Annotated in this window: 42 protein-coding genes (2 of these 42 running past the window's edge); 17 read left to right on the top strand and 25 right to left on the bottom strand. The window is 58.7% G+C overall.

The annotated features are described in order from the left end of the window. The 9 genes from IPK32_06190 to IPK32_06230 form a co-directional block, all read right to left on the bottom strand. Positions 1-281, bottom strand: partial view of a hypothetical protein gene (locus IPK32_06190; GenBank protein ID MBK8091570.1) — the 5' end (the start) only. Its footprint begins 799 nt before the window's first position; only the first 281 of its 1,080 coding nucleotides appear in the window; its start codon is at positions 279-281; the stop codon falls past the left edge of the window. Positions 282-717: 436 nt separating this feature from the next. Continuing rightward, positions 718-1,848, bottom strand: a complete 1,131-nt coding sequence (locus tag IPK32_06195; protein ID MBK8091571.1) for a galactitol-1-phosphate 5-dehydrogenase — start codon at positions 1,846-1,848, stop codon at positions 718-720. 84 nt (positions 1,849-1,932) lie between these two features. After that, the gene (locus IPK32_06200) at positions 1,933-3,192 is read right to left on the bottom strand and encodes a rhamnogalacturonan acetylesterase (GenBank protein MBK8091572.1); all 1,260 of its coding nucleotides are present in this window, start codon (positions 3,190-3,192) and stop codon (positions 1,933-1,935) included. Positions 3,193-3,204: 12 nt separating this feature from the next. Then, positions 3,205-4,806 carry a hypothetical protein gene (locus IPK32_06205; protein MBK8091573.1) on the bottom strand — a complete coding sequence of 534 codons (1,602 nt, stop codon included), beginning with the start codon at positions 4,804-4,806 and terminating at the stop codon, positions 3,205-3,207. A 91-nt stretch (positions 4,807-4,897) separates the two neighbouring features. After that, positions 4,898-6,709, bottom strand: coding sequence for a hypothetical protein (locus IPK32_06210; GenBank protein ID MBK8091574.1), 1,812 nt, complete (start codon positions 6,707-6,709; stop codon positions 4,898-4,900). Between the two features lie 82 nt (positions 6,710-6,791). Beyond that, positions 6,792-9,092 carry an autotransporter-associated beta strand repeat-containing protein gene (locus IPK32_06215; protein ID MBK8091575.1) on the bottom strand — a complete coding sequence of 767 codons (2,301 nt, stop codon included), beginning with the start codon at positions 9,090-9,092 and terminating at the stop codon, positions 6,792-6,794. 93 nt (positions 9,093-9,185) lie between these two features. Then, positions 9,186-9,830, bottom strand: a complete 645-nt coding sequence (locus IPK32_06220; protein ID MBK8091576.1) for a response regulator transcription factor — start codon at positions 9,828-9,830, stop codon at positions 9,186-9,188. 40 nt (positions 9,831-9,870) lie between these two features. After that, a complete protein-coding gene (locus tag IPK32_06225) occupies positions 9,871-12,615 on the bottom strand; it encodes a hypothetical protein (GenBank protein ID MBK8091577.1) in 2,745 nt (914 codons plus the stop codon). Next, positions 12,615-13,427: a sugar phosphate isomerase/epimerase gene (locus IPK32_06230; GenBank protein ID MBK8091578.1), complete on the bottom strand. Its 813-nt coding sequence runs from the start codon at positions 13,425-13,427 to the stop codon at positions 12,615-12,617. The genes IPK32_06225 and IPK32_06230 overlap by 1 nt, the downstream gene beginning before the upstream one ends. Before the next feature lie 192 nt (positions 13,428-13,619). Here IPK32_06230 and IPK32_06235 point away from each other — a divergent pair, with 192 nt between their 5' ends. Further along, entirely contained in the window at positions 13,620-14,675 is a 1,056-nt protein-coding gene (locus IPK32_06235) for a transposase (GenBank protein MBK8091579.1), read from the top strand. 71 nt (positions 14,676-14,746) lie between these two features. Then, entirely contained in the window at positions 14,747-16,297 is a 1,551-nt protein-coding gene (locus tag IPK32_06240) for a 2,3-bisphosphoglycerate-independent phosphoglycerate mutase (GenBank protein ID MBK8091580.1), read from the top strand. 1 nt (position 16,298) lies between these two features. Here IPK32_06240 and IPK32_06245 read toward each other — a convergent pair whose 3' ends face one another. Both IPK32_06245 and IPK32_06250 read right to left on the bottom strand, forming a co-directional pair. After that, a complete protein-coding gene (locus IPK32_06245; protein ID MBK8091581.1) occupies positions 16,299-17,360 on the bottom strand; it encodes an alpha/beta hydrolase in 1,062 nt (353 codons plus the stop codon). Positions 17,361-17,395: 35 nt separating this feature from the next. After that, positions 17,396-17,839, bottom strand: coding sequence for a pyridoxamine 5'-phosphate oxidase family protein (locus IPK32_06250; protein ID MBK8091582.1), 444 nt, complete (start codon positions 17,837-17,839; stop codon positions 17,396-17,398). A gap of 94 nt (positions 17,840-17,933) precedes the next feature. Between IPK32_06250 and IPK32_06255 the strand changes: the two genes are divergently transcribed. Genes IPK32_06255 through IPK32_06270 form a run of 4 tightly spaced genes read left to right on the top strand, consistent with a single transcriptional unit; the run spans position 17,934 to position 21,372 of the window. Further along, entirely contained in the window at positions 17,934-19,229 is a 1,296-nt protein-coding gene (locus IPK32_06255) for an AI-2E family transporter (GenBank protein MBK8091583.1), read from the top strand. Further along, on the top strand, positions 19,229-19,810 hold the full coding sequence (locus IPK32_06260; GenBank protein MBK8091584.1) for a hypothetical protein: 582 nt from the start codon (positions 19,229-19,231) through the stop codon (positions 19,808-19,810). The genes IPK32_06255 and IPK32_06260 overlap by 1 nt, the downstream gene beginning before the upstream one ends. Next, a complete protein-coding gene (gene crcB, locus IPK32_06265) occupies positions 19,807-20,190 on the top strand; it encodes a fluoride efflux transporter CrcB (GenBank protein ID MBK8091585.1) in 384 nt (127 codons plus the stop codon). The genes IPK32_06260 and crcB overlap by 4 nt, the downstream gene beginning before the upstream one ends. A gap of 18 nt (positions 20,191-20,208) precedes the next feature. After that, positions 20,209-21,372 carry a hypothetical protein gene (locus IPK32_06270; GenBank protein MBK8091586.1) on the top strand — a complete coding sequence of 388 codons (1,164 nt, stop codon included), beginning with the start codon at positions 20,209-20,211 and terminating at the stop codon, positions 21,370-21,372. A gap of 8 nt (positions 21,373-21,380) precedes the next feature. On the opposite strand, the gene IPK32_06275 is transcribed toward IPK32_06270, so the two are convergent. Continuing rightward, complete coding sequence (locus IPK32_06275; protein ID MBK8091587.1) at positions 21,381-22,619, bottom strand: M48 family metallopeptidase; 1,239 nt, start codon at positions 22,617-22,619, stop codon at positions 21,381-21,383. Positions 22,620-22,809: 190 nt separating this feature from the next. On the opposite strand from IPK32_06275, the gene IPK32_06280 reads away from it, so the two are divergent. Further along, complete coding sequence (locus IPK32_06280; GenBank protein ID MBK8091588.1) at positions 22,810-23,526, top strand: hypothetical protein; 717 nt, start codon at positions 22,810-22,812, stop codon at positions 23,524-23,526. A gap of 11 nt (positions 23,527-23,537) precedes the next feature. On the opposite strand, the gene IPK32_06285 is transcribed toward IPK32_06280, so the two are convergent. After that, positions 23,538-25,667 carry a hypothetical protein gene (locus IPK32_06285; protein ID MBK8091589.1) on the bottom strand — a complete coding sequence of 710 codons (2,130 nt, stop codon included), beginning with the start codon at positions 25,665-25,667 and terminating at the stop codon, positions 23,538-23,540. 71 nt (positions 25,668-25,738) lie between these two features. On the opposite strand from IPK32_06285, the gene IPK32_06290 reads away from it, so the two are divergent. Further along, positions 25,739-27,268, top strand: coding sequence for an extracellular solute-binding protein (locus IPK32_06290; protein MBK8091590.1), 1,530 nt, complete (start codon positions 25,739-25,741; stop codon positions 27,266-27,268). A gap of 22 nt (positions 27,269-27,290) precedes the next feature. On the opposite strand, the gene IPK32_06295 is transcribed toward IPK32_06290, so the two are convergent. Continuing rightward, on the bottom strand, positions 27,291-28,493 hold the full coding sequence (locus tag IPK32_06295) for a hypothetical protein (protein ID MBK8091591.1): 1,203 nt from the start codon (positions 28,491-28,493) through the stop codon (positions 27,291-27,293). Positions 28,494-28,626: 133 nt separating this feature from the next. Between IPK32_06295 and IPK32_06300 the strand changes: the two genes are divergently transcribed. The 3 genes from IPK32_06300 (at position 28,627) to IPK32_06310 (ending at position 31,034) form a co-directional block, all read left to right on the top strand. Next, the gene (locus IPK32_06300; protein MBK8091592.1) at positions 28,627-28,995 is read left to right on the top strand and encodes a dihydroneopterin aldolase; all 369 of its coding nucleotides are present in this window, start codon (positions 28,627-28,629) and stop codon (positions 28,993-28,995) included. Between the two features lie 57 nt (positions 28,996-29,052). Next, positions 29,053-30,069 carry a c-type cytochrome gene (locus tag IPK32_06305; protein MBK8091593.1) on the top strand — a complete coding sequence of 339 codons (1,017 nt, stop codon included), beginning with the start codon at positions 29,053-29,055 and terminating at the stop codon, positions 30,067-30,069. Positions 30,070-30,143: 74 nt separating this feature from the next. Further along, entirely contained in the window at positions 30,144-31,034 is an 891-nt protein-coding gene (locus tag IPK32_06310; protein MBK8091594.1) for an MBL fold metallo-hydrolase, read from the top strand. Here IPK32_06310 and IPK32_06315 read toward each other — a convergent pair. Together IPK32_06315 and IPK32_06320 are read right to left on the bottom strand one after the other, a co-directional pair. Next, positions 31,003-31,704 carry a hypothetical protein gene (locus IPK32_06315; GenBank protein MBK8091595.1) on the bottom strand — a complete coding sequence of 234 codons (702 nt, stop codon included), beginning with the start codon at positions 31,702-31,704 and terminating at the stop codon, positions 31,003-31,005. The genes IPK32_06310 and IPK32_06315 overlap by 32 nt on opposite strands. Before the next feature lie 35 nt (positions 31,705-31,739). Further along, entirely contained in the window at positions 31,740-33,539 is a 1,800-nt protein-coding gene (locus IPK32_06320; GenBank protein MBK8091596.1) for a DUF3592 domain-containing protein, read from the bottom strand. 56 nt (positions 33,540-33,595) lie between these two features. Between IPK32_06320 and IPK32_06325 the strand changes: the two genes are divergently transcribed. Both IPK32_06325 and speA read left to right on the top strand, forming a co-directional pair. Continuing rightward, complete coding sequence (locus IPK32_06325; GenBank protein ID MBK8091597.1) at positions 33,596-34,279, top strand: TIGR02206 family membrane protein; 684 nt, start codon at positions 33,596-33,598, stop codon at positions 34,277-34,279. Positions 34,280-34,370: 91 nt separating this feature from the next. Continuing rightward, on the top strand, positions 34,371-36,305 hold the full coding sequence (speA, locus tag IPK32_06330; GenBank protein ID MBK8091598.1) for a biosynthetic arginine decarboxylase: 1,935 nt from the start codon (positions 34,371-34,373) through the stop codon (positions 36,303-36,305). A 133-nt stretch (positions 36,306-36,438) separates the two neighbouring features. On the opposite strand, the gene IPK32_06335 is transcribed toward speA, so the two are convergent. The 8 genes from IPK32_06335 to IPK32_06370 form a co-directional block, all read right to left on the bottom strand. Further along, the gene (locus IPK32_06335) at positions 36,439-37,518 is read right to left on the bottom strand and encodes an alanine--glyoxylate aminotransferase family protein (protein ID MBK8091599.1); all 1,080 of its coding nucleotides are present in this window, start codon (positions 37,516-37,518) and stop codon (positions 36,439-36,441) included. A gap of 111 nt (positions 37,519-37,629) precedes the next feature. Further along, the gene (locus IPK32_06340) at positions 37,630-38,280 is read right to left on the bottom strand and encodes a class I SAM-dependent methyltransferase (protein MBK8091600.1); all 651 of its coding nucleotides are present in this window, start codon (positions 38,278-38,280) and stop codon (positions 37,630-37,632) included. Continuing rightward, positions 38,277-40,217 carry an FAD-dependent monooxygenase gene (locus IPK32_06345; GenBank protein ID MBK8091601.1) on the bottom strand — a complete coding sequence of 647 codons (1,941 nt, stop codon included), beginning with the start codon at positions 40,215-40,217 and terminating at the stop codon, positions 38,277-38,279. Before IPK32_06345 ends, IPK32_06340 begins: the two co-directional genes overlap by 4 nt. Before the next feature lie 70 nt (positions 40,218-40,287). Continuing rightward, positions 40,288-41,454, bottom strand: a complete 1,167-nt coding sequence (locus IPK32_06350) for a type III polyketide synthase (GenBank protein ID MBK8091602.1) — start codon at positions 41,452-41,454, stop codon at positions 40,288-40,290. Further along, the gene (locus IPK32_06355; GenBank protein ID MBK8091603.1) at positions 41,451-41,999 is read right to left on the bottom strand and encodes a YceI family protein; all 549 of its coding nucleotides are present in this window, start codon (positions 41,997-41,999) and stop codon (positions 41,451-41,453) included. The genes IPK32_06350 and IPK32_06355 overlap by 4 nt, the downstream gene beginning before the upstream one ends. A 68-nt stretch (positions 42,000-42,067) precedes the next feature. Next, the gene (locus IPK32_06360; GenBank protein MBK8091604.1) at positions 42,068-45,259 is read right to left on the bottom strand and encodes an efflux RND transporter permease subunit; all 3,192 of its coding nucleotides are present in this window, start codon (positions 45,257-45,259) and stop codon (positions 42,068-42,070) included. A 4-nt stretch (positions 45,260-45,263) separates the two neighbouring features. Further along, a complete protein-coding gene (locus IPK32_06365) occupies positions 45,264-46,490 on the bottom strand; it encodes a TolC family protein (protein ID MBK8091605.1) in 1,227 nt (408 codons plus the stop codon). 164 nt (positions 46,491-46,654) lie between these two features. Next, positions 46,655-47,146: a hypothetical protein gene (locus tag IPK32_06370; protein ID MBK8091606.1), complete on the bottom strand. Its 492-nt coding sequence runs from the start codon at positions 47,144-47,146 to the stop codon at positions 46,655-46,657. A 164-nt stretch (positions 47,147-47,310) separates the two neighbouring features. Here IPK32_06370 and IPK32_06375 point away from each other — a divergent pair, with 164 nt between their 5' ends. From IPK32_06375 to IPK32_06390, 4 genes are read left to right on the top strand one after another with little or no spacing between them, the layout of a single operon-like run. After that, positions 47,311-49,575 carry a glycosyltransferase family 4 protein gene (locus IPK32_06375; protein MBK8091607.1) on the top strand — a complete coding sequence of 755 codons (2,265 nt, stop codon included), beginning with the start codon at positions 47,311-47,313 and terminating at the stop codon, positions 49,573-49,575. Beyond that, positions 49,572-51,038, top strand: a complete 1,467-nt coding sequence (locus tag IPK32_06380) for a glycoside hydrolase family 130 protein (GenBank protein MBK8091608.1) — start codon at positions 49,572-49,574, stop codon at positions 51,036-51,038. The genes IPK32_06375 and IPK32_06380 overlap by 4 nt, the downstream gene beginning before the upstream one ends. A 49-nt stretch (positions 51,039-51,087) precedes the next feature. Next, positions 51,088-52,188 (top strand): hypothetical protein, encoded by a 1,101-nt coding sequence (locus IPK32_06385; GenBank protein ID MBK8091609.1) that lies wholly within the window; start codon positions 51,088-51,090, stop codon positions 52,186-52,188. Next, positions 52,185-53,189: a hypothetical protein gene (locus tag IPK32_06390; GenBank protein MBK8091610.1), complete on the top strand. Its 1,005-nt coding sequence runs from the start codon at positions 52,185-52,187 to the stop codon at positions 53,187-53,189. The genes IPK32_06385 and IPK32_06390 overlap by 4 nt, the downstream gene beginning before the upstream one ends. 39 nt (positions 53,190-53,228) lie before the next feature. On the opposite strand, the gene IPK32_06395 is transcribed toward IPK32_06390, so the two are convergent. Next, positions 53,229-57,671, bottom strand: the 3' portion of a protein-coding gene (locus tag IPK32_06395) for a DNA repair ATPase (protein ID MBK8091611.1). It continues 549 nt past the right edge of the window; only the last 4,443 of its 4,992 coding nucleotides appear in the window; its start codon lies beyond the right edge, outside the window; it ends in the stop codon at positions 53,229-53,231.

Here is a 57,671-nt window from a genome sequence, read left to right on the forward strand (position 1 = left end):
ACCCACTGGATGTCTCCCCATGGAGTCTGGTAGAAGTCTCCGGGCGTGGCATCGGGCACGGGACTGTCCTTATAGTAGAGCCTGCCGATCGTCCCCTCGCTCTTGCTGCCTGGCGAGGTGACGATCAGCTTAAACTCCCAATCACCCGATCGATAGGCACCGGGCTGTGTGACATCGACTTTGCCAACTGGCACATCTGCACCTGCTGCTGCCAGGAAGGACAATACGTAGGCCATCAGCAGCAAGCAGGTGCCGAAACGAATGTGGAGTAATGAGCGCATAAGTGATGGATTAAGGGTTTACCAAACACCGCGACCGCCACAGTTGATGCATCTACCCGAGCCGCTGCAGGTGCTACAGTTGCTCGTTTCCGAAAAGCCAAGGAAGCGCCCCGTGCCATTGCAGGTGGTGCAGGAGCCAGAGCCCTGGCAGCTTGAGCATTGAGAGCGTCCGCTCGATCCACCACCACTAGAGGAGGTGTATCCACCTCCACCATTGGGCACCGCACAGGAGGTGAGCATGAACAGACAGGCTAAGGACGACACTTTCAATAGATAGGCTTTCATAGGATGTAAGGGCTTGTTTGTGAGCCCACTCATACCATGTCGAAGCCAGCATTTGGCTTCAACCAGCGTCCATGAAAAGCCCTGGCGCAAGTTGCGCCTCACTATGCAAAAGCTGTATGGGGCAAATGCACATGTATGATACCACTCTAACTCAAGCCTCCGGCTTCAGTACCACTTTGAGCAGGCCTTCTTTATTATCATAGAGGCGCTGAAACCAGTCTGCGCCCTCACTGAGTGGCGCGGTGGCACTGAGCAGCGGCTCCACCTGGATGCTCCCATCTTCGATGCGACGAATCGCCTCTGGATATTCACCCGCACAGGAGCAACTCCCCTTGATCGTGATCTGTCGCGTGACCACCTCTTGCAGCGGAAATGGTGTATTCGGCTGCAAATTACCAATGAGGATGACTTGGCCACCCTTTCGCACACTGCGAATCGCGAGATCCAGCGGCGCAGCAGCTCCCACGACCTCAAAACTCGCATCCGCACCGTCTCCACCACAAATCTCGCGCAAATGCTTGGCCAAGTTTTCTTGCTTCGCGTGGAAGGCATCACTCGCGCCCAGTTTTTTCGCCAGTTCGAGCCTCTTTTCATCGAGATCGACCGCAATCACGCGCTCCCAGCCACGAGCCTTCAGAGCCTGAATGACGAGCAGCCCGATCAATCCTGCCCCCACCACGACTGCCGTGCCACCCTGGCCACTTTCCTCACCGTGGCAGTCACAACCACCTTCGTGGCAGTGGCCCACTTCCTTTTCCTCTGCCTCAGCGAAAGCCTCACCGACTTCGATCCCGTCGGCGAGATTCACGGCGTGCAATGCGATGCTCACAGGCTCTGCAAATGCGGCCTTTTCATACGAAAGGGATTCCGGGATGCGGTAGAGAATGCGGGTCGGCAGAGCAATACGCTCCGCAAAGCAGCCATGACGGCGATACTCCCCTGGGGAGACTCCCAGCACCCTGCGCTTCGGGCAGAGATTCACAAAGCCAGCCTGGCACTCCTCACACTCGCCACAATACTCCGTGGAATCAAAGGTCACACGCTCCCCAACACTCCAACCGCTCACACCATCACCCACAGCGATGATTTCGCCTGCTGCCTCATGGCCCATGACGATGGGCATCTGCCTGCGGCCACTTTTCCCATCCATGCCATGGATGTCACTGCCGCAGATGCCACAGGCATGTACTTTGACCAACACCTCGCCTGAGGATGGCGCAGGCTCAGGGAAAGAAATGTCGTAATTGAATTCGCAGGGGGCAGTGAGGACGAGGGCTTTCATGGTAAGGGAAGGAGCCAAAGGAGTAGTGCGCGATTCCCCACCCGCCAACAAGATTGCGCATGGGACTTACACATCCACAAAACCTCAGTTCCCGTCTGGCTTCACCGTCGGCCCCGCGTTCACATTCCATGGGATGATGACCTTACTTGCATCATCCGGTTTGGTGGGATCAAAGCTGCCGCCGTCCTCAGCGAGGTGCTTGGCAAGCTCTGGGAGCTGGTTTTTGATGCCTTCGACCATGCAGCGAGCTAATTCGTAGCCACCGTAGGCTCCGTGATGCGTGTCATCTCTCAAAGCTGTAGCCTGCTTCGGAAAAGTATTTGCCGGGAAATGAACAAAGGCCTTTTTCGACGCCTCGGGGCCTAGCGCACGGTAAAGAGCGATGCTCATCGCGTGCAAATCGATCACTGGCACCTTTTCTTCCGCTCCCACCTGAAGCACGGCCTCAGCGTAGTCATCGAGAGTGGTCTCCATTTTGCCACGGTCCCAGCGACGGCGCTCCATCGGTGACACCAGCACAGGCAGGCCACCTTTTTCACGCGCCGCAGTGATGAAGCGCTTCAGATTTGCTTTGTAGGTCGTAAAGGGGCCTGCGTCCTTGCTCTTGTCCTTTTGGTCGTTGTGGCCAAACTGAATAAAGAGGTAATCACCAGGCTTCATCATGCTCTGAATCTTCTTTAAGCGCCTACTGCCCTCAAAAGAAAACAGTGCTAGGCCTGATTCGGCGTGGTTGGACACTGCGACGCTCGATTTGAAAAAGCGCGGCAACATCTGCCCCCAGCCGAAAAACGGCCCCCAGGGCTGATCTGTCACAGTGGAGTCTCCAGCGAGAAAAACGGTCACGGCTTCCTTGATCGGCCGAATCTGCATGGCGGAGACGATTGCATCTTTGCCCACAAATTCGAGCGTAAGCCACTCATCCCAGTCTGGCACGGGTGGCGGGCCTTTTTCACGCTCTTTGAGTCCCGTCACGCCACCGCCTGCGATAGTCGGCTTGCGCACATTGACGGTGAAAACAAGGTTTTCGAACTGCCCGGGCTTCATTTCGACCTCGTGGAGCATCATTCGGCGTGATTCGGCATAAACGGTGGTCTTCGTAGCTTTGCTGGGATGGCCCAGCCGCAGCGTAACCTCATAGTTGCCCTCATCCACATCGAGAGCAAAGGTCGCAGACTCCGCTGTGCCTGCGGGTAGGAGGCCAAAGCCATTCTTGGCATCGTAGGCTGAGTCTGGTGCCACGCGTGTGAAGCCGGGCTGCACTAGGCCGTCGGTGAAGTGGAACTTCCACTCAGCAGCATGAATCTGACTAAGCGTGATGAGCAGGGCGAGGGTGAGGCGAAGCATAAGATGATAAAGCTATTTTTGTGGGCAGAGATCGATGCAGTCGATGGCATAGCCTGGACTGAGGAAGCCCTCGGCTGAGCGACCACTGACGACGGAAATTTTCAGCGTGTTCACGCCTTCCACGAAGGCGCTGGCGGGCACGCTGAAGCTGTGGGTGGCGTTGTTGCCGCGATAGGTGCCGATGGTGATGGAGCGTGAGTCGGGCTGGGCAGAGTTCTTTTGCAGCTTCGAGGTCCACGAGTTCATGGCAAGGCGCGGACGTGCTCCGGCAAAGGAGGCACTAAGGCCGATGCGGACGCTGTAGTTGCGGAGTTGCTCGCGGGTGAGGCTGAACTTCACGGTCTGCGTGCCATTGACCCGCATCCACTGGTAGGCGGGGAAGTCGGCGAGCGGGCTCGTGCCGATGGTGAAGTCGCCTGTTACCCATTTAGCCTGACGGACATCGGAGGGATGCATCATGGAGATCTTGCCGCCATTGCGGAACTCCAGCGGCGTGCCGTCCCAGTCGCCGATGCGCCAGAGAGCGTTGGTTTGTGCGGGATCACGCGTGATGGTGATGGCCGGCAAGATGGTGGTTTCGCCTGCTTTGACGGTAACAGCGGCCGTGTGAACCATGAGTTCGCCTTTATAGATTTGGAGCGTGTAGTTGCCTGGCTTCACGCCGGAGCAAGGTTTGTCGGCCTTGGCCCAATACTGCGCGTCTTTGTTGGAGAGGCCGATGAGGTAGTCGTGCTTGGCATCACATCCGTGCAGGGCTTCGAGCTTCACACTGCCGCGTTTGTCGGCACTCACATAGCCTTTGAGATCGAGCTGAGCGATGAAGCTCATATCCGGCGCAGCGGGTGTGCTGCCATCGGTGAATACGAGAGCGTAGGGGCCATGTAGCACGCCGAGGCGGTTGGGCTCCGTCTGATTGTGGCCGGAGTTCATGTAGTTATACACCTCGGCATTGTTCTCTCCGGTTTGATTCTGGATGTCGCGGAAGAATGGGCCACCTGCGGAGCTTTCGCGGCTGCCATAGACCATGAAAACGCCGACGCCTTTGCCCGTGACACCACGAATGTCGAGGTCCATCGCTCGCTCGTTGCCGTAGTATTTGCTGCGGCTGGTTTTGTCCGCGAAACCAAAGACATCCGAGGACTCGATGGCCCCAGTGGTGCCACGCAGATCTGATCCCTTCGGTGCCGATGGAAAGGGTGCGCTTTTCAGCCGCGTGATCCAGCGCAACTCGCCCACGTTTGGCTCTTTCTCGGCGTGCGTAGCCATATAGATCGTGTTCTCGCCTTTGCGGACGATGTAGTAGTGCGTGAGATTCTGCGCGACTTCGTTGGCAGCATCCGTGGCGACGGTGATGACGATTTGTTGGTCATTCACCGAGAGCATCGTCTTCGTACCTTCCGGGCCAAGTCCCGAGGCAATGCCCGAGCTTTTCGGCCCATGCAGTTCCGTGCCGTGTAGCTTGATGGAGGTGATGCTGCCGCTGGATTGCAACACACTGAAAACCAATCCGGCACCGGTATCCACGGTGTAGTGCTTCTCGCCCGTTTTGACGCCAAAACCCGCCCAAGCGGTGGTGCTGAGAACAAAGAGAGCGAGGAGGTTGGCGAGCTTCATGGGTGATATTGGTTGGCCTTTCAAGGATCCACACAGTTTATCATGAGCCTCATTGTTTTAATCACAACTACCCCGAACGGGTTAGCCTGAGCTACTCCAGCTCCAAGCTCAGGTAATCATACATCACATGACGGTCCGGGCCTTTGACGTTGGTTTGCGTGAGGGTGAGGGTGTTTTTGCCTGCGCGGAGTTTTGCGGCGGGGATGCGGACGTGTTCGACACTGTATTTGGCGAGGATGCTCTGGCGAATGAGGGCGTTGCCGCCATGCTGAGTGGGTCTGACCGTGGTGAGGGGCTTCTTGTCGTCGTTGAGGTGGAGGTCGATGCGTGCGCCGTGGGCACTGGCGATAGCGAGGGTGAGCACAGCGTCCTTCTTGGGCGCGGCATCGAGCTGGAAGTGGATGCGCCATGGCCAGGGCTGGAGCTTGTCTTTGCCATATCCGCATTGGGCGTAGTTCCAGTCTTTGGCGGCAGTGCTTTGACCGATGGTGAAGTCGAGTGGGTTCGGAAATGCATTGCTGAAGCGCTGCCAGAGGAAGCCCTGAAAATAGACATCGCCATGAGCGAACTCGGCGGCGGTGCGGTCGGGCACGCCGATCTCCCAGACGAGTTTTCCGTGATGCGGCACCTGCCAGGTGAGATCGCCCAGCGTGGTTGTTTCTCCGGCGGTGACCTCGATGTTCGCCTTTGTGAACTCGCCGACGGCACCGGCGGTGTAGGCGTAGAGGGTGTGCTTGCCGGGACGGATGCTGGGCAGTGTGAAGCGGCCTTCGGCATCGGCGCGGGTCCAATATTGATAGTGGCGTGATTCGAGCTGCCAGTTGCCCTCTGGCTCAGGTTGGGCGAGGCCAATCCAAGCGTTCGCGGCGGTGAGTTGGGGTTTTTGTGCGTCTTGGATGATGAGGCGTCCAGTGACTTCACCACGATCTTTTGCAGCGGGATATTGGGGCTGATCGGTGAGCCAGGCATAGGGCCACTGGGCCTTCTCCTTCTTCACACGTTCACGCGCATCGGCCCACATGGCGGGGACATCGACGGCGGTGTTGCAGTAGAGCAGGTAGGGGCCAAAGATTTTGCTCCATTTCTCGCCCGCCTTCACCTTGATCCTGGAGGCTTCGTAGTGGTTCATGCCGAAGTGAATGTGATTCACATGGGCGGCGGCATTGAGATCGCGCTTGGTGGGGCCATCATTAAAGAAATCGTAGCCTCCGCAGACGATCCAGGCACCGGTCTTCTTCTCTGCATAGGCGTGGCCCCAGCAGCCGAGTTCGTGATAGCTGGCATTGAAGTCGTATTTGCAATCGTAGTGCCCAGCACGCGGCCCCTGCGTGAGTTTCAGGATCTCTTTGATGGGTGTCTTCTCCGCCGTGAGGTAGTCGGCGGGATCAGGCATGCGCCAGTGCCGGAGGGCGTCCACGCAGATCCAGTCGTGAGTCTCCGGCGGCGTGCGCCAAACCATGCGCCACTCGCTGCACTCGGTCTCAGGATACGTCGCCGGATGATCGAGAATGGCGTAGGCGTAGAGTCCCGTATCGCCCCTGCGCAGGACGAAGTGGATCTCGATGTCCAAAGCCTGCGCCTTGCCCTTCCACGCATTGTGGCAGGAGACATCCACCATCTCTGCCGTGGAGTGCTGCACGGTGAAGACGGCATTCTTCGGCTGCCGGTAGCGAGTGGTGCCGTCCATGCTGAAATAAACATTCTGGCGGCGACCCGACTGATCGATCATCTCCATGCCGCGATACTTCATGGAGGAAAGCGTGGCGCTGGCTTTGTGAAGAGTGACGGAGAGCAGGCCGTTGTCGATTACAGCATATGCATCCTGCTCAGTCAGGCGCACTTCGTCAGCACGGGCCAACGAGGTGAAAAAGATGAGGTAGATGAGGAGGAAAGTGAACTTCATGGCTGAAGTGAATCCTACGGGCGCTGGCTACAGCTTTAAGCAGCCTCCAATTATCTCAATCGGGTGATGCTGTGCCACCTTTTCAAATGGGCACCCGACGACGACGGAGCATCAAACTGGCGATACCGCAGATTAGCAGTAGAGCCCGTGAAGGCTCGGGCACAGCGACGATGGCAATGGAGCCGTCTGTGGTGAAGCTGCTGATGTCCCAGCCGTAGCCAGTGCCGCTGATGTCGGGCAGATCGAAGCCGAGATTGTCATCTCCATTGCCCATAATCAGCCCACTATAAGAGGCTGCGAGAAAGCGTGAGGCAAAAGTGGGAGAAGCTCCCAGACCTGTCCAGTCCATGAGATCAAAAACCTCCGGCCCTAAGGGTGAGAGCGTCGATGGAAGGATCGAGAGATTGCCATTAAAAAGAAGTGTGTTGGTGCCAGTGCCAGTGAAAACCAGCTTGTCTGAGGTTGAACCAGGACTGATGCCCAAAATGGTGCTGCTGCCGGATTGAAAGTCGAATGTGCCGCTACCAGATGCAGGTGTGAAGGTAAGTGTGCCATAGTCCGTCGATGCCACACCATCGCCCGCATGGATGATTGATCCGCTGGATACAGTGAAACTACTGCCCTGCACGATGCCTGTGCCCAGCAAGCTAGCTCCACTGGCCACGGTGACTGCGCCGGTGCCACTGGTGCCAACGCCGCCACTACCGATCTGCAAGGCACCGGCTGTGACATTGGTCGCACCGGCGTAGGTGTTGGTGCCGGTCAGAGTGAGGGTGCCATTTCCCGTTTTTGTGAAACCATTGGCACCTGAGAGGACGCCTGAAAGTGTGATGTCGTGTGCTGCATCAGCGGCGTCAGCAGCTTTGATGATCACGCCAGTGCCATTGAGGTTCATCGCCATTGAGGAGGACCAATCAGCCTTGGCTGCGAGTGTTCCTGCCGTAAGATTGATGCTGTCTGTGTAGGCATTGGTCGTGGCCTTCACGATACCGCCGCTGCCAATGTAGAGATTTGCCGATGCTCCATTCAGCGTCAGATTGCCATAAGAACCTGCAAAGCCACCGGTCATGCCAAAGGTGATTTTCTCCGTGGTAGTGGTGCCTCCTGTGAGCAATAGCTCGCCGGAAGAAGCATAGGTGGCTGAGCCCTTACCGATGACGATGCCGCCACCAGCGGTATCGGTGTTGGTGAGTGTGCCGCCGGTGACTTGAAAGAGAGTTGTGCGTGTGTTGTTCGCCGCACCGATGGTGAGTTCGCCGCCAATGGTAAGACTACCGGTGCCACTCACTTGTCCGCTCGCAGCAGAGTTTGATCCGGCAAGGTTCACTGCTCCTGCTACGGTGGCCGTGGCGTTATTGACCTGGAATCCGCTGGTGCCCATGTTCCGAGCTGTGCTGGTGGTGGCTCCGCCAGTAGTGGAGAAGTTATAGGTTCGAGTGAGAGAAACGGTGGAAGCACTGAAGGTTCCACCGTTGATGACGATGCCTGACCCGTCGGGCGTGTTTGCGGAGGTGGAAATGCCGCCACTAAAAGCAACGGTGCCTGCCGTGACGATCAGTTTTCCATTTTGAGTGCTGCCACCTCCAAAAGTCGAAGCTGAGGCCACCGTAATATTGGCGCTGGCATTGTTCACGGTGATGGTGCCACCAGCCACAGCACGCAGTGTGCCTAGTGAGCTGGTGCCACTCCCAGTGAGAGTGACGTTACCAGTGCCGTTATTGATCACATTGATCGCGGAGGCACCGCCTTTATTGATCGTGCCCGTTATATTGACCGCTCCAGCGGTTCCTCCGATGTTGAGGGTTTTCGTGCCTGCTGCGCCGCCTGTGCCACCGAGGATGTTGCCAGCGATGGTCAGGCTGTTGGTGGTGCTGCTGTTGTTGATCGTGGTGGTCCCTGTGATGGCGGTGCCCAGGGTGAGGTTGGCATTGACCAACTGATTGGCAGCCACGGTGCTGTTCATGGTGATGGCGCCAGTCGTATCTAAGGTGAGTGTTTGCGCACCGACACCACCGGAGCCAAGGGTGAAGGCAGCTGCGCTGGCAGTGTCGAATATGACGGTGGCGACTGTGAGGCCAGTGCCGAGATCAATGGTGGTATTGCCGTTGCCATCATTGTTGAAGGTGGCCGAATCTCCTGTGCCAGGAACTGGCGTAGCACTCCAGTTTGCGCCGGCCCAAGTTGAATCCGTCAAGCCCGTCCATGCTCCACTAGCTGCGCGGACTGGTTGGTTGCAGACACCCATCAATCCAAGCGCCGCGACCAATGCGATGCGTAATGCCCACTGTCGCCTGCTACTCACCCGCCAATTTGTGGCGTTGCTATTCACGACGAATTTGGAAGCCGGCAGAAACGGAATCATCGCAGTAAGGAAACTCATCATAAGGGCAAAAAGAACAGCCCCCATCGTGATCGGAATTATCCTTTTCAGCAATTACCCCAAACGGGTTAACCACCCCGCGTCCAGCCCTTCGGATCAAATCGTGCCCGGACCGCGATTCAGGTCGCGGAACTTCATCGCGGCTTCGGTCCGGGAGTGGACGTGCAGCTTGTCATAAATGCGCTTCAGATGCACTCGCACGGTCTCGATGCTGAGGCTTAGGCGGTGGGCGATTTCCTTGTTCGCGTGGCCTTGGGAGAGCAATTCGAGAATCTCGGTTTCCCGTTTGGAGAGCTTGGCCGCATCGCTTGATGGCACGGCGGGCCTATGAAACGCCTCCACCACGCGCCGAGCGATCTCGGCGCTCATGGGGGCACCACCTTCCCGAAGCTCCATGATAGCTTTGCGCACCTCAGCGGGCGACGAGCGCTTCAGCAGGTAGCCGCTAGCACCAGCCTTGAGTGCTTCGAAGATCTTATCGTGGTCGCGATACACGGTGACCATCATCACCAGCACATCAGGATGCTGCATTTTCAATCTGGCGGTCGTCTCAATGCCTGAGATGCCCGGCAGATGAATATCCATGAGCACGACATCGGGCTTCAATGCAGGCAAGTCTCTCAATGCCGCCTCACCACTCTGCCATAGTCCGATGCAGCGGCAATCCGGTGTACTATCCACGACTGCTCGCAGGCTCTCCCCGAGCCCGGGATTGTCTTCGACGATGGAGATGGAGGTCATGCGGCGATCTAGTTATGGCTTCACAGAACGAGGGCTGTCATTACATTTCATCCACCCGCAGCGTAAACTTCACCATAGTGCCACCGGTGCCGCTCTCGATTTGGCAGGTGCCGCCGATGCCTGCGAGGCGATTCTGCATGTTACGCAAGCCTTCGCTGTGATGTGATGTCGTTGCGGAGAATCCTTGGCCATCATCCATGATCATGATGACGAGTCGATTCGCCGTGAAATCAATACTCAGCCGCACCTCGCTTGCTCCAGAGTGCTTCACGGCATTATTCAAGGCCTCTCGAACAGCCAAAAACAGCGCATGCCGCTGCACTGAGTCTAATGGCACCTCCGGCAGCTCTGTCGAACGTTCCAGCCTCAAAGCGAGCCCACTCACCTCGATCATCTCTGCTGCAGATGCGGACACATATTCCGCAAACGACGCCAAAGTGTCATGTCGAGGATTTACCGCCCATACGATCTCATCGAGAGTGCTGACCAGTTGCTGCGCTTTACCAGCAATGACAGGAATTTTCGCCGTACTCGCACTCTCTACTGCTAGGCCGGCTAAAAGCGATATTTCGGTCAAACTCGCACCCAAATCATCATGCAAGTCCTGCGCGATCCGCTCTCGCTCCATCAATAATCCCGTTTGAGCCTCCAAACGCAGCAACTTCATCCGCGCCCGAGCCCGAGCAATCATCCCACCCACACCAAAAGCTACACCCACCACGCCCAACACCGCCAGGGTCTGAAACCAGACAGTTTCATAAAAATGTGGCCTGACCTGTACTGCGAATGTAGCAGCCCTCTCACTCCAAACACGGTCATTATTGGCTGCCAGCACCTGAAACACATAATCCCCCGGCGGTACGGACTCGTAAAACACGGAGCGCTGAGATCCAACATCCTGCCAGTCTGACTGCAATCCCTCTAGCCGAGTACGGAATCGTACCTTCTCCGCCGCAGCAAAACTCGGTGCCGTAAAGTGAAACTCCAGCCGCGAACGGCCTGGACCTGTTTGCAGTCTAGCTTCGGACAGCGAGCCAACTTGGCCATTCGCGGTCACTTTTTCTATCCTCACCTTTGGCGGCTCTCGATTTAATGTGAACTGTGGCGGTCGAATCGTCGCGATCCCGTGAACCGTCGGAAACCACAGAGTGCCATCACGCCCCCTCCAGCCAGCAGGCTGAAAAGCTCCTGTGCACTCGCGTGAAGTCATCCCATCCGCACGGTCCAGGTGAATCCATTCCGCGTGTGCACGCCGCCCCGCCGCGATCTCCAGCAAATCCGCTTTAGCTACCCGGAAAATACCGGCCAAAGACCCCAACCACATAAAGCCCGCTCCATCATCCAGAACACATGTCAGCCGCTCATCCGGCAGCGCCTCCTTCGCCGCAATGCGAATCTGGCGACCATGAAGATAAAGATACAGCCCCTCGCCCAAAGTCGTCACCCAGACAGTTCCACCACTTTCCAACAGTAGCGCAGAAACTGCCGCCCCAGCCGTCTGCACGATCTGCTCGAAATGGCCGCTGCTTTGACGCAACACAGCCCCCTGTACCGTACCCACATAAAGCACTCCATCAGCATCCAGAGCCAACGCCGTGATCTGCTGCTCAGGTATCCCCTGCCCTGGACCCAAATGCCGCACGGTCCCCTTTTCCCACACAGCCAAGCCATCCGCTCCACCAAGCCAGAGATTGCCATCACGGTCCGCGATCATTGCCCCGAGCTTACGCATCCAGGGTTTATCGCCTGTCATTGTCTCAAAGCCGCTGCTGGATCGACGATAGACTGCACCACCTTCTGTCCCCACCCACAACACCCCATCACCGTCTTCACAAAGGCATGATACAGGCTTCGACTTCGTAGGTTCCCCCAGCGCAAAGGACTCAACCCCACCCGCCTGGATAAGATCGATGCCCCCACTCCGATTCGCCGCCCACAGCCCTCCTCTACGGTCCTCCAGTAATGCACGCACCTTCCGGTCCGTGATTCCATCTGCCGTATCGATAACCTGTACACGCCGTGTTCGGATTTGAAAAAGCCCGCTGCCATTCGTGGCCACCCATACATTGCCTTCGCAGTCTTCCAGCAGCGCAGAGACAACCACTCCCTCTGAAAACGCCCTCAAAACTCGCTCCACCTCGCCCGAGATAGCCACTGCCAGCCCACTGGCCTCCGTCCGCCGCCAGCGATTCCCTTGTCGATCTGTCATCTCCAAAGTCTCACCCGTTTCCATCATTACACCCGGCACACTACCCTCCCGTTTGAGGCGATCTGGATAGGCACTCACCCTCACCGGTTCCCCATCTCCACTTGCGCAGTACACACCATCGGCACACTCGATCCACACCTCATCAGCCCCCTCACTGATCATTCTTTTTACCCGCCGCGACTCCTGCACCGCCTCCTCCTCTTCCCAGACTTTCAGCATTTGCCCACCCGACCATTTCCACAGCTCACCTCGCAGCGTTGCGATCCATACCTGACCATTCTCCAGCGCAAAAACGGCCCTGGGCGGCTGGGTGCCGCCCAATCGAGCCGTCTGCTCCCACGCAACTGAGGAAAAACGCACACCATCAAACTCGACCACACCCTCCGCAGTCGCAATCCACAAATACCCATCTAGTGATTGTGCCAGCGAGCGAATATTATTACTCGGAAGCCCATCCTCCGACTGCCAAGAACGAATGAGAAAGTGATCCTCAGCGGCCAGCCAAGCCCAAGGAAAACTCAAAAAAACCACCCAAAAAAACGACGAGAGATGAAGGGCTTTTTTCATCGCCGCCATTAGCCCATCACCTTTTTCAGGTACTCGATGCTCTGCCGAGCGATGGTGGGTGCATCCGGTTTGTAATCAAACACCTCCGTGCTCAACCACCCCGTGTAGTTCACCTCACGCAACGCAGCAATAATCGGTTCATACTTCACCTCGCCCTGGCCTGGGCCGCGTAAATTGGGATCATTCGTATGGAAATGGACAAACCAATCCCTGCTATCTCGAATTATGTCCGGGATAGACTTGGATTCATCACTCATCGCCTTCACATCAAGGTGTAACTTACAAGCAGGGTGATCGACCTGTTTACAGAACCGAATCGTCTCCTCTGCGGTATTCAGAAAATTCGTTTCCTTCCGCCCTAGTGGCTCCATCGCAAGAGTCACCCCATACTTACCTGCCTCAAGAGCGACTTCACGCACGGTATCCGCAGCACGAGCGAAAGCGTCCTCATAACTCCACTCCGGCAGCGTGTTTCGAGCCTTCGGGCTCCCCCAGACCATGATTTTGCCGCCCATCGCCGCACAAAGCCGAACCAAATGACGACCAAACTTTGCCGTCTCCCGGCGCTGAAGCACATCCGGCGTCGTGATATGGAACCAAGACGGCTTTGTCAGCAACCAATGCAAGCCCAGGATTTCCAACCCATGGTTTTTAGCCTTCGAACAGAGCGAGACCGCATCCGCCTCAGCCAGCAAACGAGGATCCTCAGCCAGCGTGAACGGAGCCAACTCGATCCCCGTATAGCCTGCCGCCGCGACATCGGCGCACATATCGTCGAAGGTCCCGGATTGATAAGTTTCGTTGCAGATAGCGAAGCGCATGATGATTAAAGCGAATGAGCAAAGGGTAAGAAGAGAGGGCGTAAAGCAAAGCCGCCACAACGTCAAGGCAGCTTAACCAACCAACAATCCATCCGATCCATCCGCTCAACATCACGTTGATGAAGCAATAAAAGGACTGTCCTTTTATTACATTCCACTTGCCACCCCTGACTCCCTGCCTACCTCCCCCGCATGCGCCAAGCCCGCCTCAAGGCTCCCTCTCACTTCCCCGTCGCTTATTACCACTGCGTCTCCCGCGTCGTCGATCGTCGCTTCGTGATCCTCGCAGAGGAACGTGAGCAGTTTGTGCACTTCTTGCGCATGTATGAAACTCTCTGCCAAGTCCGCGTCGTCACCTTTTGTGTGCTCTCTAACCACTTCCATGTCATCGTCGAGGTGCCGCGCAGACCCGATACGCCGCCAACCGATGCCGAGGTACTCAGGGTTGTGCGCAGGGCCTTCGGGAAGAATGTAGCGGGGCAGATCCAGGCTGAGATCGATCTCTATCGCAAAATCAAAGCGCATGACGCTGCCAATGCGATCCTGGATGGCTTTCGCGAGCGGATGTGGGACATCTCTGCCTTTATGAAGTCCCTGAAGCAGCGCTTCACCCAGTGGTTCAATAAAAAGCACCAGCGCAAAGGCACGTTGTGGGAGGAGCGGTATAAGAGCACCCTCATCGAGGGTGGTGGCGATGCCCTAGCGATGTGCGCGGCGTATGTGGATCTCAATCCAGTCAGGGCAAAGCTAGTGAGCGACCCCAAGGACTACCGGTGGTGTGGCTACGCACAGGCCGTTGGAGGCAGCAAAACAGCCCGTCAGGGGCTGGAGGTAGCCGTGCGAGCACGCTTGAGAGAGAGTCTCCGCCATGTCAGCAGCGCAGAGCTTCTCGAGCGCTATCGAGTGATGCTCTTTACCTGGGGCACGGCGGTCAAAACGAACGCCGATGGCACGCCACGCGGCCGCATCAGTGAAGCAGCGCGGGAGCGCGTGGAGAAAGCCAAGGGGCGACTTTCGGTAGCGGAGGCACTGAGGTGCCGAGTGAGGTATTTCACCGATGGAGCCGTATTGGGGACGCGTGAGTTTGTGAACGCGATGTTTAAGGCGCAACGTCGTCGCTATGGATCAAAGCGGCAGGATGGAGCACGGCGCATGCGCAGGATCGACCACGGCGGAGACGCAGAAATATGCTCCATGCGTGATTTGAAGGTGGATGTCATCACTTCGCCAGCAATCGGACAGCGATGAGTCGATTCCGCCCTTGACGCGACGACAGCATCTTGACGGCAGAGTCATCCTGACCCATCAACAAGACATCCATGACCAAAAAACCTGTTGTTCTCATCATTCGTGACGGCTGGGGCATTCATCCCGGCGGCAAGGCTCAAGCTCAAGCCAATGGCGACGCCACGCTGCTTGCTCGCACTCCTTTTCATGACCAACTTTATGCCAAATACCCCTGGTCCACGATCAGCGGCAGCGGCGAGGACGTGGGCCTGCCTGATGGGCAGATGGGGAACAGTGAAGTCGGTCACCTGAATCTGGGTGCTGGCCGCATTGTTTATCAGGACCTCACCCGAATCAATAAAAGCATCCGCGAGGGTGAATTGGCGAAGATGCCCGCCCTCGTCGAGGCCTTCGCAAAAGCCAAAGGCCGCCGCCTTCACCTTTTGGGCTTGGTGAGCGATGGAGGCGTGCATTCACACCAGGATCACCTAGCAGCGCTTTGCGATGCCGCAAAGGCCGCTGGTGTCACTGATATTCTGGTTCACGCCATCACCGATGGACGCGACACCTCACCCACAGGCGGTGCTGCTTATGTGGCAAAGCTAGAGGCTGATTTGAAAAACAGCGGGGCAAAAATCGCCACCGTCATCGGCCGCTACTACGCGATGGACCGTGATAAGCGCTGGGAGCGCAACAAACTCGCCTGGGACGCCATCGTCCTCGGTCGCGGTGAAAAGCACAGTGATGCACCCAGCGCTGCCATCAAGGCCGCTTATGCCGCCGAGAAGCGTGGAGATGAATTCCTCCTGCCCATGATCTTTTCCCACGCCGATGAGCAGCGTATCCGCGATGAAGATGTGATCCTGTGGTTTAATTTCCGCGCAGATCGTGCTCGGCAGCTCAGTGACGCTTTCTTGAAAACCGGATTCGAGGGCTTCGACCGCGAGGTGCATCCACGCACGGCTTATTACACACTTACTGAGTATGACGCTACTTATGCAGAGCTAGGCGCACGCGTTGTTTTCAGCACAGAGACGCTGAATAACAATCTGGGCCAAGTCTTGGCCGCAGCTGGTCTGAAGCAGCTCCGGGCCGCTGAAACAGAGAAGTACCCACACGTCACCTTCTTCTTCAACAGCGGCATCGAGGAGCCAAATCCTGGTGAAGACCGCTATTTGGCCATTTCTCCAAAGGAAGTCCCTACCTACGATAAAAAGCCGCAGATGAGTGCCCCAGACCTCACTTTTGAGGTCTTGCGCCGTCTCGAAAGCTACGACGCCGTCATCATGAATTTCGCCAATCCCGACATGGTCGGCCACACGGGTGTCATCGAGGCTGGCATTCATGCCTGTGAGACCATCGACTTCGGGGTGCGGCTCATCGTGGAAAAGGTGCTCGAACTTGGTGGCAAGCTCTTCATCACCGCTGATCACGGCAACTGCGAGCAAATGCGCAACCCCGATGGCAGCCCGCACACCGCACACACCACAAACCTCGTCCACGGCATCTACGTCGCCGCTGATGCAGCGAGCTATACAGTGCGTCCCGGCATCCTCGCCGATGTGGCTCCGACCCTGCTCGACATGCTCGGTGTGAAACAACCTGCCGAAATGACAGGCCACTCGCTTCTCGTGCGGAAGTAACTCACTTCCCCCTCAGCACCCGCTCGATCAGCTCGTAGGATTCCAGACGTTCCTGGTCTGGGAAGTCGTGCTCGCTATCTGGGTGGCGCACGATGAGTCGGCCTGGGGCGGCGTGGAGCTGGAAGACGGGCTCTGCGGCAGCGGCGATGCGATCCACGCTACCGTGGCGGAAGTTCGCATCCCGCAGCGGCGCATTCACAAAGACGTGGCGCGGTGCCAGCGCTGCGATGAGTTCATAGTAGTCCCACGGCACATCCTGCGGTCTGCCGAGGTATTTTTCGATCCCTAGCATGTAGCGCTCTTGCACGTAGCCTTTGATATTCCCGCCATAGTAATCGAGCAGGCTGTCAAAGCCGCAGCTGGTCACCACCACTTTGATTCGTGGCTCAAAGCTGGCTGTGTAAATGCTGTTATGTCCGCCGAGCGAATGACCGATAGCGGCGAAACCGGCAGCGACATCGACAAAGGGCAATGTTTCGAGGTAGTCGAGGCCGCGAATGTTGTCCCAGATCGCTTTGATCGTGCCACTGGGCATGTTCAGAGCTTTCAAATCGGGCTGATACTTCGCTAACAGCGGATAACTCGGTGCCAGAGTGACGAAGCCACGTTCAGCGAGCTCAGAGGCATATTGCCGGTGTGGTTTGCCACCAAGTCCGACGACGACATCGTGACCGATCTTGTTCTCTGTGGGGTGCAGGCAGAGCACCGCGGGCAGCTTGGCACCTGTGAGAGCTTTTTTCGGCACACAGAGCCATGCGGGCACGCGGCCTCCGGGCTGAGAGCTGTATTCGATGAAGCGCCGCACGTAGGAGCCACAATCCGTCTCTTCGATGATTTTGGGCTCCAATTCGCAGCGCAGCTCTTTTCCTGGCAATCGACCTGCTACGGCCTGAAAGCCCTCCAGAGCCGCATTTCGTCGTTTTTGCCATTCTGCGGCAGTTTGAGCGATTTTGCCGCTGCTGTCGATTTGCAGCAAATTGGAGCGACTTAGATCTCGTAGCAGCGGGAGATCCTCGGCGAAGGCTGGCAGGGCCAAGAGGCAGGTGAGGAGGATGCGGTGCATGCACAGCCCTTTACGCACGCCAGCCAGTGGGACATTCAAATCGGCACTTCAAAGTACTCCAGAGCCCACTCCCGCATGTAGCGGACGCGTTCTGGCGTGAAGCGGTAAATGATGAGCTCTGGATTGTCGATGCTACCGAGGTAGGCACGCAGGAGCGGATTGGTGGACCAGATTTCCTCCAGCAGTGGACGATCCGTGAGGATCTCCGCGCGGGCGGTGATGCGCACTTGGTTGTGCTGATCATCGGTGTAGCAGATTTCGGCCTTGGGGTTGGTCGCAAGCTCACGCGTCTTGCCGTAGCGTCGCAGATTCGCGATGTAGATGACGAATCCTTCGACTCGGACGGGCGATACAGGCCGTGCACGCGGTTGATCGCCATCGCAAGTGGCGAGGATGGGGAATTTGGCATTCTTGATCGTCTCGCGAGCGAGAGCAGGGACTTCAGCGGGATCGACAGGCTTGGGCGCAGGCATGGTGATGGGAGTCATACGACAGTAGAAAGCTACTTCATCTTTCCAGTTCCCAAATCGAGGCCTGTGGCTACGATCCGAGCCGCTCACCTCCTCCCGAAGCATGAAAAACCTGCCCACAGCCTTTCAGCGCAATGCGCTCTGGACTGCGATCACCGCGCTCGCCATCGCAGTGATCGGCTTTTTGTCGGTAGGACTGGTTTATTTAGCTACGCAGGTGCTCTCCTTCCTCCAACCGATCCTGGTGCCATTTGCAGTGGCTGGCGTGTTGGCCTACTTGCTGGAGCCTGGCGTGCAGTGGCTGGTGCGGCGTGGTCTTGGTCGTGCGAGGGCCGTTTTATCGGTCTTCGCCATTTTCACACTCGTGATCGGTGGTCTGATGTGGTGGATGGTGCCGCGTCTCTGGATGCAGGCCTCGAACCTGACTAGCAAAGTGCCCGCTTACACCGCCAGGGCACGCGATGCAGCCATCAAGACCTCCATTTACCTCGAAGAAAAATACGGTGTGACGCTGCTGCCGCATGAGGAGATCCAAAAATCAGCCGAGCAAGCTCCAGCGCCGCCATCAGCTCCCACCGAGGCCAAATCAGACTCCAACGAGATCGATCTCGACATGAAGCAGCTCATGACTGGCGACTGGGTAAAGACCACCCTGCCCGGAGTGGCGAAGAATGGGTGGAATTTCATCAAAGCGGGTTTCGGCGGCTTTTTGGGCATGTTCGGTTTCATGCTCTCCCTCATGATCGTGCCGCTCTATCTGTACTATTTCTTGATCGAGAGTGCGAAGATCAAGCAATCGTGGTCCGACTACCTGCCGCTGCGTGCATCGGACTTCAAAGATGAGGTCGTTAGCTGCCTGACAGAGATCAATGGCTACCTCATCGCCTTCTTCCGTGGGCAATTATTCGTGAGCGTGATCAATGGCATCGCCACGGGTATCGGGCTGATGATTGTGGGACTGGACTTTGGTCTGCTCTTTGGTCTGGCGCTGTGTCTGCTGGGGATCATCCCGTATCTGGGCATCGCCTTCTGCTGGGTGCCTGCCGTGATCGTGGCTGCTGTGCAGGGTGGTAGCCATCTGCTACCGGCAGATCCCTGGTGGGCGCTGCCGCTGGCGGTGACGGGCGTGTTTGTGATCGTGCAGCAGATCGACGGCTTCTTCATCACGCCTCGCATCGTCGGAGAGGCCGTGGGTCTGCATCCGATGACGGTGATCGCCTCCGTGCTGGTGTGGGCACTGCTGCTGGGGGGCCTCCTCGGTGCGATCCTGGCCGTGCCGATGACTGCGAGTGTGAAGGTTCTTTTCCAGCGCTACATCTGGCGGGCTCGCATCGCGCCGCAGACGGTGGGAGGGGCACGAGAGCAGCATCCGCACGAAAAGGAGGTGCCCGCATGCTGATGAATTTCCATGAGTCACGCACACCTGGCGTGCTCTTCACAGGCTTTTGGCGCTACAAGCCCTCCCACGGTGCTGTGGGTGCCCTCATGAGCGCCGCCGCCTGCATCTTACTCGGGCGCATGATGCTGCTGTTTTTTCGCGATGAGGAAGTCACGCTCCAAAAGGTGCAGCAGGCTGCTGCGCTGTGCTTTCTGGGCTGTTTGCTCTTCTACTTCGGCACCACGCTATTTTTCTCCTTTTTCACGGGTTACTCGACACGCCTTTCTATTTCCGAGGACGGTGTTCGCTACGGAAACAAATTCTACGACTGGCGCAGCATCCTCTGGATCGACGGACGCCTCACGACAGGCGCCTATCAGCTCTACATGCAAAAACGCCGTGGCATTTTCCGCACGAAACGACTCCTCATCGACGACGGTCTCTCCATCGAGCAATGGGATCGTCTGCAAAAGCAGCTCAAAGAGCGAGTCGTGCCACGCTGCGACCACCTACGCGTCGGTGATGATGCACACTCTGTGATGCCGCAGCGGGAGACACCTGATGCGCCTGCGCCAGAAGCGGCGGATGTCCCTAAGTCATGACCATGCGTGCATTTTTTCTCGTCTTTATCGGCGGTGGGCTCGGTTCCGTCGTGCGTTACGCTACGGTGCTGGCACTCACACGCTGGTTGCCCGTGTCGAGATTCCCTTGGGGCATCTTTGTCGTCAACATCGTCGGCAGTTTCGTGCTGGGTTGGCTATTAGCGTTACCATTGGCGAAGAATTTGGATAACACCACCTGGCTACTCGCTGCCACAGGCTTCCTGGGTGGTTATACGACCTTTTCCACCCTCAGTGCGAATACCCTCCTGCTTCTGCAAGATGGCAATACTCTACTAGCGCTGCTGAATGGATTTGGCAGCGTTTTGATCGGCGTCATCGCAGCGGCACTGGGCTGGCAGTGTGCACGACTGGTGGGCTAGTATTGCTAATAAAAACGCATGATGCCCCCCTGCCCTACTACCTCACCATCCATCGTCATCACGGGCGGAGAGGCGGCCTGCTGCCTAGGGGCAGAGTTAGCCAGCATGCAGACTGGAAAGGGCGGATTGCGCCCCTTGAGCGAGCTGGGCTTCGAGAATGAATTTTCCGCCCTCCATGCTGGCTGGATCGAGCAGCGGGAAATCATGAATCACCGGCGCTATGCCCCGGCGAGTGCCCTCGCTGTGCATTTAGCACAAAAAGCTGTGACTCAGCGTGGTTGGAGCCGTGCAGAAATCGCAGATGCCTGTGTTTTCGCGGGCAGTAGCCGTGGGAACCTCGCTGGCTGGCTAGAGCCCTGGCCTGAGCGGAAGCGACGCCGCATCTATGCCGCCAGCAACAATCTGCACAGCGAGATCGCCACCGCAGTGTGCATCGAGCTCGGTGTACGCGGCACATCCCAAGTCCTCAGCAGTGGTTGCGCGGCTGGGCTCGATGCGCTGGGCATGGCGGCAATGTGGTTGCGCAGTGGCATGGCGCAGCGTGCCATCGTGGTCGCGGTCGATCTACCACTCGTCACGCCACTGCTGCGTGTGTTTCATGAATCTGGGCTACTTTCCCGTCGTAGCCACGGTGATCCGTATGCACCTGACACGGATGGCTTTCACCCAGCGGAGGCTGGTGCCGTGCTGCTGCTGGAGCGTGAGGAAGAAACCACGCCAGCATGGTGCCGCGTCGCGGGTTATTGGTCGAACAATGATGCTTACGACAGCATCGGCGCTGCGCCGGATGGTCAGGGCATGATCCGCTGTCTCGAAAAGGCTGCTCAAGACCTCGCGGGCCGCCCGATCGCCGCATTTTGCCCGCATGCCAATGGCACGCCAGCACAAGCCCGTGCCGAGGCAGCGGCCCTTCGATCCCTTTCGCCAAAACCGCAGCTGCAACTCATCAAAGCAAGCACTGGGCACTCCCTGGGTGCCAGTGGCGCTTTGGAGGCGCTTTTGCTCGCAGATGGCCTACGCCGCCATGTGCTGCCAGCCAATGCACCGGGCCTCACAGCGCCTGCAGGGGGCTTTTTCGTGCCAGATCACGAGACGCCACTATCACCAGGCCAGATCGTCATGAACATGAGTGTGGCCATGGGCGGCCATCATTCACTACTGGCACTCGAAGGCATGCCGTGAGCCATTTTTTAAGCCAGTCGCTCAAGCGCGGCGAGCCGCTCACCGAGCGGCGGATGGCTGTAATGCAGTGCGATGGCGAGCGGATGCGGCTGTGGGTGTGCGAGGTTATCGGTGGAGAGTTTTTTCAGCGCTGTCATCAGCGGTGCGGCAGTACAGGCCTCTGCGGCGAATGCATCTGCCTCGAAATCATGCTTCCTACTCATCGCACTGGTAAAAAGGCTCAGCAGCAGACCCAATGGCGTGTAGAGCACTCCGAAAACCACCAAACCGATCCCAACCGACTGTGATGCCACACCAAAGGCAGCAAAGAAGTCCGGCGATTTCAGTGCCCAGTGCAGCAGCGCGAGCATCAGCCCCGTCTCTGCGAGCCCCAGGGCCAACTGCACTGGCACATGGCGGCGCTTGCAGTGCCCGATCTCATGCGCCAGCACCGCGAGCAGCTCCTCCTGGCTGTGTTTTTCGATCAGCGTATCAAACAGCGCGATGCGCTTCGTTTTGCCGAAACCTGCAAAGAACGCATTCGCCTTCGATGAGCGGCGTGAGCCATCCACCACGGAAACATCTGCCACGGGGAATTTCATCCGCTCTGCGAGTGCGAGGATGGCGCTGCGTAGCGCCTCATCGGTCAAAGGAGTGAATTTCATGAACAGCGGCATCAGCAAGCGCGGTGAGAGCCACGTCATCAGCAGACTAAAGCCCGCGATGCACAGCCAAGCCCACAATGCCGCGAGCGGCTGTGTCTGGAAAAACCAGACGATGAGTGCTAGCAGTGGGATGCCGAGCACGGCCATGAGTGCCATGCCCTTCACGCGGTCTCCGATGAAGGTGCCCCACGTTGTTTTATTGAAGCCGAACTCCGCCTCCACGCCGAAGGTGTCCCAAGCCTCAAACGGCAGCGTGAGTAGGCTCTGCACCAGTACAAAGAGCGCCACCACGGCCACCTGTGTCCAAAGCGTGCTCCATCCCCAGGCTGCGACCGTCTTATCCACCCAGGCGAAGCCGCCAGCCCACCAGAAACCAATAAAAATGCCCAGCATCACCGCATCACGGATGATGTCCACCCGTGCCGAAGTGCCCGCATACTCCGCAGACTTCTTCACCGTCTCATCATCGAAGACACTGCGCAGACGCTCCGGCAGTGGTAGGCGGTAGCGGGCCAGATTCAGAAGCGTGGAGATGAGTTCGAGGTGAAAAACGCCCAGCACAGCGAGCAGCGCAGCGAGGAACCAGGGATTCGAGAGTGTCATGGAGGGAGTGAGGTGGGAAAGAGACTGCCATTGGCTCTGGCGAGCCCGCGAGCCAGTGCAAACACGGAAATAGCCCCCAGCTCCCCTGCGCAGCGCGGCCGCCACGGCTTAAAAATATGCAGAAGCGAAGGATCGAGCCGCTGGTTGATCCGACGCCCGAGAAGCTACAATAGCACCCACTTCCGCCCCCATGAAACTGACCACCCAGCTTGAGCAACTCCTGGCCGCCGCAGCCTGCGTCCTCGCAGTGCTGCTGCTCATCTTTTACGTGCGCATGATTCTCCTCCGCCGCTCACTGCGCCGTCTGGAAGCCGCACGGCTGAAAACAGAGAGCGAGCTCGCCGCACAGCAGCAGGAAGTCATCACCATCCGCCAGGATAGCCAAGCATGGCGCGGGGAGATGCAGCGGCAGTTTGATGTCTTCCGCAGTGATGCCACACGGCGGCATGGCGAGGCCGAGCTGCGTGCGCAGGATGTGCAGAAGCGGCTCGACTCCACCGTGGAAAAACACGAGCGCAGCCATTACGAAATGCAGACCGAGCTGGAGGCCACCAAGCGCATGTGCGTGGAGCTACCCAGCACGAAAGCACGCGTGATCGAGCTGGAAAAAATGCTCGCCACTGCCCCGCAAAGGCCCGTGGAGCCAGAAAGTGCCTCTCTAGCTCGCAACAGCGACACCCCTGCACCCAACAGCCCTGCGGTCGATGCCCTGCCGATGCTCCCCGCCGTGGATACACCCACGGCATCTGCCCCAGTCACCCCGATCGCTCCAGAGAGTGATGTACCTGCTGTAAGCTCACTCGATGAGCTACGCCGCAAAAATGCCGAGATTCAGCGTGCACTCTACTTGGCCCGCCGTGGTGCCCGTGGGCGCCGTCCGGCTCGTAAAATGCATCGCAGCCGCTGAGGCCCGTTTTTTCACCTCCGCAGTCTGGAGAGCACGGTCTGCTGCAACTCCTCCACACTGATGCCGAGCTTGTTTTTCAGCACCACACGCGCCAGCTCATCCCGCCCAGCTTGTTTAGCGGCGAATTCATTGGGGATGTCATCATCGCTTTGCCAAAGCGGCGGATATTCCTCACCAAAGGCACGGTACAGCTCCAGTAGCCGCGCTTCACCGTAGTCCTTTGCGATCACGGCCACTGCATACGCAGAGAGCATGTATTTCAGATGCAGTGACTCCGCATGATCCTGCGGCTCACGCAGCCTAGCTAAGCGTGTGAGATCTGGTAGCCGCGGCCCAGCGGGATGCGACATGGCACGGAGCAGCTCATCATCCCGATTGAGTTTTTCAGAGGAAAAATACACCGCCGTGCCCTCAACGAGCCAAGCAGGCACCCAATCGCGTGACCATTCACCCAGCGCCAGATGCACGAGTTCATGCTCCAGCATGACACGGCGCTCCTGCGCACTGGCTTCCTCATTGTTTCCACGGTTCGCGAAGGCTTGATGCGATGTAAGGCCACCCGCGTTTGCAAAGAGCACGAGGTTATAGACTCGCAGCTTGCCACCTTCACGAATGGCAGATCCGAGTGCAGCCCCACTGGTCATACCGGGGTCCGCGCCGCTGAGAATCTCAAAATCACCCGGATCACGGCAATAAAACGCCGCATAGCCCGCCTTCAGCGGTAGTCCGACCTGCTGCAACCGCACATAGGCAGCCTCTAGCTCTGAGGCCATAAGCAGCGCATGTTCCGCATCACCTTGCTTATAGAGCACATGCATGTGGGCAGTGCTACGCATGTGGGTGAAGCCGCGTGCCCAGAAGGGCGGATCATGCGGGAAGGTGAGCGCTTTCACCCGCCAGGTTTTGTCTGGCATCAGTCGCATCCGCGCCAGCATCGGAATGTAGAAACCATTGCTATCACGCTGACCGCGCAGGCGGCAGACCATGCGCAGTGAGACCATGCGTATCTCGCTATCGACCATGTGCATCTCCTGCTCCTCGATCGGCTCGATGCGCAGATCATCGAACTCCACCTCACCACGCCCCGCAAAGAGCTCTGACTCCTTCTCCAGCTCGAAAAAGCCGCGCACCTTGTCGGTTTGCCGCTTACTCACCCCATCTGCTACGTTGCTCCAGAACTCGCGGACCATTTTATACACCTGGTCCTCCACCTGTGTCATCAGCAGGCCCTGCGTCATGCGCGGCATTGGCCGGTTTTCCTCATCCACCCGCCAGGCGCCCGTCTTATCATCCAGCACCAGGGGCAACTGCGGATAGCCTGGGAAGATGAACCACAAGCGCCGCGCCACATGCCGATGCGGCATCGCAAAGCTCACCATGCCACGCACCGCCTCATCTGGCTTCCAGCTCCCCTGCGGAGCGATTCGCTCCGTGATCGCTCCACGCACGTTATCCAGCCCCAGGCTGAAGCCGTCTTCGGTCAACAGCTTTGCATCACCGCCCTTCGGACAGCCTTCCAGATGAATCACATACCTCGCGATGTTCACAAAGGCCATATCGAGCGTCAGCAGCCCATCCGCACAGCGTAAGTGGCCCAATCGCAGCCCCACATCCTTGTTGCCACGATTCAGTGGGGCGAGCGCTGCATCGAGCTTCGTCGTTTGGCCCACCGCACGCGAGATGTCTGGCAAAGGATACGCAGCAGCAGGATCGAGCTGGAACTTCACGCTACCGTGCGTGCCCGTCTCTAGCACCAGCACCTGATCACGCCACTCGGTGGGCAAAGTGAAAGTCATCTCACCATTCACACCACCTCCCGCCGGGATGGTGAACTGTGCCCTCAACGGCCAGGCACCGCCCAGCTTCGCACACGTCACATTTTCACGCCCATTCACCACCCGCAGCACGATCTGCCGCTGATCCAGTGGCAGCCGCAGCAGGGTATCCTTACCGCTGACGTTTTGCAGCCGTGTGCGCACTGTGAATTGATCCCCCTCCAGCATGCAGGTGAGCACATGCTGCTCAAACTGTGCATACTCCATCCGCGTCGCTGTCGTGATACCACCGACACGCCAGCACTGCGGCTCCGCAGCCGCGAGAAAACCTGCAAAAGACAATAGGAGCGCCAGCAGCTTCTTCATGAGGATTTTTGTTTAGCGTGCAGCCGCCAGATTGGCAACAATGCACTCTGCCTCACGTTCTTTTTGCATCCATGCGCCGCCTATTCATTTCCATCCTACTCGCCATCAGCACTCTGGCACTTTGGTATCTCCTCCGTCCGACTCCTCAGCAGGGTGCCGAGCCATCTCTGATGGTGTTTTGCGCCGCAGGGCTCAAACAGCCCGTGGAGGAAATCGCCGCTGCATATTCCAAGGAGACCGGCTCACGCGTGCAACTCCAATTCGGCGGCACCAGCACGCTCCTTTCCCAGTTCCGCGTGGCCAAACAGGGCGATCTCTTCATCGCTGCGGACGACGGAGCACTCGCAGACGCGAAAAAGCTCGATCTCACTCGTGAGGAGTTGCGCCTCGTCCGGCAGTGGCCCGTCATCGCCTTCGCCAAGGGCAATCCCAAGAAAATCACCGGGCTCGAAAGCCTGCTCGCACCCGATCTGAAGCTAGCCCTGGCCAATCCAGAGGCCGCCAGCATCTCCAAAATCACCCGCAACATCCTCGGCCCACGCTGGGACGCACTCGCTGCGAAAACCGCCGTCATGAAGCCCACCGTTATGGACATCGCGGCGGATCTGAGCCTCGGCAGCGTGGATGCCGCCATCCTCTGGAACAGCACCGTGGCGCAGTTCGAAAAGCTCGAAGCTCTAGAGGTCGCCGAGTTCAGCGCCAAGCCCGAACACGCCACCGCCGCCGTCTTAGCCAGCAGTGCGGATGCATCCTCCGCATTGCGCTTTGCACGCTACCTCAATGCACCTGAAAAAGGCGCTGCCATCTTCAAAAAGCATCACTTCGAGGCCACCCCCGGAGATGCCTGGGCACTGCGCCCAGATTTGATCCTCTACTCCGGCGGCGTGAACCGCCTCGCCATCGAGGGACTGCTAAAAAAATTCGCCACCCGCGAAGGCATCACCGTCACCACCACCTTCAACGGCTGCGGCATCCTCTGCGCCGCCATGAAGACCATGGGCGACACCAGCAACCCCAAATATCCCGACGTATATTATGCCTGTGATGTGTGCTTCGTCCCACCCGTCGCCAAGCAGTTCCCAGAAGCTGTCATGCTCACCGAGGCAGAGATCATCATCGCCGTGCCCAAGGGGAATCCCAAAGGCATCCACACCCTCGCAGATCTGGCCCGTGAGGGCCTCAAAGTCGGCATCTGCAACGCAGAGCAGTCCACGCTCGGCTACCTCACCCAGGCCATGCTGAAGTCGATGAACCTCTGGAACAGCGTCAGCAAAAATGCCTCCGCACAGTCCCCCACTGGCGATCTACTCGTCAATCAACTGCGCACCGGCTCACTCGATGCCGCCGTCGTCTATCTCAACAACATCCAGCCGCAAATCGAGCACTTCGACTCCATCAAACTCCCTGCGGATAAAGCCAAGGCCATCCAGCCCTTCGCCGTGCGGCATGACTCACCGCACCGCCAGCTCGGCCAGCGCTTACTCGCCTTCCTGCTGAAAAACCGCGAGAGCTTTGAGCAAGCCGGCTTCACCTGGAGCCCGAATTTGACACCGGTGAAAAGCAGCGAAATCGAGCTGCCCGAATGGCTGAAGCAAAAATAGCCGCCGCTCCGCTACCTAGCACTCATACCACAGGCGCAGACTCTCTCCGCCCGATGATGCCCCCCACGACGGCTGAGGCACTCAGCAGAGCGATGGGCAGAGTCGGCGGGAACCAAAGCAGCGCTGTCTGAAAGGCCAAGAACACGATGACGACAACGATGAAGATGAGCAGGAAGCCGCGTGCAGGCGCCTTCTGCCGTGGCACACGCAGCACCAGCCACATTCCCAGCAAAGCCACGACACCCCAGACGATCCATTGCTCCATCTCGTCCAAAACACGGATTTTCGGCAGTGAGAGCATGTCTGCGAGAGCCTGCGCATGAGCCCGAGCCACGCCAGGCTGCTTCGCATCATCCTGACCGATGACGATGATCTTTGCCGCCTTCAGCTTTTCCTTATCCTCCGCGCTCATCGCATCCGCGAGGCCCCCTGTGAGCAAATCCAGCGCATTGGCCGTGGGGAGCTTCTTTTTTGCCTCCAGCTCCACAGTGCCGTCATTTTGCAGCGGGACAAAAAAACCACCCTGGAGGTAAGCCCCCGCTCCAGGCCCCAAAAGCAGCCGATGCGTCACATACGGCGTGCGTGTATGCCGCGCCAAAGTCTGAGCGAGCAGGCCAGGCACGAGCCGTTCGTCCGCCCGAAAGGCATAGGGGAGGCCTTTTTCGATCACCAACCCCAGCTCACCATGACGGCGCAGATCATCATGCGGCGCAGCGAGCACCGCCGCGATGCCAGGGGCACTTTGCAGCTCCCCAGCGGCCTTTTGGAAGCGCGGCAGACTCTCATCCAGTGCACCGAGGAAAGTCGGCTCATCCGCTTTCTCCGTCGTTTTTGCCTCCACACCAAAAACGACGCTAGAGAGCGGAATGATCGCCTCAGCGACAGCTGGGACGAAATCTGGCGTGGGTTTGGGCCAATTCAGCGGCTCTGGGATCACCACCACATCGGGCTCGGCATCACGCAGGCCCTTGAGGATCATCTGCCAATCAATCGGCGCAGGCGGCCAGGCAGAAAACTCATCCCGCTGGGCTGGATCAAGCCGCAGCAGCAGCACCTGCCCCTCTGGCGCAGCAGGATCGGGCGTGGTGAGCTTCTCCCGCGAGTTCGCCACCAGGAAATCGAGAAACAACTCATCCACACGCTGAAAGCGCCCCGCCTTTTGCTCACGGTCCAGCCACCAGCCAAGTGGTGCGAGAATGAGAAGGAGTAGCAGTGCCCGGATCATCCGCCGCGTTTAGCGGCGACTACGCCGCTGCGCAAGAGCCATGAGGCCGGAAGGATGCAGATCAAACTCGATGCATCCCCCACTAGCAATCCGCCTGCCGCATGACAATGTCCCTCTCCCTAGAAGAACCATCATGCCCACCCCCGACCAGATACACCTCGCTGCACTCCAGCTCCGCTGCCACATCGGTGTGCCTGATGAGGAGCGGGCTGCGCCGCAGCTCCTGCATGCGGATATTGTCCTGCATTGCCGTTGTCAGTTCGAGGACATGCAGGATGACATCACCCAGACCATCGACTACGCCGCTGTGGCGGCCCGGATGGCGAAAATCGCCGCTGAAAAGCCCCGCCGCCTCATCGAGACTCTCGCGGCAGATCTCGCCCGTGCCCTCCTCGCCGAATACCCCACCACCTGCGTCGAAATCACCCTCAAAAAGCGAATTTTGCCGGAAACAGAATTCGTCGCCGTGCATCTCATACGCCATGCGAAGAATCCACGTTGAAAAGCGTTACTTCCCTGCCATAAACCCGCCACTTTCCCGCTCCGATACTATCCCCCTATGAAATCCAAGCTCACCCTCGCCATCTTTGCTGCCATCACTGGCTCTGCATTCGCCCAGGCAGACCTCTCCGAGGCCTTTCTGCCCATGTTCAAGCCCCTGCGCACGGAAATCCCCTCCCCTGACAACGAATTGACCGAGGCGAAGATCAATCTCGGCCGCCAGCTCTACTTTGAGACACGCATCTCCAAAGGCGGCAAAATGTCCTGCAACTCCTGCCACAAGCTGGACACCTTCGGCAATGACAACCTGCCCTTCTCCCCTGGGCATGAGGGCAAGCTCGGTGGCCGTAGCTCCCCGCCTACCTACAATGCCGCGCTGCACATCGCCCAGTTCTGGGATGGCCGCGCCCCCAGCGTTGAGGAGCAGGCCAAAGGCCCCGTGCTCAACCCCGTCGAAATGGGTGCCCCGAGTGAAGAATTCGTCATCAGCGTGCTCAAGAGCATGCCTGGCTATGTGGATGCCTTCAAAGCCGCTTTCCCCGGCGAGGCAGATCCCGTGAACTACAACAACTTCGGCAAAGCCGTCGGTGCATTTGAGCGCAAGCTGCTCACCCCTGGTAAGTGGGACGACTTCCTCAAAGGCAACAAGGACGCCCTCACTGCTGATGAAAAGAAGGGCTTTGAAACCTTCGCTAAAACCGGCTGCGTAACCTGCCACAATGGCGAAGGCGTAGGCGGACACATGTTCCAGAAGCTCGGCCTGGTGAAACCCTGGCCCGGCCTCAAGGACAATGGCCGCAGCGACGTGTCGAAGAATGAAGCAGAAAAGCACTTCTTCAAAGTCCCCAGCCTGCGCAACATCAGCGAAACCGGCCCCTATCTGCATGATGGCAGCGTGAAAACGCTCGAAGAGATGGTCAAAATGATGGCTGAATATCAGCTCGCCAAGCAGCTCACCGATGAGGAAGCCGCCTCCATCATCACCTTCCTGAAAGCCCTCAAAGGCACGCCAAACGCCGACTACATCAAGGCTCCGCAGCTCCCAGAGAGCACCGAGAGCACTCCGAAGGCCTGATCGACGCTTTTAGAGCTTCTTCCACAAAAAAGGCGGGACACACAGTCCCGCCTTTTTTTATTCTGCTCCGCATCATGCGCATCCACACCCTCGATCTCCACTTCCAGAATCACCCCGGCCTCATCGCCGCCTATGTCATCGAAAACGCAGGTGAATATGCACTTATCGAGACAGGGCCCGGCTCCACGCTCGCCACACTACGCACGGCACTCCAGGCCGCAGGCATTGACGAAAAAGCCATCCGCAAAGTCTTCGTCACGCACATCCATCTCGATCATTCCGGTGCCGCAGGTTGGTTCGCACAAAACGGAGCCACGCTCTACTGCCACCCTGCCGCTGCACGGCATCTGATTGACCCGGCCAAGCTCATCGACAGCGCCCGCCTCGTCTATGGCAGCCAATTTGATCCTCTATGGGGCGAGACACTGCCCGCCCCAGCGGAAAACGTCATCGCACTCGCCGATGGCGAGAGTATTCCGTTCGGAGAGCTGCGCATCACTGCCTGGGACACGCCTGGGCATGCCCGGCACCATCACGCCTATGTCATCGGCGACGTCTGCTTCACCGGCGATGTGGCGGGCATGCGGCTCCAGGGCACCGATTATCTCAGCGTCACCGCCGCACCACCGCAGTTCGATCCCGCCGCCTATGTGCAGAGCGTGGATCGACTGCTCGCAGCGGACTTTAAAACACTTTACCTCACGCACTTCGGCCCCGTGCAGGATGTCAGCGCCCATCTCTCCGCTTACCGCGCCCGCATCGCGGAGGTGCATCAAGTCATCGCCGCATGGCACGCCGCTGGGCTGGATGAAGCGGCCCTGCGCAGCCGCTACCATGATCACGAGCACGCACACGCCGCCGCCACTGGCCTCAGTGAAGCCGACTGGCTGCGCTGTGAGAGTGGCAACAGCACCGCTATGTGTGCCGATGGCATCAGGCTCTTCTGCGCCAAAGCCAAATCATAGCACCTAGCGCAGCCGCGACACCTACCACCACTGCCCACAGCGCCCCATGAGCAGGTGCCGCAGTCGCCTCTGGCTTCTTTTCCGCCTCCTGCACAAAGGGGTCCTCTGCAAAGCCCGTGTCATAGGTGTACTCCGGCTCCTGAAAGCTGAAGAGCACCTCCAGCACCTGCCCATCCTGCTCATACACACCGCGGATCGTTTGCAGCGGTCCTGTTTGCTCGAAAATCCCGAACGAGATCCAAAAATCCTCCAACAGCGCCTTTTGCGGCAAGGTGAAGCTCACATCCACATTCCGCGCTGCATACTCGATTTCCGGCATCGGCGGCGTCTGAGCAAAATTCGGCCACAGATACTGAAAAGTCGCCTTTTCGCCCCAAGAAGTCTCTTTTTGATTCACCTCCAATTGGACGTGCTCATTCAAATAACGCGTCAAAACAGGCTCCGCAGCCCGCAGCTCCTCCACGCTGATTTTTTCATCACCATCCGCATCCACACGCACCATCTTCGCCACCGTCAGCAGATTAAAAGTGAAGCGCACCTCCAGCGCATGCGGCGCAGGCACCACCCGCATCTCACTCTGATCCGCCGGATGAGCGAAAGCGGCAAGTGGCAGGGCAATCGTGAGAAGAACGAATGGGATACTTCGCGGCATCAGCGTGAGTGAGTTCAAAAAGATTAGATAGAATGGCGTGGCCCAAGCACATTTCATGGTGGATGGACGCCTTCACCCGCCTCCTTCCAGTGCTTCAGGCGCTCTTTCAGCCGCTCGGCGGTGACCTCTTCGGTGATGCCATCGACAAGCGTGATCTTTTTCCCGAACGTGGTCTCTGCTCGCACTCGGTAGTAGTGCACGTTGCCGGACTGCATGTAGCTATCATGAGTGAATTCGATGATGTGGCGCGGCTCGAGCACCTCGGTCTTGCCGTAGAATGCACCCGCTTGGTTCTGAATGCGGATGCCGCTGCTACTGAACTCCAGCCTGCGCTGATGGAGCAGGAGATAGATGCCATAGCACTCGATCAAGGGTGCCGTGATGCCCCAGATGAGCTGAAACAGCAGCGGCGCACCCTGTGTCAGCAGCACGATGAAGACTCCAGACCAAAAGGCACCAAACACGATCAAAAAGATCGCCACCGAGCGATTCCGACCGGGTGGGCAGTGGATGTACTCCGGTGCTCCATCTGGATTGAAGCGTGCTTCGATCCCGCGAGCCTTCAGGCGGTGCTCTATCTGTTGCGAAGTTGACTCCAGCTCCAGCTCTGTCTCCTCGCTGGCCTCTTCCCTGCCCTCTGCGGCTTCTCCAAAGACGGGTAGCGGCAGTGTGATGGACTTGGTGCCTTGCCCAGGATTCACCAGGAGCTCCCAGTAATGCTCTCTGCGATCACGCGAGAGCTGGAGGAGCGGAGCGATGTCGGTGCCTGGGAGTTTGCGCGGCAAATCAAAGTGCAGGGGCAAGGAACAGCCAGCGCCCTCCCGCCGCGCTTCGCTGACGCTGAGGAGCTGCGTTTCCTCCCACAGTGTCTCTTCGCTCGTGGAGCTGCTTTTTCCGGCTCCGGTGACGACTTTGCGCATGCAGCGTGCGGTGAGGCTCAGTTGCAGCATTGGCGGCAGTGTTTTGCTGAAGCAAATCTGCGCATCCAGCCTGTCTCCTGGCAGCATCGGCCATTTTTGTGGCTGGAGTGTCACATCGCCTGTCACCAGTCGTGCACGCAGCCTGCGCCAAACCGCCCGAAGCGGTAAAATGGCCAACGCCACAGGCAGCAGCACCAGCAGCGCCAACAAGGACTCCGAAAGCGCACCGCTCATTAGCACGGCAGCGGCCAGTGGCAACTGCACCAACAGAATCCACAGCGCCACGACCAGCAGAGCCGCGAATCCATCCCGACTCGCCGTAATCGCCGTGCCTGCCCACTGCGGTTTCCATTTCCACGGCTCCTCGGGGTGAAGGCTCTTTTGCTTCAGAATTGCCCGTGCCTGCTGTGCCATGGCCATGCCACCAAAAGCGACGAAACCGCCCACCAGCGGGAAAAGCGTGGGGAAGAGCGAAATGAAGATCAAAATGCCCCAGCGCAGATCACGGAACAAAATGGCTTCTTCCGGCTTTTCTGGGTTCACCAGGCAAGGAAACGCTTGGTTGGCTGATTTGGCTCTTTCGAGTTGGTGGAACTTTTCTTGCTGATAGTCACCCATGTTATCGCCACCGCCCAGGAGTGACACACGCTCACTCCGATGCGTTTTCCCACGGAATTTATAGCGATAAACCGCCTTCACACTGTGCGTGCTGTCGCCTTTGCTGCTACGAGAGGCCTTCAGTTCCACTTTCTCGATCCAGCACGGAGTCTCCTCCCACTCGGCACTGCGCCACCAGTCCACCACGGCCGGGAAATAAACGAAATATCCCACCGCCAGCCCCGCTAGAATAAACACCGAGCCGAAAAGCCCCGCGCAACCGCCCCCTAGCCCAGCCGCCGTGCCGCCTGATGTGTGATGGGTCGATTTTAACATGCCTCACTCTCGCACAAAGTGGCTGACACAGGCAAGAGCAGCGTAACATCGCCCCCATGCCACCCGCGCCGCCCGCCTTTCATCCCTGGAGCACTCCTCATCAGATCGTACTGCTCTTTGTCGCGGTCCTCTTGGTGCTCATGCTCATTCTCGCTCGCACACGGCACCGAGCAGCGGCGGAGCGTGTCCTCGGGGTGATCATGCTCACTCTATGGCCCGCCTCAGTGACTATCCACGCTACCTGTGGCTCTCTGACCGCGCAGACTCTGCTCCCGCTGCAATACTGTGACGTCGCTGGTATCGCGGGCGGTTTGGCCCTCTGCACACGCCGTCCCTTTTGCTGTGAGGTGCTGTACTTTTTCGGCCTCGCAGGCACTTTGCAGGGGCTGCTCACACCCTCGCTCGCCTATGGATTCCCAGATCCGCGCTTCTTTCTCTTTTTCGCCATGCACGGGCTAGTGCCCATGGCCGCCATCTACACGGTCACAGCGCCGCTGCATCGGCCACGTCCTGGCAGCGTGTGGGCCGTGTATGCCTTCTCTCTCGGCTGGTTTGCCATCACCGCAGTAGTGAATGCCGCACTCGGCACGAATTACGCCTTCCAATGCGCCAAGCCCGCCCACGCCAGCCTGTTTGACCACCTGGGGCCCGTCCCTTGGCATAATATCTCCGCTATGTTGCTCGGACTGGTCATCTACAGCCTTCTCGCCCTCCCTTTCGGTCTGCGGCGTAAAGGCTGAGATGTCGCTTTGCATTTGCGCATTCCACCTGATAATCGCGGCCCGAAATCTACCCTCCGCTCAATCCCCACCTACGCACGCCCTTACCGAAATGAAAGCACCCTCCTGGTCCATCGAAGAATCCGCTGACCTCTACGGCATCCGCGAATGGGGACACGGCTACTTCGATATTTCGAAGCAAGGTGACGTCGTCGTGAATCTCAAAGACGGCAAGAAGTCCAAAGCCGTCTCACTGGCCTCCATCGTCGAAGACCTGTGTGTTCGTGGCACTCAGCTCCCGCTGCTAGTGCGCTTTGGCGACCTCCTGCGTGGCCGTATTGATGAACTGAACGAGGGTTTTGCATCCGCCATCAGCGAGGCCAAGTATCAAGGCGTCTATCGCGGCGTCTATCCCATCAAGGTCAACCAGCAGCAGGAAGTCATCGAGGAGATCACCCGATACGGTCGCAAATATCACTACGGACTCGAAGCCGGCAGCAAGCCCGAGCTCATCGCGGCTCTCGCCTACATGCATGATCCGCAGGCCTACATCGTCTGCAACGGCTACAAAGATGAGGAATTCATCGACCTAGCCCTCTACGCACAAAAAATGGGCCTCCAGGTGATCCTCGTGCTCGAGATGCCCACCGAGCTAGAGCTCATCCTCCAGCGCTGCAAAAAAATGGGCGTCCGCCCCACCCTCGGCGTGCGTTTCCGCCTCAGCACCGAGAGCGCAGGTCACTGGAGCGGCAGCGGCGGTGACGCCAGCGTCTTCGGGCTCAACATCAGCCAGCTCATGCGTGTCGTCGATCACCTGCGGGAGGAAGGCATGCTCGACTGCCTGCGCATGCTCCATTACCACCAGGGCTCGCAGATTCCGAACATCCGCGCCATCCGCCAAGCCGTCACCGAGGCCACTCGCGTCTATGTCGGCCTCGTCCAAGAAGGAGCTCGCATGGGCATCCTCGACCTCGGAGGCGGCCTCGCCATCAGCTACGACGGCCAAAAAGGTGCCAGCGCTGCCAGCAGCAACTACGGCACCAAAGAATACTGCGCCGACGTCATCGAAGCCATCTCCGAAGTCACCGCAGAGGCCGGCGTGCCCCACCCAGACATCATCACCGAGTCTGGTCGTGCCATCGTCGCCTACTACAGCGTCCTCATCATCAACATCCTCGACATCAATCGCTTCGAGCCCCGCGCCTGCATCGCCGACATCGAGATCGACAAAGACTCCCCTGCCCTCCTGCGCAATCTGCACGAGCTACGCATCGAAGCCGTCCGCAATGCCAGCAAAACCAGCCGCGACCGCCTCCAGGAAATCTACAACGATGCCGTCTATTACCGCGACAAGCTCCGCAGCGAATTCAACTACGGTAAGGTCAATCTCCGCGAGCGCTCCCACGGCGAAGAGCTCTACTGGGACATCCTCAAGTGGGTCTCCGACATGCGTGAAAAGTGCGAGCACGACGGCTCCCAGATGGATCGCCTCGATACCGTCCTCACCGACTACTACTACGGGAATTTCAGCGTCTTCCAGAGCCTCCCTGACCTCTGGGCCATCGACCAGATCTTCCCCGTCATGCCCATCCACCGCCTGAAGGAGAAGCCCACCCGCAACGCCGTCCTCTCTGACATCACCTGCGACAGCGACGGCAAGATCGACAAATTCGCCCTCGCAGACGGCATCAGCCGCAGCCTCCCCCTGCATGACCCCGACATCGAGAAAGGCGAGCAATACAAGCTCGGCATCTTCCTCGTCGGTGCGTATCAAGAAACCCTCGGCGACCTGCACAATCTGCTCGGCGACACCAACGTCGTCTCCGTCCATCTCGAAAACGGCAAAATCAAATACAGCGAGCTCGAAGGCGACAGCGTCTCCGAAGTCCTCAGCTACGTGGAATACGAGCCCAAAGACATGATCACCCGCTTCCGCCACCTCGCAGAAAACGCCGTGCTCTCCAAGCGCATCAGCGCCAGCGAACGCCGCGAAATCATGGACGTCTTTGAAGCCGGCCTCCGCGGCTACACCTACTTCGAGAGCTAATAGACTGTCTCTCAAATAGAATGTCTGCAATACCCGCCGAGCCCGGCGGCCTCTCAGCACCGCGCCCACTCTGGGCGCAGTGCATAAGCTAGAACCATCCCATTCCTGGGCAGAGGAGAGCTACTAGCTAGCCTCACAGCTTCGCGAGTGAATCATCGAGCGCGGCGATCACGGTGGTGATGCTGGCTTCGGATTCGTCGCCCATGTTGCTGATGCGGAAGGTTTTGCCTTTGAGCTTACCGTAGCCACCGTCGATGATCATGCTGTGATTGCTCTTCAGCAGGCCGATGAAGGCTGCGACGTCGATCCCCTTGTTATTCGCGACACAGGTGAGCGATTTGGAGCGGTAGCCCTCTGGCGCGAAGAAATCGAAGCCATGGCGACGCACCCAATCATGGACCATGCCGTTGAGCTTGGCGTGGCGGGCGTAGCGGGCATCGAGCCCCTCTGCGAAGATTTTTTTCAACTGGTGGCGCAGGCCATAAATGAGGCTGATGCAGGGCGTGCTGGGCGTCATGCTCTTCTCGCCGTTCGCCTGGAATTCCAGGAAGTCGAAGTAGTAACCGCGGTCCTCCACCGTGGCAGCGCGGGCCATCGCAGCAGGTGATGCGGTGAAAAGGGCGAGCCCTGGGGGCAGTGCGAAGGCCTTCTGTGAGCCGGTGAGCAGCACATCGAGCCCCAGTTCATCAAAATTCACCGGCACCGTGGTAAAGCCGGATACGCTATCGGTGATGAACATGACATCGGGATACTTTTTCTTCAGCGCAGCGATTTCTGCGATGGGGCTGAGCACGCCCGTGCTGGTCTCATTGTGGATGAAGGTCACGGCATCGAACTCCCCGGTGGCGAGGCGCTTATCGATCTCTGCGGCGAGGATGGGTTGGCCCCACTCGACTTGATAGGCTTCAGCTTGCTTGCCACAGCGCTTGGAGACATCCAGCCACTTGTCGGAGAAGGCCCCGTTGCAGCAGTTGAGCACTTTTTTCTTCACCAGATTGCGGATGCTACCCTCCATCACGCCCCAGGCGGAGGAGGTGCTCAGAAAGACCTGCTGCTTCGTGCCAAAGAGGGTCTGGAGCATGGGCTGGATCTCCGCATAGAGGTCCTGAAAGCCCTTCCCGCGATGTCCGATCATCGGCTGCGCCATTGCAGCGTAGGTGTCGGCAGAGACTTCGACGGGGCCAGGGATGTAGAGTTTGACGTGTTTGCTCATGAATAAGATGGGGAAAGGGGGAGAAAGACAGTAAGAGGCAGAGCCCCTGGCGCAAGGGCATAGACCACCCCTTCTGAAGAATATGGCTCCAAAGTCCACGCCAGATTTCTCTCAGGCGGCTTTTCGCCAAAGCCGGACACGGTGGGCACCAAAGACCGTGCTAGAGGCCTCGGAGTGCCAGTGCTGGACGCCCAGCGCCCTCGGCAGCTCCTCCCGGCGGAATCCCCCACGGATGCTCACCTGCATGTCATAGCGTGTCACATGGTTCAGACGGGCCAGCCGGGAAAACAGCCAACCGCTGATCTGATGCACAAAGTAGCGTGCGGGCTCCGCGGCGATGATGAGCCGCGTTTTCGGCGAAAGCCGTGCTCCCAGCCGGGCGAGCTGCTCATCGGTAAAATGATGCAAAAAGAGGTTCGCGATGAGGATTTCACACTCCGGCAGCGGTACGGCAAACAGATCACCACGGTGCCACACCGCGCCTGTGGGCCAGTTTTTCGGCTGCGCAGCCAGATCCACCGCGTGGAGCTCATGGGCGGCACAGATCGCATTTTTCAGCACTTTTCGACTCAGTGCGCCATCTCCCGCTCCCAGCTCGCAGACGTGCTCGCCGGGCTTGAGCTCGTTTTTGAGTATGCGCAGCATCCAGCGGTGGTTGCCCATGATCCAGTTCACCTTCAAAAGGTCTGCCCGACCACGGATGGCATGCGGATCGTCGTCCGCGAGTGTTTCGAGGATTTCAGGGGCGACGACTCGGTTCATGCGATGCCCAGACTACGCCGTGTGCGTGGACAAGCTACTTTTTCAAGCGTGCCCGCCGGGATGCTCTGCATGGCGAACCATGCGCCGACGTGTTTGGCAAAAGGACCGCTGAAAATGAGCCTGCGGAAGATGAAATCCCGCAATGCAGACCTCCACGTCCCAGTCCACACCCCCAGTCCCATGCCCAGCGCGGCACGCGTAGCCGCCACACTCGCCGCACGGCGGCGGATGCGGTCATACGCGGCCAGCAGTGGCACAGCGGCCTCACCACGGCGTAGGATGGCGTAGAGCGCCTCCGCCGCGAACTCTGCATCTGCAAAGCCTGTATTCATCCCCTGCCCGCCGATGGGGCTCATCACATGCGCCGCGTCACCGCAGAGCAGCACACGACCATCAGTGATCTGCTCGCAATCAAGCCTACGAGGTAAAAACGCATGCTGGTCGATCTGCGCGGCTGGATCGAGCTGGATGCCCGTTCGCTGCCGCACCAGCTCCGGGATGTCGCCTTCTTGAGCCTGCACGATCCAGCGCCGCCTGCCATCTGGCAGCGGAAAGGCCTCTACCGCACCTTCTTGAGTGAAAAAGAGATGCGCATCCTCTCCCAGAGCGCTGTCTCCCACGAAGTCGCCCATGATGAAGTGGCAGCCATAGCTCTTCGTGCTCGTACGCACCCGTAGCAGCTCACGGATGCGGCTGCGATGCCCATCACAGGCCACCACATACGCAGAGCGCAACGTCCCGACCCCCAGCGTCAGCGTCACACCAGACTCATCTTGTTTTTTAGCCGTGACCTCGACCCCGCGCATCATCTGGACGCTCGGATGCCGCGCGGCCTCTGCCTCCAGCAGTTCCATGGTGATCGCCTGCGGCAGAGACAGCACAAAGCGATAGCGCCCCTCGATGTCGCGAAACGATGCCGTGCCCACATGACCGCTCTGACCATGCACATGGCAGTCACGGATCGGCACACCACGGGCCACCATCGCTTCATCCAGGCCCAGCCGCGCCATGATTTGCAATGTTGGCGGCGTAATGCCGATGGCCTGCGACCAGGCCTCTCGCTGAGTACTTTTTTCGATCACCACCACTCGCACTCCGCGCTGGCCGAGCAGGCAGGCCAGCAGCAGCCCCACTGGTCCACCACCCACGATGGCAACCTCACACTCCGCATCCGAAGTGGAGTGTTCAGTGGCGGCTTGTTTCATCGGATTCCAATACGGCACCCGCCTTTGGTAACGCGCAAAGGCATCCCCATACCACTGGCGGTAGCGCTTCTCTTTGATGAAAGGGGCCACATAGCAATACACCGTCCACAGCAGCGCCAGCACCAGATGATCTGGCGTCCAAACAGGTGCCGTCCAGAGGATGAGTGTGAAGCTGAGGTAGATCGGTTGCCGCACCCACTTAAAGAGCCCACCACGCGTAAAGGGGCGATAGACCGGCTCACGGTTCGTCCATACCGAGCGCCAACCGAGGATGCCGATCTGCGTATCCAGTCCCGCGTCACTCATCGACTTGGCCAGCAGCAGCCAACTCGTGATGTAGGCCGCTGTGAGTGTGTTTTTGAGCCAGCCTTCCGGCGCAGCCCACATCACCGCTGAAGGCGACCACAGCAGAAACACCAGCAGCAATTGGATCGACGCCAGCGCGGCGAAAATCGTCGTCGCCAGCGGCTTCCCCAGCCCCAGTGGGGCCAGTTTCGTCATCCAGCGCCGCCCACGATCGGAAAGCAACCATGAGTGACCGAGCGCGAACTGCGCGAGCAACAGCACATTCACCACCCACGCCATCACACCGCTCAAAGCCACCAGCCCCGTGCTCAGACCGTGATATAGCGACACAAACATCACCACCACCGATGCCAAAAACAGCGCATGGCTGCCGAGTCCGTAAAACAAGGCCGTCCAGCGCTGCGCCGTGGTGTAGTTCGTTTTCATGCGACAGCAAAGTAGCCATCTCGCTCCGTCGAGATGAGTCTGTGGCATTCGATATTACGGAGTGACCTCATCATGCGAAGGCAGGTTCTGCTTTGGGCAGCCTCAGCTCCTCTCGCGGAGCGAGAGGGCTACTATGTCCCACACGCTCCAGCACCGCCGTTTCGACCGTGAGTCCGGGACCAAAAGCCATCGCCATCGTCAGTGCGCGATCTGTTTCGGCACTATCGAGCAGGTCCTTGAGCACAAAGAGCACCGTAGCGCTGCTCATGTTGCCGTAATCAGCCAGCACACTGCGGGATGAGGCGAGCGCATCTGGCGGCAGGCACAGACTTTGCTCCACTTTATCGAGGATGCTGCGCCCACCAGGATGCACGGCCCACTCCTCGATGTCCTCCAGCTTTAAGTCGTGAAGCTGGAGCAGATCACCTGCGAGGTGGCGCACGTTTGCAGCGATGATTTCTGGCACATAGCTCGATAAAACGATGTTGAAGCCCTCATCGCCGATGTCCCAGGCCATCTCGGTCTCTCCGGCAGGCAGCAGCGCAGAGGTGAAGCCACGCAGCACATAAGATGGGCGATTCTTTGCTGGCTCGCGGGCACTGACGATCGCAGCTGCCGCGCCATCGGCGAAGAGCGAGTTCGCGAGGATGTTATCCGGCTTGTCGTCGATCTGCATGTGCAGCGTGCAGAGCTCTAGGCAGACCACCAGCACCACGGCCTGTGGATCAGCCGCACAGAACTGCTCAGCCATGCGCAGCGCTGGAAATGCGGCATAGCAGCCCATGAAACCGAGCGTGTAGCGCTGCACATCACCACGCAGTCCGAGCTCGCGAATGATGTGATAATCCGGCCCTGGATTGGTAAAACCGGTGCAGGAGGCAAAAATGACATGCGTCACGTCCTGCGTGGAAATGCCGCTCACACCCTCCAGTGCCTGCCGCGCCACTTTGACGGCCAGTTCATGGGAAGTGCGTGCATACACGGCATTTCGCTGCGCAGTGCTCGGAGAGATGATTTTCCCCTCCGCGTCGCTGCGGTAGAGATTGGCCTCCGACTCGTTGGAGAAGTCACCGAGGACGCTGTGACGTGTCTCGATGCCGCTGCGGTTGTAGATCGCTTGGATGAGGCGTTTCGACTTCGCATCACTCGACCAGCTCTTCATCCGGTCACGGATAAATGCCTGCTCGTAGGCCCACTGCGGGGCACGTGTGGCGATCTGATGGATGTAGGCGCTCATGATCGTGTCAGCGTAACGTGAGCGCGGACTTTGACACCATCTCCGACGCGGATGAAAAGCAACACGGATGGCACCGTGATCCCGCTGGCTTTCATGGAGACAAGAAAATCGAGATCAAAGCTCGCCTTATTGTCATTGAGCTTCCAGTTGGAGATGGTGCCGGTGATGTTCTGCGGTTTTCCGAGCAGCGTGAGTGTCAGTGGCAGCTTGGATGGCGTCCCAGAGGCCGCGATCTGTGAAAAGTCGGCGTCGATCTTGCCCGTGATGAGCGGATGCTCGGTGACTTTCATCGCTTTGCGCATGTTTTCGTCTCGTTTGGCCTCCTCGGTATCCATCCGGGCTGCTTTGACCTGGAGCGTGGAGGCGACATGCTGCGGCTTTCCGCCACTCATCGTCACATCCGCTACAAAAGGCTCGGCAGTGACTTTTCCACCCCAGGCATGCAGGGTGGAGGTGCCATCAAAGGTGATTTCAGCTTTACCGCCCCACGTTTCAGCACGCGATTGGCTGACGAAGAGGAGAATAGAAAGAATGATGTACTTCATAAAAAGGTCGAGTTTAGCGATAAGTGGCCATTTTTGGTATCCCTTCCGCATGGGGTTTTTACCTCAGTTCATTGAGGATGGCTTGAGACGGATTCTTTGCCGTGTTGAGTGTGATTTTTGATTGGAGCTCGATGTCTCATGGGGCGTCCGATGAGCCAGCGGTAGAGCACGGGCAGCAGAAAGAGCGTCAAAAACGTGCTGCTGACGATCCCGCCGATGACGACCGTAGCGAGCGGGCGTTGCACCTCGGCTCCCGCCCCTTCGCTGATGGCCATGGGGATGAATCCCAGGCTGGCGACGAGCGCCGTCATCAAAACGGGCCGCAGTCGCTGCAGGCTGCCCTCACCCACTGCGGCGGCGGAATCGCGGCCATCATTGCGGAGTTGATTGAAGCAACTGATGAGCACCACTCCATTGAGCACCGCCACACCGCACAGAGCGATGAAGCCGATGGCGGCACTGATGCTGAATGGCAGATCCCGCATCCAAAGCGCCGCCACTCCACCCGTGATCGCCAGCGGGATACCGGTGTAGATGATGAGCGTCTGAAGCACGCTTTTGAAGGCACTGTGAATGAGCACAAAGATGAGCACTAGAGCCAGGGGCACCACGACCATAAGCCGCGCACGGGCCTCCTGTAAGTGCTCAAACTGCCCACCGAACTCGACGCGGTAGCCATCGGGCATTTGGATGGCCGTTTTGATCTTTTCGCGTGCTTTGTTGACGTAGGCCTCGCTATCTGTGCCTCCAGCGAGATCGACATTCAGCCCCACGCGGCGGTGGCCGGACTCACGCCCGATCGCATCGACCTGTGGCACCTCGACGAACTCCGCGAGTCGGCCCAGCGTGATGAGTCCACCATCCTGCGTGCGCACAGGCAACGATTTCATGATTTCGGGGTCGTTGCGCAGCTTCTCTGGCAAGCGCACCACGATGGAGCGACGGCGATTGTGCTCGATGAGCGTGCCAGCCGTGTGCCCGGCCATCGCGGTGGCGATGGCGGCATTCACCTCGGAGGCTTCGACGTTGAATTTCAGCATCGCGGCGCGGTCCACGCGGATTTCGAGCACGGGCACGCGGCCCTGGCTTTCGAATTCGGCATTGTTGGTGCCCTCTAGGTCTTCCAGGATGGCTTTGACCTTCTCGGCCACTTTTTCCATCGTGTCATAGTCCTCACCGAAAATGCGCACGGCGAGATCGGCGCGGGAGCCTTCGAGCATTTCGTTGAAACGCATCTGGATGGGCTGCGCGAAGTCGTAATCCTGCTCCGGCACCTCCTTGGCGAGCTCTTCACGCACCAGTTCCGCGAGACGGTCGCGAGTCACCGGCTGGCCATTTTCTTTGCGCCACTGTTCACGCGGCTTGTAGAAGACGTAGAGGTCATACTCGCCCGGTGACATGGGATCTGTGGCGACCTCACTGGTGCCGATGCGGGCAAAGGTGCGGGTCACTTCCGGCACTTTATTGATCAAATATTGCTGTGTCTTGATGCAGCGTGCCAACGAGGTCTTCAGGCTGGTATTGGCCGGCTGATAGACCATCGCCGTCCATGAGCCTTCATTGAGCGTGGGCACGAATTCCTGCTTCAGGCTCACAAAAAGCATCACCGTGCCGGCCAACAGCGCCGCGACGGCCAAAACAACAACCCAGCGCAGTGTCCACGCGAGGCGCAGCAGCGGCTCGTAGGCTGCTTTGGCCCAGCGCATGAGGAAATTGTCCTTTTCGCTGATATTGCCCCAGAGGAGCAAGGAGCACAGTGCGGGCATCAATGTCAGTGCGAGCACTAGGGCACCACCGAGGGCCAACATGACAGTGATGGCCATCGGATGGAACATTTTCCCCTCAATGCCGGTGAGAGCGAGGATGGGCAGATACACCAGCGTGATGATCAGCACGCCAAAGAACATGGGACTACCTACCTGCTGCCCCGCCTCACGCACGGCAGCGAGTCGCTCCTTTGCGGTGAGCTTGCGCCCGAGCTCGTGCTGCCGCTCTCCGAGCACGCGGACGATGTTTTCGACCATGACGACAGCACCGTCGATGATGAGCCCGAAGTCCACCGCTCCGAGTGACATGAGATTTCCCGATACACCGCCAAAGGTCATGCCGATGAGTGCAAAGAGGAAGGAAAGCGGAATGGCGAGCGCCACGATGAGCGCTGCACGCCAGTTCCCCAGCAACATGAGCAGCACGACGACGACGAGGATCGCTCCCTCAAAGAGATTGTGTTTCACGGTGTCGATGGTGCGGTCCACGACTTCGCTGCGGGCGTATTGGATGCGGATTTCGAGCTCTGCGGGCAGCTTGGTCTGCAATTCGCTCAGTTTTTCTTCGACGCGCTTGCTGATGATGCGGCTATTTTCTCCGACGAGCATCATCACCGTTCCCAGCACAGCTTCCTCGCCGTTTTCGACTGCACAGCCTGTTCGCACATTGCTACCGATGCCTACTTCTGCGAGATCTTTGACCCGCAAGGGCTCGATGCCTGCCGCGAACTTTACCGGCAGGTTCGCGATGTCATCTGAGCTAGCGACTTTGCTCACGCCACGGATGAGCACGCGGTCATCTCCGCGCTCAATGACGCCACCACCGGCATTATCGACATTTTGGCCGATGATTTCAGCGAGTTCGCTGAAGGTCATTCCCGCGTTATCGAGTGCTTCTGGCTTGGGGAGGATGACGAGCTGCTTTTCGTATCCGCCACTGCTATTGACCTCCGCCACGCCTGGAACGGTGCGCAGGAAAGGCTTCACAATGTAGTCGTGCGCATCCCGTAGGTCCATGAGCTGGCGCTCACGCGGCTCTTTGCGCTGCGGGGCATCTTTTTTGTAGTCGAGCGTGTAGTAGAGGATCTCGCCGAGTCCGGTGCTGATGGGTGACATCTGCGGCGTCATGCCCGGCGGCAGCTCCACCTGCACGAGTCGCTCACTGACGAGCTGGCGTGCACGAAAGATGTCAAAACCGTCGCGAAACACGAGCGTGACCTGCGAGAGGCCCGACTTCGTCAGCGAGCGGAATTCCTCCACGCCCTGGATGCCAGCGAGAGCCAGCTCCAGCGGATAGGTAACGAGTTTTTCCGTCTCCTCCGGCGCAAGGCCAGCGACGGCGGTATTGATCTGCACCTGCGTGTTGGTGATGTCTGGCACGGCATCGACCGGCAGATGCAGGGCGGAGAAAACACCCGCCCCGAGGAGGAGCAGTGCCCCCATGATGACGAGGAAGCGGTTTCGCAGTGAGAATTCGAGAATGGCGTTGATCATCGTCTCATTTCCCCTTTCCGATTGGGGTTCCTGTGAGTCGCTCGATGGTCATACGGTGCTGCCAGGCATTGCGACGGGATTCGATGAGTGAGTCGATGGCATCGAGGTAGCCACGCTGCATCTCGACATAGGTGGCGGCAGGTACGGCTCCGAGGCGGTAGTGCTCGTCTGCTTCTTTAGCTGCTTCAGCGAATTGTTTTTCACTTTCTGGACGCCAGCGAGCGAGAGCTTCGAGCTCAGCGAGGTAGGCTGAGCGCTCAATGGCCAAATCACGCTCAAGATCACGCAATGTGGCCGTCAGCAGTGCCTCTGCCTGCTGGGTGCGGGCCTCTTCCGCTGCGATGTTGCCTTTGTTTTTATTCCAAAGTGGTAGTGGTATGGAGAAGACGAGCCCCCCCTCGATCTGCGTGCCCCCGGCATGCTGACCGGCCATGTAGGGACCAAAGGTGATGTCGCCCCAGCGCTCGGATTTTGTCAGATCGACTTTCAGCCCCTGTTTCGCAATGGTGAGGCGCTTTTGCTGAAGGTCAAAATTCGTCCGAGCGGCCTGTTGCTTGAGCGATGTGAGTGATCCGACCTCTGGAAATGCATGGCTGAGGCTATCGAGATCGAGCTCCGCACTGGGACCACGCCCACAGAGCACATTCAGAGCCGTGGCAGAGGCACGGGCAGCCTTGGCAGCATCCGTAAGTGCCCGATCACTGGTGAGGAGTGAGGCCTCCAGGATGCGCCGCTCGAGCAAGGCACTCACAGAGCCTGTATCTCGCTGCACGAGCACCTCGACGAGTGATTTGAGCCTTTCTCGCACATCTTTGGCAGCGGCTTCTTTTCGCCGCAGCAAAAGTACATCCCCTGCACGAGCCCGGATTTCATTGGCTAACTGGGATTTGAACTGCTGGAGGCCGAGCTGGGCGAGCTCAATGTCGCGATCAGCGATGGCTTTGCGCAGGGCCATGCGGCCAGGGAAGTCAAAGACTTGCAGGATGCTCGCACGCCAGACGAGGCCCTCTTTGGCCTGTGTGAGGCTCATACCGCCTAGTTCGGTATTCAATTCTGGATTTTGGTATTGAGCGGCTGTTTGGCGTCCGGCCTGAGCAGCGTCGATTTCGGCCTCGTAGAAGAGGATTTCAGGGTTTTTGCGCAGGGCTTCGCTGACAAGGGAGGCGCTGGTCGTGGCCGCGGCGAGCTGCGCGGTGGAAAGAAGGAGTGTGAGAAGAAAAGTGTGTTTCATAGAATAGATGTGAATGAGCTGAACTTGCGCGTGGACACGCGGTGGAGAGCCATGAGCGCAGTGGGGCCTAGGATGGCCATCAGGTCTGCACGTTGGCGTAGGGGTGGTGGGCGCTTTTCTCCACACAGCAGATGCTATGCGGTAGGCACACCGGATTCAGGTCTTCACATCAGCATCGGCATCGGGACCGGCAGTGACCACATGGGCCGCGACAGGTTACTCGACGAGGGCTTGACTAGGCGAATCATGTCGCCAGTGGATCGAGAGAATGAAAAAGCAGGTCCAAACCAAGTGCTGGTTAGGATCTGCATTTTGGGTGCTGACAAGTCGTCCCGCGCATGTTCGCGCTCAATGCGCCCAGAATCAGAGAGGCGGGAAGAATCGAACTGGTGTGTGCCGCCTTGCTGGCTGCGGCATAGGGAGGTCGCTACTTGCCCGAGCAGATTTCGGTGGTCGCGCACTTCCGGTGTGTATTGTCCCGCGCGGTGCTCCAGCAAGAGCCCGATGCCTTTTTCGGCCCCGATGACATGCATCTGGTGGCTACCATCCAGCGCCGCCATCACCGCTACCACGCCTGGCAAAATCGACGTGCCCGTCATGGCATAAGCCATGAGAAGCACGCAGGCGATGAAGCGTTGGGTAAAGGAAGAAGTCATTTTGGCCTATATTAACGGCAAGCTCTCTAAACAGCAAGCTTCTGAAAAACCTTTCACCGTTCTTATGAAAGTAGGTTTTAGCCGCTGGTGAATGACGTGTTGCTTTGTGCACATGAAGGCCGTCTGTGCAGCATGCCCATGCACCGGAAAGTCGGTTTGTGACCATTCCGCCGTCTTTGACGCGGGTGGCGTTTCTCGGGGACTATGTTCCCCGTCAGTGTGGGATCGCGACGTTCACGCGGGATTTATGTGAAGCGGTGAGTGCGGCGGCTCCAGAGGCTGAGTGCTATGCGGGTGCGGTGAATGACCGCGTGGAGGGCTATGAGTACCCCCCTCGCGTGCGCTTCGAGCTGCTGGAGAAGGACATCGACTCCTACCGGCGTGCAGCGGACTTTCTGAACTTCGACAACGCGGATGTGCTGTGCGTGCAGCATGAGTTCGGCATCTACGGAGGCGTAGCAGGTAGCCATCTGCTAGCACTGCTCAAAGAGGTGCGCATGCCTGTGGTGACCACGCTGCACACACTGCTGCGAGAGCCGAATGCCGCGCAGCGAAAGGTGATGAATGAGCTTTGCCAGCGCAGCGAGCGGCTGGTGGTGATGGCCCGGAAGGGAGCTGAAATTTTGCAAGAGGTGTATGCGGTGCCAGGCGGAAAGATCGCAGTGATCCCGCATGGCATCCCGGATGTGCCGCTGGTGGACTCAGCGGCGGCGAAGGAGCAATTCGGCGTGGAGGGGCGGAAGGTGCTGCTCACCTTTGGCCTGATCGGGCCTGGAAAGGGTATCGAGCATGCGATCGAAGCTCTGCCGCATATCATTCAAAAGCACCCCGAGGTGGTGTACATCATCCTAGGAGCCACGCACCCGCACCTACTGGCGCATGAAGGCGAGCGCTACCGACTGGGTCTGGAGTGGCTAGCGGAGGAGCAGGGCGTGAAGGAGCACGTGATCTTCGATAACCGCTATGTGTCGCCAGCTGATTTGCGTGAGTTCGTGAGCGCGACGGACATTTACATCACGCCGTATCTGAATCGTGAGCAGATCACTTCCGGCACGCTGGCGCAGGTGTTTGGAGCGGGGCGGGCGGTGGTCTCCACGCCGTATCATCACGCAGAGGAGCTCTTGACGGAAGGACGCGGCAAGTTGGTGCCCTTTTCAAATCCAGCGGGCATCGCAGCGGCGGTTTGTGAGTTCTTGGAGCAGCCAGAGCTCATCCAGCGCACGCAGGAGTCCGCATGGCAGGCTGGACGCGAGATGATCTGGCCTGCGGTGGCCCATCGTTACTTGGAAACCTTTGCTCAAGCAGGTGTGGAGCGCCGAGCACCAGCCCGCAAGGCCTTCGCAGGCTGGACAGCCGGGAACAAGCACGAGCTGCCCCACGGCAGGCTCGATCACCTCGTGCGCATGTCGGACAGCACAGGCATTTTTCAGCATGCGATCCACACGGTGCCGGATTTTCATCACGGATACTGCACGGATGATAATGCCCGCGCATTCATCCTGTGCTGCCTACTGGGCGATTTGGGTGAAAAACCGCATGGCGAGAGCTTGCGAGGACTTTCGACGACATACTTGGCCTTCCTCGCTGCGGCGCTGAATCGCGACACGGGCGGCTTTCGTAATTTCATGAGCTTTGGCCGCCAATGGCTGGAGGAAGAAGGCAGCGAAGACAGTCATGGCCGTGCGCTATGGGCACTGGGCACCGGCACCGTGCATGCCCACCATACAGGGCAGCAAAATTTATGCGCACGGCTGTTTGAGGCCGGTTTGGCTCGTGTGGAGGCCTTTTCCTCGCCTCGGGCCTGGGCTTTCTGCCTGCTGGGCATCCATGAGTATCTGCGCGGCTATCCTGAGAGCAGCGCTGCGCAGGCGGCACGTGAGGTGCTGACGCGTGATCTGGTGCGGCTATGGAAAGGCTGTGCGACGACCGAGTGGCCGTGGTTCGAGCCAGGTGCGACGTATGACAATGCACGCCTCTGCCAGGCCCTCCTACACAGCGGCGAAGCGATGCAGGATGCGGAAATGAGCGAGATCGGGCTGCAATCGCTGCGCTGGCTCGTCTCGATCCAAAAAACGCCCACGGGCTGCTTCAGGCCCATCGGAAGCAATGGCTTCTGCATCCGCGATGGAGCACGGGCACATTTTGATCAACAACCCGTCGAGGCGCAGGCGATGATCTCCGCCTGCCTCAGCGCCTACCGCATCACGGGCGATCCCATTTGGTCGCGTGAGGCACGCCGCGCCTTTGAGTGGTTCCTGGGCCGGAATGATCTGGCTCTCCCCCTTTACGATCCCATCACCGGAGGCTGTGGCGATGGGCTACACCCAGATCGTGTGAATGAAAACCAGGGAGCGGAGTCCACGCTCGCCTTCCACCTAGCTCTCGCGGAGATGACCTTCGCGCAGCATCCCCTACCCGCCCGCGCATGAGTTCCCTCGCTATCCACCGCCATCAGATCATCCTCCAGCCGGAGAGCGCTCGCGTCATCATCCGGCCATTCATTCCCTCCAGCAGTCGCAGGCTCGCCACCATCATCGGCCGAGCGCTAGCGCTGACAGAGGAAGAGGTCGAAAAGGAGCTCGCTGCCGTGCATGCGGACTTCGATAGCCGCCATTTCGGCATCGAGTCGGTGCTCATGACTCATTTCACCAAAATTCAGTCAGAGATCTTTACGCAGCGTCCGCTCACTCGCTCACGCCAGCTCCTCATCGGTGCACTTTTCAGCGGTGAATACTCCTTGGAAGCTGCAGCACTCTTTAATCCATCCATCGTGCCGCACCCGGATCAAAAAGGTGTGCCCGTGGGCGGCCTGCGCTTCATCATGAGCCTCCGCGCCACCGGTGAGGGGCACATTTCCTCCATCGAGTTCCGCGAGGGCATCATCTCACCTGATGGGCATATCGAGCTCACGCCCGTGTCACGCTATGTGAGCCTGCCTGAGGTGCTACCGAACCCCAGCTACCGAAAAAAGCGTTTCATGATCAAGCTGCACGAAATGGGCTTCGATAACGAATGCACCGCCGCTGTGATGGACAGCCTCACGGCCGAATTCACCCGCAGTGAGCTAGCCACACGCGTCAGCAGCGTGCGGCGGGAAAGTCTGCCCCTCTCACATGAGACAAAGCGCACTCTAGAGTGCATCCAGTGGCTAGCAGACTCGAACTACGAGCTGCGCTTCTCCGACAAGCTGGCACTGAGCGAGCGCATCCTCTTTCCCGTCTCTGACAATGAGAGCAACGGCATCGAAGACGCCCGCTTTGTCCGCTTTGTCGATGATGACGGCAGCGTCACCTATTGCGCCACCTACACCGCCTACAATGGCCGTGCGATCCTGCCCCAGCTCATCGAGACACAGGACTTCCTGCACTTTCGCGTCCTCACGCTCAATGGCAGCGCGGTGCAAAACAAAGGCATGGCACTCTTCCCCCGCCGGATCAAAGGACGCCACGCCATGCTCTCACGCCAGGATGATGAGAATCTCTTTGTCATGTTCAGCGACAATCCGCACTACTGGAGTGACCCACATCTCATCCTCCGCCCCGCAGAATTGTGGGAGTCCGTGAAGATCGGCAACTGCGGCTCACCCATCGAGACTGACGCAGGCTGGCTCGTCATCACTCATGGCGTCGGCCCCATGCGGAAATACTGCATTGGTGCCGTCCTTCTCGATCTTGACGATCCCACCCGCGTCATTGGTCGCCTGCGTGAGCCTTTGCTCTGCCCAGTGGGCATCGAGCGCGAGGGTTACGTGCCAAATGTCGTGTATAGCTGTGGCTCGCTCATCCACGGCGGCCAGCTCATCCTGCCCTACGCCATGAGTGACAAGGCCACCGCCATCGTCAGCTTGCCCATCGAAGAACTCCTCAAGGTCCTGGTCGAGAACGGCGGGTGATTTTGCCGCTAGCCTTTCTGGGCAGCTTCCTTCAAAGTCGCCGCCTCGCATGAACTCACGCCGCCATTTCCTCGCAGGACTCACCACCGCTGCCGCTAGCACCTGGACGCAGACTTTACGTGCCGCCCCCGATCCGAAAAAAGACACCGTCATCGGCCACGGCACCTTCCGCTACCGCGTGAACAAGGACTGGGTGCCCGCAGGCCAGGGCCGCCATCATCCCATCCTCAACTGCCATGAGATGGTGCAGGTCAAAGATGGCCGCCTTTTCATGATCGGTGATCATTCACAGCATCAGATGCTCGTGTTTAAGCCAGATGGCACCATCACGGAGTCCTGGGGCGGCATGTGGCCCGGCGGACACGGCCTCACACTCGTGCAGGAGAATGGGGAGGAATCGCTGCTCGTGACCGACAGCGGCCTGTGGAAGAGCGGAAACGGCGGCTATCGCCAAACAGGCCGCGTCACCAAAATCGACCTCACAGGCCGCGAAATCTTCTCCATCAGCCACCCCATGTCCGTCGGTGCCTACGAGCCCGATATGGTCTTTAATCCCACCGAGACGGCGGTGGCTCCGAATGGCGATATTTACGTCGTTGATGGCTACGGCTCGCAGTTCGTGCTGCGCTACGATGCACGCGGGAAGTTCATCCAGCGCTTCGGCGGCAAAGAAGGCGTCCCTGCCGATCAGCGGCTCAACAATGCCCACGGCATCGCCATCGACACGCGTGAGGGCACGGACAAGGCCGTCGTCATCGTCACCTCGCGTGCGGACAACTGCTTCCGCAGCTTCACACTCGATGGGAAATACCTCGATACCATCCCCGTGCCCGGTGCGATGGTCTGCCGCCCCGTCATCGCTGGCCAAGAAATGTACGCTGGCGTCTGCTGGTCCAAGACACCCGAGGTGAACAAACTGCCGCAGAACCCCAGTGGCTTCACCGTGGTGCTGGATGCGAAAAACCAGGTCGTCAGCGCCCCCGGCGGCACCGCACCGGTTTATGAAGACGGAAAACTCCAGCCGCTGATGCAGGCGGAGCGAGTCTTCGATCACGGCCACGATGTCTGCGTCCTGGAAAACGGCGACCTCATCGTCTGTCAGTGGAATGCTTTTCAGACCTACCCGATCCGGCTTGAAAAAATCGCATGAAGTCACTCATCGCCCTTTTTTCACTCTTTAGCTCACTCGCCGCCGCCGAGACCACCTACTGGATCGACGAGGTAGGCCAGCGCCAGCTCACCATCGTAGAAAACGAGTTCCGCCGTGCGGACCTGAGCTTCCGTTGGACCTACGAACCCGGCATGATGCCAGGCTGGGCAGGCTACGGACAACGAAGCGGCAATACCATCCTTTTTGCCATCACACCCGTCGATGAGGCACAGGACCGCGAGCCCTTCTTCTTCGCCAAAAAAAGCGACAGCCGCATCGAAATCACCTTTCGCAGCGAAAAGCCCGATCAACCCGACCCCGGCATCCGTGGCATTTTCCAGCAGCTCACTCCCGATAAGCGGCTACAACTCGCCAAAAAAGAATTTGAAGCAGCAGAGACACGTTTGGCGCTCGCTTTGCAAGTCACCACGCGGGATGGCCGCCATGATGACAAGGTTATTGTCAGTGATTGGCGCATGAAGTGGCCGACTTTGCGGCAACGCTGGCTCTCGCTCTCCTACAAACCACCCGGCATCAAACCTGAAGACGATGCAGACTTCTGGATCAGACTCGCACAGGCCACCGCCATCGGTATCGGCTTCAACTCGCAACGCGTCGATCCCAAAAACAAAGGTGAATGGCCCGGCGACTACGACGACGGATTCGGCGGACGAATCACGATCCGTCCACGCAAAGAAGGGGGCCTGCGCATCAATCTGAACTGCACGCGTGGTCTCGATGGCAATGAACTCAATGGCACGGATGTCGCAGGGAACATCCCTGGCAGCGCCGTGAAAAAGAAAGGCGAGCTACTGCTCGCTGAGGCCGTGCTCGACATCACTGGCGGCCCCGAGGGTGCACCTCCGAAGCAAATCCGCGTCAAACTCCAGCGCAGAGGCGGCGCCCTCTGGGTGGAAACCACTTATCTCCACCCAACCAACCGCAGAGGCTGGCTAGATGGCATTTATCGCTGGTTCCCAGAGCCTGAGCCTGGTCAATAAACCACCGCCACTTCCCCGCCCCGCGAGTCGAAGTGAATTTTACGCTGAAGGCTGCTCCACCGCGCTCTCCACGACCATTGGCGGCTCTGAGCTCGCCATTTCTTTTTCCACTGGCTGCACCTTGATCTCCACATTCACCGGCACCGCCCGCAGGCCATCGATGATGGATTTCAGCTTCGCGATGGTCATGTCGGATAGTGTTGGCTGGCTCACCGCCTCGGTTAGGGCACTCAAATGGCCGCTGATCCGCGTGACGGGATCATTCTCGCCTGCACCACCCGTGAGCAGATTGCGCTTAAAGGTGCGCTTGATTCCTTCCCAGCGTGCTTTGTCCTCTTCCGTGCTCAGACCATTGATTTCACGCCATTTGAGCAAATTCGCCTCCGCAGCGCCGCTGAGCGTCTGCGCCTCGCCGCGATAGTGATCGGCGATGAGCTGCCGCACCTCCGCATCGGTCATGATGGGGAGGATTTTCTCCGAAATCTTGTTCATGTTCCGGTAGCTGCCTTGTAGCTTGAACGGCGGCTCCACGCGATAGGCATCCTCCATCGCTGCACTGGCCACATACTGCTGGTTCACTTTCAAAATGACCTCACGTACATGCAGCAGCTTCTCCATCACGGCCACGGCATCGTTGATCTCCTCCGCGCTAAAGCTGCTTTCAAATTCGACTCCCTCCCGCGTGCCAGTCTGAGCGATTTTTAGCACTGCCAGCGCATCCTTATGACTCCGCGCAGCGATCCGCGCCAGCGTGGCATTGCTAGTGAGTCCGTTCTCGATGTAGCTGTCTTTAAACACCTCTTGATGTCCGCCGAGGATGTCGCCCAGGTTGTAAGTATCCGCGCGATTCGCCAGCATGTCTGGCACCTGAAACTTGCCACCGACCTCGGTGTAAGGGTTCCCCGCCATCACCACGGCCACCTTGCGACCACGCAGGTCATAAGTCTTCGCCTCGCCCTTGAAGACGCCTTCGATCTTCCTCGTGCCATCGCACAGCGGGATGAACTTCTGCAAAAACTCCGGATTCGTGTGCTGGATGTCATCGAGATAGATCATGACGTTGTCACCCATCTCGAAAGCGAGGTTCAGCTTCTCGATCTCCTCCCGCGCCGAGGCATTCCGCGCCTCGCTCGGGTCCAAAGAGGTCACCTGATGCCCCAGCGCAGGACCGTTGATCTTCACCAGTGTGATGCCGAGTCGGCTGGCGACATACTCCATGAGCGTTGTCTTGCCGTAACCAGGCGGTGAAATGAGCAGCAGCATGCCCATGCGATCCGTGCGCGTGTCCTTCCCCGCAGCGCCGAGCTGTTTCGCCAAGTTTGCGCCGATGAGCGGCAGATAAACCTGATCGATCAGGCGATTGCGCACGAACGAGCTCAACACGCCCGCCTTGAACTGATCCAGCCTCAAATCCTTCCGCCGCGCCACGCTCAGCTCGTGCTTGAGTCGCTGAAACGCCTCAAACTGCGGCACCGCCTCGTTTTCATACTTCCGCAACCGCGCGGTGAACTCATGGTAATCGAGTTCGAGCTTCGCCTCGCTGATTCGGCCATGCGTGCCCGTCAGCCCGGTGATCGTCGTTTTGCAAACCGGCTCCGTCGGCGTCGCCGCAGGCGGTTGGTCATTCGTGACCACCATCGCCGCCGTTTCAATGCGCACGCCCTGATCCGCATTCGGATTCAGCGCCGTGATCCACTCCAAAGCGATCTCAAACGCCAAAACCGGCTGCGCAGCCAGTTCGGTCATCGTTGTCTCAAAATCCTTCGCCGCCCGTTTTGCCGTCAGTTCCTTCCGAAACGCCCGCAACAGCTCCACAGCCGCCACCGACCGCGTGAACGGCGATTTCGACTGCAATTCGTCGAGAAGGCAATTGGCAGCAGAATGGGTGACAACAGAATGAGATTCAGACATTCTGTTGCCAGCCATTCTGTTGCCAAAAAAGTCAGTGATTCGGCTCAAAAGCCCTGCGTCAGGCTCCACGGCCTTCTCTCCAAAAAACTCACGCATCCGCCCCTTCGAGCGCATCCGAGCCTCCAACGCCTTTTTCTCCGCATCCTTCGCCCACCCATGCCAAAACAGCCGCGCATAGCCACGCGAGGCCGGTGAATGTCGCAGCAGCCCCAAAGCCAGCTCCATCTCACGCAGCGGCTTCAGGATCAAAGCGGCGTCATGATCGTGCACACCTTTGGTGTAACCCTCATGGTATCGCTGCGCCATGAAGCCTTCTGCATCCTCGGAGCCGGTTTTGAGCATCTGCCACGCGAGATACTCCGCGCGATACAGCTCCACATTCTCCGAAACGACCGCCTGATCCCAAACGGGTCGCAGAGTCTCCAGTTCCGCATTCTCCACCTTTTCAAAGAACCGCGTGCCGGTGAGATGAAACGCCAAACCGCCATCGCGCGGCAAAATCGTCAACTCCAGCGGCTGCTTGTTCACGCTGAACTGATGCTGCCCGAGTTGGATGAGATCGCCGCCGACAAAAATCTCCGACTTGTCGCGAATCTGCTTCAGCGAGTCCTGCTGGACGGTTTTGAGCCGCGTGGTGAGCTCATCCGCCCGCACGCTGTCGCCGAGCTTGCGGAGTTCGTCGATCAAATCGCGCAGCTTCGCCACCATCGCATCGGCGGCGAGCCAAGCGTGCACTTCCTCCGGCTTCGCGAAGCTGGCGAGACGGTTGCGGATGCTCGTCAAAATGCGTTCCGCCGACTGTCCAAGGCTGCCGCAGCGCCGATTGAGCGCATCGGTGAGACTTTGGCGACGCGATTCGAAGGCTGTCTGCACCTCCTCGCGCTTTTTCACCAGCTCCGCCGCATAGTCGTCGAAGTCGGAGAACTTCGTCTCCATCTCCTCGATCTGCACCAGCACGCGAGTGAGCGATTCATCACACTTCTCCGGCGTGGTGGCCACTTCGAGGTAGTTCAGCACGCTTTGGCTCAGCAAACTTAGCTGCGCCTGAAACTGCGCCGCGCCTTCCGTCTTCGCCAGGTCATTGCGACGATTCTTGAGCACGCTGCGCACCTGATTGAGCTGCGCAAACAGCGTGCTGATGCCCTCGATGATGCGCGTCGTCTCCGTCGCATCTTGAATCTTGAGCCCGCTGACGATGGCGGTGAGCATTTCCAGCTCGCTGCTCGACTTCGCCAGCGCCTCCTCGACCTCCTGTGCCTCGGTGACCTTCGTCAAAGCGGGCACGCGAGCCTGCTGCTCGGTGATTTGCTTCCGATACGGGTCCAGCGCCTCCGGCTTGAGCAGGAAGGCCACGCATTTCGCGCTGAGCTTGTCTCCCGCCTCGGCGACGGCCTTGTCCATCGCATCAATGACCGCCGCGTCCGTGTAGCGCACATCGCGCAGCGCGATGATTTGCCCGCGCAACTCGCGCAGCGTCGTCAGAAGCTGCACAAAGCCGAGAATGTCATTCGGATCGGTGTTCGTCGCCGCCGCGATGGCCTTCTGCGACTTCTCTTGCAGCGACGTCGTCTGTTCCGCTGCCGTTTTGCGCATGCGGCGCACTTTTTCGAACTCACCCAGCGCCGCCTCTGCGGTTGTTTTGATCTCCGTGAGTGCCGATTTGAGATCGTGGGCCTCCTCCTTGCCTACCCAGAAGTAACTATCCGAAATGTCACCGCAGCTTCGCACCAGTTCGACGTAGAGACCGCTGAACGAGTCATCCTTGGCCAGCAGCGTCATCACGCCGCGACATTCCGCCATCGCGCGGACAATCTCGGCGTTGCCGATCTTGCTGAGGAAGGTTTGCGATGCCTTTGCCTCGCTCACATCCGCTGTCAGATAGGGCGTGCGCCAAACTTGGATGACATGGTGCTTCCGAGGCTCTGCATCGGCATCAAAGAGGATCAACTCACCCGTCGGGAAGAGCGAAAAGCCATGGCAGGGCTGCGGTGTGGCGATGCTCTGCGTGATGAGGTTGTAGCTGAGCAGCAGATACGATCCGCTTTCGAGATGCGAGAACACAAACAACGTGTCCTCGCCATTCGCGGCCGAAACACGCTTCTCGAAGCGCATCGGCGGCAATCCAGTCTCAAAGCGGCGAACTTCGCCGGTTTGCAGCACATAGCCATGCGGGAAAAGGATGCCGTGATCGTCCGGCAGCAGCACGCAGGATTCCGCGATGCTGTCGATGCGATGCGCCTCGCGCGTGCGCTCGTTGAAGACGAGGTGACGCCAGTTTTTCTCCTGATACGGCAGCACCTTCATCAGGATGAGGTTGCCGACGATGGCGTAATGAACCTCCGCGTCATCGAGCGTCTGGTCTTTGTTGTCCACCGGTTCGCTGTAAATGCCGCGACCAGTGGCGGTGTTGTTTTCGACTTTGACCGTCAAATCGCCGCCAATGGTCTCGACGAAAACGCGGTCCTCGATGCTGATGTGCGGATGCTCGCCGTGGATGTACATGTCCCGCGTGGCCCGCTTCCACGCGAACTCCTGCGGCGTGGGAAAGACGAACTCATGGTCGCTGCGGTT

The organism is Verrucomicrobiaceae bacterium, from assembly GCA_016713035.1.
GTDB lineage: Bacteria > Verrucomicrobiota > Verrucomicrobiia > Verrucomicrobiales > Verrucomicrobiaceae > Prosthecobacter.

Bases quoted from the DNA above. Each gene is read 5' to 3' on its own strand.
- IPK32_06195 (MBK8091571.1), bottom strand. From the start codon at position 1,848: ATGAAAGCCCTCGTCCTCACTGCCCCCTGCGAATTCAATTACGACATT.
- IPK32_06200 (MBK8091572.1), bottom strand. From the start codon at position 3,192: ATGCTTCGCCTCACCCTCGCCCTGCTCATCACGCTTAGTCAGATTCAT.
- IPK32_06205 (MBK8091573.1), bottom strand. From the start codon at position 4,806: ATGAAGCTCGCCAACCTCCTCGCTCTCTTTGTTCTCAGCACCACCGCT.
- IPK32_06210 (MBK8091574.1), bottom strand. From the start codon at position 6,709: ATGAAGTTCACTTTCCTCCTCATCTACCTCATCTTTTTCACCTCGTTG.
- IPK32_06215 (MBK8091575.1), bottom strand. From the start codon at position 9,092: ATGATGAGTTTCCTTACTGCGATGATTCCGTTTCTGCCGGCTTCCAAA.
- IPK32_06220 (MBK8091576.1), bottom strand. From the start codon at position 9,830: ATGACCTCCATCTCCATCGTCGAAGACAATCCCGGGCTCGGGGAGAGC.
- IPK32_06225 (MBK8091577.1), bottom strand. From the start codon at position 12,615: ATGGCGGCGATGAAAAAAGCCCTTCATCTCTCGTCGTTTTTTTGGGTG.
- IPK32_06230 (MBK8091578.1), bottom strand. From the start codon at position 13,427: ATGCGCTTCGCTATCTGCAACGAAACTTATCAATCCGGGACCTTCGAC.
- IPK32_06235 (MBK8091579.1), top strand. From the start codon at position 13,620: ATGCGCCAAGCCCGCCTCAAGGCTCCCTCTCACTTCCCCGTCGCTTAT.
- IPK32_06240 (MBK8091580.1), top strand. From the start codon at position 14,747: ATGACCAAAAAACCTGTTGTTCTCATCATTCGTGACGGCTGGGGCATT.
- IPK32_06245 (MBK8091581.1), bottom strand. From the start codon at position 17,360: ATGCACCGCATCCTCCTCACCTGCCTCTTGGCCCTGCCAGCCTTCGCC.
- IPK32_06255 (MBK8091583.1), top strand. From the start codon at position 17,934: ATGAAAAACCTGCCCACAGCCTTTCAGCGCAATGCGCTCTGGACTGCG.
- IPK32_06260 (MBK8091584.1), top strand. From the start codon at position 19,229: ATGAATTTCCATGAGTCACGCACACCTGGCGTGCTCTTCACAGGCTTT.
- crcB (MBK8091585.1), top strand. From the start codon at position 19,807: ATGACCATGCGTGCATTTTTTCTCGTCTTTATCGGCGGTGGGCTCGGT.
- IPK32_06270 (MBK8091586.1), top strand. From the start codon at position 20,209: ATGATGCCCCCCTGCCCTACTACCTCACCATCCATCGTCATCACGGGC.
- IPK32_06275 (MBK8091587.1), bottom strand. From the start codon at position 22,619: ATGACACTCTCGAATCCCTGGTTCCTCGCTGCGCTGCTCGCTGTGCTG.
- IPK32_06280 (MBK8091588.1), top strand. From the start codon at position 22,810: ATGAAACTGACCACCCAGCTTGAGCAACTCCTGGCCGCCGCAGCCTGC.
- IPK32_06285 (MBK8091589.1), bottom strand. From the start codon at position 25,667: ATGAAGAAGCTGCTGGCGCTCCTATTGTCTTTTGCAGGTTTTCTCGCG.
- IPK32_06290 (MBK8091590.1), top strand. From the start codon at position 25,739: ATGCGCCGCCTATTCATTTCCATCCTACTCGCCATCAGCACTCTGGCA.
- IPK32_06295 (MBK8091591.1), bottom strand. From the start codon at position 28,493: ATGATCCGGGCACTGCTACTCCTTCTCATTCTCGCACCACTTGGCTGG.
- IPK32_06300 (MBK8091592.1), top strand. From the start codon at position 28,627: ATGCCCACCCCCGACCAGATACACCTCGCTGCACTCCAGCTCCGCTGC.
- IPK32_06305 (MBK8091593.1), top strand. From the start codon at position 29,053: ATGAAATCCAAGCTCACCCTCGCCATCTTTGCTGCCATCACTGGCTCT.
- IPK32_06310 (MBK8091594.1), top strand. From the start codon at position 30,144: ATGCGCATCCACACCCTCGATCTCCACTTCCAGAATCACCCCGGCCTC.
- IPK32_06320 (MBK8091596.1), bottom strand. From the start codon at position 33,539: ATGTTAAAATCGACCCATCACACATCAGGCGGCACGGCGGCTGGGCTA.
- IPK32_06325 (MBK8091597.1), top strand. From the start codon at position 33,596: ATGCCACCCGCGCCGCCCGCCTTTCATCCCTGGAGCACTCCTCATCAG.
- speA (MBK8091598.1), top strand. From the start codon at position 34,371: ATGAAAGCACCCTCCTGGTCCATCGAAGAATCCGCTGACCTCTACGGC.
- IPK32_06335 (MBK8091599.1), bottom strand. From the start codon at position 37,518: ATGAGCAAACACGTCAAACTCTACATCCCTGGCCCCGTCGAAGTCTCT.
- IPK32_06340 (MBK8091600.1), bottom strand. From the start codon at position 38,280: ATGAACCGAGTCGTCGCCCCTGAAATCCTCGAAACACTCGCGGACGAC.
- IPK32_06345 (MBK8091601.1), bottom strand. From the start codon at position 40,217: ATGAAAACGAACTACACCACGGCGCAGCGCTGGACGGCCTTGTTTTAC.
- IPK32_06350 (MBK8091602.1), bottom strand. From the start codon at position 41,454: ATGAGCGCCTACATCCATCAGATCGCCACACGTGCCCCGCAGTGGGCC.
- IPK32_06355 (MBK8091603.1), bottom strand. From the start codon at position 41,999: ATGAAGTACATCATTCTTTCTATTCTCCTCTTCGTCAGCCAATCGCGT.
- IPK32_06360 (MBK8091604.1), bottom strand. From the start codon at position 45,259: ATGATCAACGCCATTCTCGAATTCTCACTGCGAAACCGCTTCCTCGTC.
- IPK32_06365 (MBK8091605.1), bottom strand. From the start codon at position 46,490: ATGAAACACACTTTTCTTCTCACACTCCTTCTTTCCACCGCGCAGCTC.
- IPK32_06370 (MBK8091606.1), bottom strand. From the start codon at position 47,146: ATGACTTCTTCCTTTACCCAACGCTTCATCGCCTGCGTGCTTCTCATG.
- IPK32_06380 (MBK8091608.1), top strand. From the start codon at position 49,572: ATGAGTTCCCTCGCTATCCACCGCCATCAGATCATCCTCCAGCCGGAG.
- IPK32_06385 (MBK8091609.1), top strand. From the start codon at position 51,088: ATGAACTCACGCCGCCATTTCCTCGCAGGACTCACCACCGCTGCCGCT.
- IPK32_06390 (MBK8091610.1), top strand. From the start codon at position 52,185: ATGAAGTCACTCATCGCCCTTTTTTCACTCTTTAGCTCACTCGCCGCC.